This is a genomic window from Halomonas sp. B23F22_20, from assembly GCF_043496985.1.
Classification (GTDB): Bacteria; Pseudomonadota; Gammaproteobacteria; order Pseudomonadales; family Halomonadaceae; genus Halomonas.
On record NZ_JBIEKH010000011.1, the window covers coordinates 54,705 to 109,078 of the forward strand.

The 54,374-nt window shown below is 66.2% G+C and carries 57 protein-coding genes and 5 tRNA genes (1 of these 62 only partly in view); 32 read left to right on the forward strand and 30 right to left on the reverse strand.

Translation table 11 applies throughout. The annotated features are described in order from the left end of the window. Window positions 1-206 carry the 3' portion of a class II histone deacetylase gene (locus tag ACGTN6_RS10780; protein ID WP_394591517.1) on the forward strand. The gene continues 946 nt to the left of window position 1, outside the view, so the window shows 206 of its 1,152 coding nt (coding positions 947-1,152); its start codon lies beyond the left edge, outside the window; it ends in the stop codon at window positions 204-206. Beyond that, window positions 203-1,174, forward strand: coding sequence for a branched-chain amino acid transaminase (locus ACGTN6_RS10785; protein WP_394591518.1), 972 nt, complete (start codon window positions 203-205; stop codon window positions 1,172-1,174). The genes ACGTN6_RS10780 and ACGTN6_RS10785 overlap by 4 nt, the downstream gene beginning before the upstream one ends. A 55-nt stretch (window positions 1,175-1,229) precedes the next feature. Here ACGTN6_RS10785 and ACGTN6_RS10790 read toward each other — a convergent pair whose 3' ends face one another. Continuing rightward, window positions 1,230-1,709, reverse strand: a complete 480-nt coding sequence (locus tag ACGTN6_RS10790; RefSeq protein WP_394591519.1) for a phosphate-starvation-inducible PsiE family protein — start codon at window positions 1,707-1,709, stop codon at window positions 1,230-1,232. Between the two features lie 307 nt (window positions 1,710-2,016). Then, window positions 2,017-3,729 carry a sigma 54-interacting transcriptional regulator gene (locus ACGTN6_RS10795; RefSeq protein WP_394591520.1) on the reverse strand — a complete coding sequence of 571 codons (1,713 nt, stop codon included), beginning with the start codon at window positions 3,727-3,729 and terminating at the stop codon, window positions 2,017-2,019. 358 nt (window positions 3,730-4,087) lie between these two features. Between ACGTN6_RS10795 and ACGTN6_RS10800 the strand changes: the two genes are divergently transcribed. The 8 genes from ACGTN6_RS10800 to ACGTN6_RS10835 all read left to right on the forward strand — a co-directional run bounded on the left by ACGTN6_RS10800 (window position 4,088) and on the right by ACGTN6_RS10835 (window position 10,754). Further along, on the forward strand, window positions 4,088-4,327 hold the full coding sequence (locus ACGTN6_RS10800) for a phenol hydroxylase subunit (protein ID WP_394591521.1): 240 nt from the start codon (window positions 4,088-4,090) through the stop codon (window positions 4,325-4,327). 47 nt (window positions 4,328-4,374) lie between these two features. Continuing rightward, window positions 4,375-5,361 (forward strand): aromatic/alkene monooxygenase hydroxylase subunit beta, encoded by a 987-nt coding sequence (locus ACGTN6_RS10805; RefSeq protein WP_394591522.1) that lies wholly within the window; start codon window positions 4,375-4,377, stop codon window positions 5,359-5,361. Window positions 5,362-5,433: 72 nt separating this feature from the next. Next, a complete protein-coding gene (locus ACGTN6_RS10810) occupies window positions 5,434-5,703 on the forward strand; it encodes an MmoB/DmpM family protein (RefSeq protein WP_394591524.1) in 270 nt (89 codons plus the stop codon). Between the two features lie 96 nt (window positions 5,704-5,799). Further along, complete coding sequence (locus ACGTN6_RS10815; RefSeq protein ID WP_394591525.1) at window positions 5,800-7,311, forward strand: aromatic/alkene/methane monooxygenase hydroxylase/oxygenase subunit alpha; 1,512 nt, start codon at window positions 5,800-5,802, stop codon at window positions 7,309-7,311. Window positions 7,312-7,324: 13 nt separating this feature from the next. Continuing rightward, entirely contained in the window at window positions 7,325-7,687 is a 363-nt protein-coding gene (locus ACGTN6_RS10820; RefSeq protein WP_394591526.1) for a phenol hydroxylase subunit P4, read from the forward strand. 15 nt (window positions 7,688-7,702) lie between these two features. Beyond that, window positions 7,703-8,770, forward strand: a complete 1,068-nt coding sequence (locus ACGTN6_RS10825; RefSeq protein WP_394591527.1) for an NADH:ubiquinone reductase (Na(+)-transporting) subunit F — start codon at window positions 7,703-7,705, stop codon at window positions 8,768-8,770. 79 nt (window positions 8,771-8,849) lie between these two features. After that, window positions 8,850-9,794, forward strand: coding sequence for a catechol 1,2-dioxygenase (catA, locus tag ACGTN6_RS10830; protein WP_394591528.1), 945 nt, complete (start codon window positions 8,850-8,852; stop codon window positions 9,792-9,794). Window positions 9,795-9,854: 60 nt separating this feature from the next. Then, window positions 9,855-10,754: a SphA family protein gene (locus ACGTN6_RS10835; RefSeq protein ID WP_394591529.1), complete on the forward strand. Its 900-nt coding sequence runs from the start codon at window positions 9,855-9,857 to the stop codon at window positions 10,752-10,754. 51 nt (window positions 10,755-10,805) lie between these two features. Here ACGTN6_RS10835 and ACGTN6_RS10840 read toward each other — a convergent pair whose 3' ends face one another. From ACGTN6_RS10840 to ACGTN6_RS10855, 4 genes are all read right to left on the reverse strand, one after another. After that, window positions 10,806-11,540 (reverse strand): RNA methyltransferase, encoded by a 735-nt coding sequence (locus ACGTN6_RS10840; protein ID WP_394591530.1) that lies wholly within the window; start codon window positions 11,538-11,540, stop codon window positions 10,806-10,808. A 224-nt stretch (window positions 11,541-11,764) separates the two neighbouring features. Next, window positions 11,765-13,411, reverse strand: a complete 1,647-nt coding sequence (gene groL / locus ACGTN6_RS10845; RefSeq protein ID WP_394591531.1) for a chaperonin GroEL — start codon at window positions 13,409-13,411, stop codon at window positions 11,765-11,767. 58 nt (window positions 13,412-13,469) lie between these two features. Then, entirely contained in the window at window positions 13,470-13,763 is a 294-nt protein-coding gene (locus ACGTN6_RS10850; protein WP_035595572.1) for a co-chaperone GroES, read from the reverse strand. Window positions 13,764-13,966: 203 nt separating this feature from the next. Further along, entirely contained in the window at window positions 13,967-14,479 is a 513-nt protein-coding gene (locus ACGTN6_RS10855) for an FxsA family protein (protein WP_394591533.1), read from the reverse strand. 188 nt (window positions 14,480-14,667) lie between these two features. Between ACGTN6_RS10855 and ACGTN6_RS10860 the strand changes: the two genes are divergently transcribed. Then, on the forward strand, window positions 14,668-15,429 hold the full coding sequence (locus ACGTN6_RS10860) for an SDR family oxidoreductase (protein WP_394591534.1): 762 nt from the start codon (window positions 14,668-14,670) through the stop codon (window positions 15,427-15,429). A 168-nt stretch (window positions 15,430-15,597) separates the two neighbouring features. On the opposite strand, the gene ACGTN6_RS10865 is transcribed toward ACGTN6_RS10860, so the two are convergent. Beyond that, the gene (locus tag ACGTN6_RS10865; protein ID WP_394591535.1) at window positions 15,598-15,879 is read right to left on the reverse strand and encodes a ComEA family DNA-binding protein; all 282 of its coding nucleotides are present in this window, start codon (window positions 15,877-15,879) and stop codon (window positions 15,598-15,600) included. 202 nt (window positions 15,880-16,081) lie between these two features. On the opposite strand from ACGTN6_RS10865, the gene pyrF reads away from it, so the two are divergent. Continuing rightward, entirely contained in the window at window positions 16,082-16,783 is a 702-nt protein-coding gene (pyrF, locus tag ACGTN6_RS10870; protein WP_394591536.1) for an orotidine-5'-phosphate decarboxylase, read from the forward strand. Between the two features lie 10 nt (window positions 16,784-16,793). Here the strand turns inward: pyrF and lapB are convergent, their stop codons facing one another. The 3 genes from lapB to ACGTN6_RS10885 are packed head-to-tail and all read right to left on the reverse strand — an operon-like array spanning window position 16,794 to window position 18,729. Then, complete coding sequence (gene lapB, locus ACGTN6_RS10875) at window positions 16,794-17,978, reverse strand: lipopolysaccharide assembly protein LapB (protein WP_394591537.1); 1,185 nt, start codon at window positions 17,976-17,978, stop codon at window positions 16,794-16,796. A gap of 2 nt (window positions 17,979-17,980) precedes the next feature. Then, window positions 17,981-18,286, reverse strand: coding sequence for a lipopolysaccharide assembly protein LapA domain-containing protein (locus ACGTN6_RS10880; protein ID WP_394591538.1), 306 nt, complete (start codon window positions 18,284-18,286; stop codon window positions 17,981-17,983). Window positions 18,287-18,339: 53 nt separating this feature from the next. Next, complete coding sequence (locus tag ACGTN6_RS10885) at window positions 18,340-18,729, reverse strand: integration host factor subunit beta (protein WP_394591539.1); 390 nt, start codon at window positions 18,727-18,729, stop codon at window positions 18,340-18,342. Between the two features lie 122 nt (window positions 18,730-18,851). On the opposite strand from ACGTN6_RS10885, the gene ACGTN6_RS10890 reads away from it, so the two are divergent. Together ACGTN6_RS10890 and ACGTN6_RS10895 are read left to right on the forward strand one after the other, a co-directional pair. Further along, window positions 18,852-19,145 carry an FAD assembly factor SdhE gene (locus ACGTN6_RS10890; protein ID WP_394591540.1) on the forward strand — a complete coding sequence of 98 codons (294 nt, stop codon included), beginning with the start codon at window positions 18,852-18,854 and terminating at the stop codon, window positions 19,143-19,145. Beyond that, window positions 19,105-19,503, forward strand: a complete 399-nt coding sequence (locus ACGTN6_RS10895; RefSeq protein WP_394591541.1) for a hypothetical protein — start codon at window positions 19,105-19,107, stop codon at window positions 19,501-19,503. The genes ACGTN6_RS10890 and ACGTN6_RS10895 overlap by 41 nt, the downstream gene beginning before the upstream one ends. A gap of 7 nt (window positions 19,504-19,510) precedes the next feature. Here the strand turns inward: ACGTN6_RS10895 and nadB are convergent, their stop codons facing one another. The 8 genes from nadB to uvrY form a co-directional block, all read right to left on the reverse strand. After that, entirely contained in the window at window positions 19,511-21,097 is a 1,587-nt protein-coding gene (gene nadB / locus ACGTN6_RS10900) for an L-aspartate oxidase (RefSeq protein WP_394591542.1), read from the reverse strand. Further along, the gene (locus tag ACGTN6_RS10905; protein WP_394591544.1) at window positions 21,094-22,245 is read right to left on the reverse strand and encodes an FUSC family protein; all 1,152 of its coding nucleotides are present in this window, start codon (window positions 22,243-22,245) and stop codon (window positions 21,094-21,096) included. Before ACGTN6_RS10905 ends, nadB begins: the two co-directional genes overlap by 4 nt. Before the next feature lie 49 nt (window positions 22,246-22,294). Continuing rightward, a tRNA-Leu gene (locus tag ACGTN6_RS10910) sits at window positions 22,295-22,381 on the reverse strand. A gap of 29 nt (window positions 22,382-22,410) precedes the next feature. Beyond that, a tRNA-Cys gene (locus tag ACGTN6_RS10915) sits at window positions 22,411-22,484 on the reverse strand. Window positions 22,485-22,512: 28 nt separating this feature from the next. Beyond that, a tRNA-Gly gene (locus ACGTN6_RS10920) sits at window positions 22,513-22,587 on the reverse strand. Window positions 22,588-22,649: 62 nt separating this feature from the next. After that, a complete protein-coding gene (gene pgsA, locus ACGTN6_RS10925) occupies window positions 22,650-23,198 on the reverse strand; it encodes a CDP-diacylglycerol--glycerol-3-phosphate 3-phosphatidyltransferase (RefSeq protein ID WP_394591545.1) in 549 nt (182 codons plus the stop codon). A 176-nt stretch (window positions 23,199-23,374) separates the two neighbouring features. Beyond that, the gene (gene uvrC, locus ACGTN6_RS10930; protein WP_394591546.1) at window positions 23,375-25,189 is read right to left on the reverse strand and encodes an excinuclease ABC subunit UvrC; all 1,815 of its coding nucleotides are present in this window, start codon (window positions 25,187-25,189) and stop codon (window positions 23,375-23,377) included. A 191-nt stretch (window positions 25,190-25,380) separates the two neighbouring features. Beyond that, window positions 25,381-26,019, reverse strand: coding sequence for a UvrY/SirA/GacA family response regulator transcription factor (gene uvrY, locus ACGTN6_RS10935; RefSeq protein ID WP_394591547.1), 639 nt, complete (start codon window positions 26,017-26,019; stop codon window positions 25,381-25,383). A gap of 212 nt (window positions 26,020-26,231) precedes the next feature. Here uvrY and ACGTN6_RS10940 point away from each other — a divergent pair. Next, window positions 26,232-26,307 (forward strand) — tRNA-Ala (locus ACGTN6_RS10940). Window positions 26,308-26,469: 162 nt separating this feature from the next. Beyond that, a tRNA-Ala gene (locus tag ACGTN6_RS10945) sits at window positions 26,470-26,545 on the forward strand. A gap of 154 nt (window positions 26,546-26,699) precedes the next feature. Here the strand turns inward: ACGTN6_RS10945 and ACGTN6_RS10950 are convergent. The 4 genes from ACGTN6_RS10950 to ACGTN6_RS10965 form a co-directional block, all read right to left on the reverse strand. Next, the gene (locus tag ACGTN6_RS10950; protein WP_394591548.1) at window positions 26,700-27,458 is read right to left on the reverse strand and encodes an SDR family NAD(P)-dependent oxidoreductase; all 759 of its coding nucleotides are present in this window, start codon (window positions 27,456-27,458) and stop codon (window positions 26,700-26,702) included. Window positions 27,459-27,604: 146 nt separating this feature from the next. Continuing rightward, window positions 27,605-28,291, reverse strand: coding sequence for a type 1 glutamine amidotransferase domain-containing protein (locus ACGTN6_RS10955; RefSeq protein ID WP_394591549.1), 687 nt, complete (start codon window positions 28,289-28,291; stop codon window positions 27,605-27,607). 113 nt (window positions 28,292-28,404) lie between these two features. Next, window positions 28,405-29,214, reverse strand: coding sequence for a 2,5-didehydrogluconate reductase DkgB (gene dkgB, locus ACGTN6_RS10960; RefSeq protein ID WP_394591550.1), 810 nt, complete (start codon window positions 29,212-29,214; stop codon window positions 28,405-28,407). Between the two features lie 23 nt (window positions 29,215-29,237). Beyond that, window positions 29,238-29,834 (reverse strand): NAD(P)H-dependent oxidoreductase, encoded by a 597-nt coding sequence (locus tag ACGTN6_RS10965; protein ID WP_394591551.1) that lies wholly within the window; start codon window positions 29,832-29,834, stop codon window positions 29,238-29,240. Window positions 29,835-30,118: 284 nt separating this feature from the next. Between ACGTN6_RS10965 and ACGTN6_RS10970 the strand changes: the two genes are divergently transcribed. Continuing rightward, on the forward strand, window positions 30,119-31,012 hold the full coding sequence (locus ACGTN6_RS10970) for a LysR substrate-binding domain-containing protein (RefSeq protein WP_394591552.1): 894 nt from the start codon (window positions 30,119-30,121) through the stop codon (window positions 31,010-31,012). A gap of 41 nt (window positions 31,013-31,053) precedes the next feature. On the opposite strand, the gene ACGTN6_RS10975 is transcribed toward ACGTN6_RS10970, so the two are convergent. After that, a complete protein-coding gene (locus tag ACGTN6_RS10975) occupies window positions 31,054-32,088 on the reverse strand; it encodes a LacI family DNA-binding transcriptional regulator (protein WP_394591553.1) in 1,035 nt (344 codons plus the stop codon). Window positions 32,089-32,230: 142 nt separating this feature from the next. Here ACGTN6_RS10975 and ltnD point away from each other — a divergent pair, with 142 nt between their 5' ends. From ltnD to ACGTN6_RS11030, 11 genes are all read left to right on the forward strand, one after another. Then, window positions 32,231-33,157, forward strand: coding sequence for an L-threonate dehydrogenase (ltnD, locus tag ACGTN6_RS10980; RefSeq protein WP_394591627.1), 927 nt, complete (start codon window positions 32,231-32,233; stop codon window positions 33,155-33,157). Window positions 33,158-33,159: 2 nt separating this feature from the next. Next, window positions 33,160-34,440: a 3-oxo-tetronate kinase gene (otnK, locus tag ACGTN6_RS10985; RefSeq protein WP_394591554.1), complete on the forward strand. Its 1,281-nt coding sequence runs from the start codon at window positions 33,160-33,162 to the stop codon at window positions 34,438-34,440. Beyond that, window positions 34,437-35,084 carry a 3-oxo-tetronate 4-phosphate decarboxylase gene (gene otnC, locus ACGTN6_RS10990; protein ID WP_394591555.1) on the forward strand — a complete coding sequence of 216 codons (648 nt, stop codon included), beginning with the start codon at window positions 34,437-34,439 and terminating at the stop codon, window positions 35,082-35,084. The genes otnK and otnC overlap by 4 nt, the downstream gene beginning before the upstream one ends. Before the next feature lie 20 nt (window positions 35,085-35,104). Beyond that, the gene (otnI, locus tag ACGTN6_RS10995; RefSeq protein ID WP_394591628.1) at window positions 35,105-35,911 is read left to right on the forward strand and encodes a 2-oxo-tetronate isomerase; all 807 of its coding nucleotides are present in this window, start codon (window positions 35,105-35,107) and stop codon (window positions 35,909-35,911) included. A 43-nt stretch (window positions 35,912-35,954) separates the two neighbouring features. Next, window positions 35,955-36,944, forward strand: coding sequence for a D-erythronate dehydrogenase (gene denD, locus ACGTN6_RS11000; protein WP_394591556.1), 990 nt, complete (start codon window positions 35,955-35,957; stop codon window positions 36,942-36,944). 129 nt (window positions 36,945-37,073) lie between these two features. Then, the gene (locus ACGTN6_RS11005) at window positions 37,074-38,075 is read left to right on the forward strand and encodes a TRAP transporter substrate-binding protein (RefSeq protein WP_394591557.1); all 1,002 of its coding nucleotides are present in this window, start codon (window positions 37,074-37,076) and stop codon (window positions 38,073-38,075) included. Between the two features lie 60 nt (window positions 38,076-38,135). Beyond that, on the forward strand, window positions 38,136-38,789 hold the full coding sequence (locus ACGTN6_RS11010) for a TRAP transporter small permease (protein ID WP_394591558.1): 654 nt from the start codon (window positions 38,136-38,138) through the stop codon (window positions 38,787-38,789). Further along, complete coding sequence (locus tag ACGTN6_RS11015) at window positions 38,786-40,060, forward strand: TRAP transporter large permease (protein WP_394591560.1); 1,275 nt, start codon at window positions 38,786-38,788, stop codon at window positions 40,058-40,060. Before ACGTN6_RS11010 ends, ACGTN6_RS11015 begins: the two co-directional genes overlap by 4 nt. Window positions 40,061-40,080: 20 nt before the next feature. Then, window positions 40,081-41,541: an aldehyde dehydrogenase family protein gene (locus tag ACGTN6_RS11020; protein WP_394591562.1), complete on the forward strand. Its 1,461-nt coding sequence runs from the start codon at window positions 40,081-40,083 to the stop codon at window positions 41,539-41,541. Between the two features lie 136 nt (window positions 41,542-41,677). Then, window positions 41,678-42,754: a tartrate dehydrogenase gene (locus tag ACGTN6_RS11025; RefSeq protein ID WP_394591564.1), complete on the forward strand. Its 1,077-nt coding sequence runs from the start codon at window positions 41,678-41,680 to the stop codon at window positions 42,752-42,754. 86 nt (window positions 42,755-42,840) lie between these two features. After that, window positions 42,841-43,722 carry an NAD(P)-dependent oxidoreductase gene (locus tag ACGTN6_RS11030; protein ID WP_394591565.1) on the forward strand — a complete coding sequence of 294 codons (882 nt, stop codon included), beginning with the start codon at window positions 42,841-42,843 and terminating at the stop codon, window positions 43,720-43,722. A gap of 119 nt (window positions 43,723-43,841) precedes the next feature. Here ACGTN6_RS11030 and ACGTN6_RS11035 read toward each other — a convergent pair whose 3' ends face one another. From ACGTN6_RS11035 to ACGTN6_RS11045, 3 genes are read right to left on the reverse strand one after another with little or no spacing between them, the layout of a single operon-like run. Continuing rightward, entirely contained in the window at window positions 43,842-45,182 is a 1,341-nt protein-coding gene (locus tag ACGTN6_RS11035) for a four-carbon acid sugar kinase family protein (protein ID WP_394591566.1), read from the reverse strand. Then, a complete protein-coding gene (locus ACGTN6_RS11040; RefSeq protein WP_394591567.1) occupies window positions 45,179-46,447 on the reverse strand; it encodes a ribulose-bisphosphate carboxylase large subunit family protein in 1,269 nt (422 codons plus the stop codon). The genes ACGTN6_RS11035 and ACGTN6_RS11040 overlap by 4 nt, the downstream gene beginning before the upstream one ends. Before the next feature lie 11 nt (window positions 46,448-46,458). Next, entirely contained in the window at window positions 46,459-47,286 is an 828-nt protein-coding gene (locus tag ACGTN6_RS11045; RefSeq protein WP_394591568.1) for a phosphogluconate dehydrogenase C-terminal domain-containing protein, read from the reverse strand. 183 nt (window positions 47,287-47,469) lie between these two features. Here ACGTN6_RS11045 and nanR point away from each other — a divergent pair, with 183 nt between their 5' ends. From nanR to ACGTN6_RS11065, 4 genes are all read left to right on the forward strand, one after another. Beyond that, window positions 47,470-48,177 carry a transcriptional regulator NanR gene (nanR, locus tag ACGTN6_RS11050; protein ID WP_183386153.1) on the forward strand — a complete coding sequence of 236 codons (708 nt, stop codon included), beginning with the start codon at window positions 47,470-47,472 and terminating at the stop codon, window positions 48,175-48,177. Window positions 48,178-48,260: 83 nt separating this feature from the next. After that, window positions 48,261-48,947 carry an AraC family transcriptional regulator gene (locus ACGTN6_RS11055; RefSeq protein ID WP_394591569.1) on the forward strand — a complete coding sequence of 229 codons (687 nt, stop codon included), beginning with the start codon at window positions 48,261-48,263 and terminating at the stop codon, window positions 48,945-48,947. Window positions 48,948-49,020: 73 nt separating this feature from the next. Next, complete coding sequence (yddG, locus tag ACGTN6_RS11060; RefSeq protein WP_394591570.1) at window positions 49,021-49,956, forward strand: aromatic amino acid exporter YddG; 936 nt, start codon at window positions 49,021-49,023, stop codon at window positions 49,954-49,956. 38 nt (window positions 49,957-49,994) lie between these two features. Next, the gene (locus ACGTN6_RS11065) at window positions 49,995-50,333 is read left to right on the forward strand and encodes a tRNA-binding protein (protein WP_394591571.1); all 339 of its coding nucleotides are present in this window, start codon (window positions 49,995-49,997) and stop codon (window positions 50,331-50,333) included. Window positions 50,334-50,428: 95 nt separating this feature from the next. Here ACGTN6_RS11065 and ACGTN6_RS11070 read toward each other — a convergent pair whose 3' ends face one another. The 4 genes from ACGTN6_RS11070 to ACGTN6_RS11085 form a co-directional block, all read right to left on the reverse strand. Beyond that, a complete protein-coding gene (locus tag ACGTN6_RS11070; RefSeq protein ID WP_394591572.1) occupies window positions 50,429-51,871 on the reverse strand; it encodes an aldehyde dehydrogenase family protein in 1,443 nt (480 codons plus the stop codon). Beyond that, a complete protein-coding gene (locus ACGTN6_RS11075) occupies window positions 51,859-52,611 on the reverse strand; it encodes an ABC transporter permease (RefSeq protein WP_394591573.1) in 753 nt (250 codons plus the stop codon). Before ACGTN6_RS11075 ends, ACGTN6_RS11070 begins: the two co-directional genes overlap by 13 nt. Before the next feature lies 1 nt (window position 52,612). Then, window positions 52,613-53,326, reverse strand: coding sequence for an ABC transporter permease (locus ACGTN6_RS11080; protein ID WP_394591575.1), 714 nt, complete (start codon window positions 53,324-53,326; stop codon window positions 52,613-52,615). Between the two features lie 85 nt (window positions 53,327-53,411). Then, entirely contained in the window at window positions 53,412-54,179 is a 768-nt protein-coding gene (locus ACGTN6_RS11085) for a transporter substrate-binding domain-containing protein (protein WP_394591576.1), read from the reverse strand. Between the last annotated feature and the right edge of the window lie 195 nt (window positions 54,180-54,374).

Sequence of the window (54,374 nt, forward strand, 5' to 3'; positions counted from 1 at the left end):
GCGGTTATTCGGAAGGCTACGTACCGTTCTGCGGACACGCGGTGATCGAGGCGCTGGCGTGCAGCGAACTCGCCGTGCCCGATCCCCAGAACGACGAGATCGCCGCTTGGGGTTACCAGGCCCTGCAGCCCCACCAGCAGTCACTGATCGACGACTGGCGCGAACGCTGGTTCGCCCATCCTTCCCCCGACGAGAGAATCCCATGACGCCCCTATACGACCGCGACGGCTGGCTGTGGCGGGACGGTGACTGGCTGCCTTGGCGCGAGGCCGGGACCCATCTGCTGACCCACACTCTGCACTATGGCATGGGCTGTTTCGAAGGCGTACGTGCCTACGAAGGCCCGGATGGCCGTCCCGCCCTGTTTCGAGTCGCCGAGCATACCCGCCGGTTGTTGGATAGCGCCCATGCTCTGGATATACCGTTATCTTGCGACGCCGAGACTTTGATCACGGCCCAGCGCGAGTGCCTGATGCGCAACGGACTGACCAACGCCTATCTCAAACCGACCGTCTATCTGGGAGCCGAGGGGCTTGGCCTGCGTGCCAAGGGGTTGACCAGCCACGTGATGATCGCCGCCTGGGACCTCGGCGACTATGTCTCCCCGGAGGCGTCGAGCGTTGGCCTGAGGGCCCTGACGTCCTCCTGGGCGCGCCACCACGTCAACATCAGCCTGTGTCGGGCCAAGACCAACGGCCACTACGTGAACTCGATGCTGGCGCTCAACACGGCGGTAAAAGCGGGCTTCGACGAGACCTTGATGCTCGACCCCGAAGGGTATGTGGCCGAGGCCTCGGCGGCCAACGTCTTCCTGCTGCGCGACGGTGCCCTGCATACCCCGGAGATCACCTCCTGCCTGCGGGGCATCACCCGCGACAGCGTCATTCGCCTGGCCCGCGAGGTGCTGGGGCTGGAGGTGGTGGAGCGGCGGATCACCCGGGATGAGCTGTATGTCGCCGATGAGGCCTTCCTCACCGGCACCGCGGCCGAGATCCTGCCGCTGCGCGAGCTGGACGGCCGGCATATCGGAGCGAGAGCGGGAGCGCCGCCCCCCGACGAGCCGATTGCCCACGACTCGGCGACCGCTCGACTGCAGCGGCTCTATCGGCGGGTCACCCGAGGCGATCTTGGCGACGACCTGGCAGGCTATGGCGACTGGCTGACGCCTGCCTGAGCCCACTGGGGCGAGTGCTGTTGTCGCGGTGGGCTCGGTGAGGCATGTCAAGACACTAGTACTTGCGGGCCACCAGCCAGTGGGTGACGCCTAGCGCCAGGACCACGGCGGCGATGGCAAGGACGTATTCGGCCGAGACGGTCTCGATGTCCAGCACGATCACCTTCCGGGCGATGGCCATCAGCGCGGTGGCGATGACCAACTGGATGGGCAGCACGCTGGTGCCGAGGTAAAGCCGGATATTGATGAAGATCTCGATGGCGATCAGCACCACCATGAAGGCGCCGAACAAGCGGAAGATATCGCCGACCTCGAGCAGCAAAAAGGGCGGCTGGATGAGCTGCTGATAGAGGACGTAGACGACGTCGAAGATGCCCCAGAGGATCACGAACACCATCAGCACCGCCAGCACCTTCACCCCGATGCGGATAATGCGATGCAGGATGCCGATCAAGGGGTCCTCATGCTCCTCGGGTAGCTCGTCGTGGAGGAGTTGGGGGCGCTTTTCCTTGGAAGGATCTGGAACCGTGCTCATGACGTCTCTCCTGACAGGCCTGGAGAGCACTCTGCCACCATGCCCAGGCGTTCGCCAAGAAAAACGCCACGACGCGGGGCGTCGTGGCGACATCTCCATCCTCCCTGGGCATCGTCCCGATGCCGAGATCGGCGTCCCTGAGGGGCATCCTGCCCCTGGCATCCCTGGCAAAGCGTGTGGCAGTGTCCCTTGCCGGTCCCGTCTTGGGCAGGATCAGTGTCGGCGACATGGATGACGATGCGGTGACCGTCGCATGACGGTTCTGTGGCGACAGCCGGACAAGCGTGACGTGCCCGGTTCGGATGTTTCAGCGACTGCCAATCTGGCGCTTCTTCAACCGATAGTCCAGTGCGGCCCGACTCAAGCCCAGGCGCCGTGCCGCCGCCGAGATGTTGCCGTTGGCGTCACGGTAGGCGCGCTCCAGCAACGCTTCCTCCAGTGCTTCCAGAGCGATGCCGCCTTCCAGGATGCTGCCGCACAGCGCATCAAGTGCATCGCCCGTGGTCGCGTCATCGACGGCCTGGGTGAGATGACCGCTGTCGCCAAGCACCTGCCCCCGGGCCATGGCCGGTTGCTGACCGAACAGCGACTGCTCGCCGACCGGGTGCCCCTCTCCGGTCAGGATCACGCCGCGCTCGATGGTGTTCTGAAGTTCACGAATATTGCCCGGCCAGTCGTGGCGGCGCATGGCCGCCAGGGCTTGGTCGGTGAAGCCCAGCGTCTTGAGGCGGTAGTGTTGCTCGAAGCGGGCCAGGAAGTGCTCGGCGAGTAGCGGCATGTCGTCGCGCCGGTCGCGCAATGGCGGAATCGTCACCGGATAGGCATTGAGCCGGAAGAACAGGTCGGCGCGGAAGCGACCGTCCTGGACGCGCTCGGTGAGATCGCCGTGGGTGGCAGCGACGATGCGGACGTCGACATGGTAACTGGCCTGGCCGCCGACTCGCTCGATCTGCTTCTCCTGCAGCACTCGTAGCAGGGCGGCCTGTGCCCGTGGCGAGAGCTCGGCGAGCTCGTCGAGGAACAGGGTGCCACCGTGGGCGCGTTCGAAGCGTCCGACACGGGATTGCATGGCACCGGTGTAAGCGCCTTTCTCGACGCCGAACAGCTCCGACTCGATCAGCTCGGGCGGAATCGCCGCGCAGTTGACCGCCACGAAGGGCTTGTCGGCGCGCTCGCTCTGCTGATGGGCGCGGTGGGCGAGGATCTCCTTGCCGGTGCCGGTTTCGCCGAGCAGCAGGATCGGCACCTCGGAGCGGGCGGCGCGGTCGATCAGATCCAGGGCGCCCAGGAAGGCCGGAGACTGGCCGATGGGACGATACCGTTCCTCGCCCTGGTGACGAGCGATGTCGTCCTCCAGGTAGGCGATGCGCGACTGCAGTTCGTAGAGTTCGTCGATCAGCGGGTCCTCGCGGAACAGTTCGGCGAAGGCCTCGTGATCCTCCCATTCCCGGGCCGGCTTGCCGACGATGCGGCAGCGTGCGTCGCCGCAGCCCCGGCACTCCACCTCGCGATACTGGATCTCCTGGCCGAGGAACTGGCTGGAATAGGCGCAGGCATAGCCTAGCTGCAGCCAGCATACCGGCTCCTTGAGCGGGCCGAAGATATGCTGGGAGATGCTGACTTCGTAGGAGTCCTGCCACTCGAATTCACCATAGAAGTGGCCACGACGGGGATCTATGTCCAGGGCGATGGGCACCACCTTCACCAGGCCTCGTAGCGCGTGCAATTGGGGCCCGGTCAGAAAGCCGTCCTCTACCGACATCTCCTGGCCGCGTACCGATCGGGCCAGCTCGGCATCCTGGAGGCCGGCATGGTATCCCAGGCGCATGAAAAAGCTGCGCGCACGCTGCATGCCCATGGTGTTGACGATCTCCTGGCGAAACGTGGCCATGGTCTGGACCTGCAGCAGCAGCATGCGCTGCTCGCCGAGCCATATCTGCCCTTCGCTGGGCAGGAAGCGCAGCTTGTCCAGGATGTCCTGGCTGTCGGGGTAGCGCGGCGTCGTCAGGGATGTGGGCATGGCGGTCTCTCATGGCGTCAGGCGGTGGCATACTGGGTTTTGTAGTTATTGTGATGATGATTCTTTAATCGAATTTTTCCCGCCAGTCTCTTCGTTGGCAAGAGATCCAGCATAAATCTCCCTCGCTTTTCCCACCAGCACTCCGCTTGACAATTGCTCGGCGCCTTTCCGATTTCATGAATTGATGACACTGCAAGGCAGCAACTCATCATTTGCTTGATTTATGCTGGCCTTAAAGAGCACGGAATCTCAGGTGCTTTCTTCTCAATCTGTTGTTTATCAATGATTTTTTTGGTGGTGGTCGATGCCTGGCACGACGCTTGTAACGTCAGGGTGACGATGCATCCGGAGGTGCCAGATGTCCCAAACCGCCATTTCCCGTCCCCTCAAGCGCTATGTGCGTGTCAGGGAGCGCAACGAGAAATTCGTCGAGTTCGACTTTGCCATCGAGAGCCCCGAACTCTTCGTCGAGCTGATCCTGCCGCCTCAGGCCTTCGAGACTTTCTGCGCCCGCAATGAGGTGATTCACATGAGCGATGAGCAGGCCAGGAAAGTCGATATACAGATGGAAAAGTGGCGCTATAGCGTCAGCCAATAAGCGAGCGAGTGTCGACGACACCGGACAATAATAAGCGAGGAGATAATATGAGCATCGAAATAAAGACGGCAGAAATCGAGCCGATTCGCCAGACCTATGGCCATACCCGCAGACGCTTCGGCGACAAGCCGGCAACCCGTTATCAGGAAGCCAGTTTCGATATCCAGCCGACCTGCAACTTTCACTATCGGCCGATGTTCGATGAGCAGCACGAACTCTACGACCCGGGTTACACGGCGCTGAAAATGGAAGACTGGTATGCCTTCAGCGATCCTCGTCAGTTCTATTACGGCGCCTGGGTCGGCGCGCGTACCAAGTTCCAGGAGAGCACCGAAACCAGCTTCGCTTTCTTCGAGAAGCGTCATCTTGGCGGCCAGTTGAGCGCCGAGGCACGGCGCCTGGTGACAGAGTGCCTGCTGCCGCTGCGTCACGTCGAGCTCGGCGCCAACATGAACAATGTCGGTATCGCCTCTACGGCCTACGGCACCACCCTCAGCCAGGCCCACATGTTTCATGGCATGGACCGGCTGGCCGTCGCCCAGTACCTGTCGCGGATAGGCCTGCTGATCGACGACAGCCCGGGAGTGCTGCTAGGCGAGGCGAAGCAGCTGTGGATGGACGATCCAGACTGGCAAGGCGTGCGCCGCTACGTCGAAGACACTCTGGTGATCGAGGACTGGGCTGAGCTGTCGGTGGCCCAGAACCTGGTGCTGGACGGCCTGCTGTATCCCTTCGTTCAGGAAACCCTGGATGCCCGATGGATGGACGCGGGGGGCGGCCAACTCGCCATGCTCACCGACTTCATGGGCGAGTGGTTCAAGGACGGCAGCCGCTTCATCGATGCGCTGATGAAGGCGCTGGCCGCCGAAAGCGATGAGAACCGTGGTCTGCTCACGCAATGGGTGTCGGCGTGGCGGGAGCGTGCCGTGGCCGCGTTGCAGCCGATCGCCGCCAAGGCCGGTGTAACGCTCGATGATGCCCTGTCGCTCCTCGACAAACGGCTGGCCAAGCTCGGCCTGCTTGAGACGCATTGAGCCGGCGCTTGTTTGCCACTCTCGATCTTGTACGTCACCCCCCGATCTTTATCGCCAATGGAGTACCCGCTCATGTCACGCGTCTTTATCGCCCTGCAGGACAACGAGAATGCCCGTTTCATCGTCGAGGCGGTGACCGAGGACAACCCAAGTGCCGAGGTCAAGCACAGCCCGGCGATGGTACGCATCGAAGCCGATGATCGTCTGACCATCCGGCGCGAAACGGTGGAAGACAAGCTGGGGCGTGACTGGGACACCCAGGAGCTGCAGGTCGACCTGATAAGCCTTGGCGGCAACGTCGACGAGGACGACGACAGCTTCACTCTCTACTGGAACACCTGAGCCGATGTGGATCGCGCCATACGCCGGTCCGACACACATGCGCCAGCCAATCATCTGCCAACAGCCAGCCAATAATAACGGCGAGGAGCCTTCCCCATGAACGCCAAGACCAGCAAGCGCCTCAACATGAAGGAGCGCTACCGGATCATGACCCGTGATCTGGACTGGGAGCCCAGCTACCAGCGCTATGAGGACATCTTTCCCCAGGAGAGCTTCGAGGGCATCAAGATCACCGACTGGAGTCAGTGGGAGGACCCGTTCCGCCTGACTATGGACAACTACTGGAAATTCCAGGCGGAGAAGGAGCGCAAGCTGTACGCCATTTTCGACGCGGTGTCGCAGAACAATGGCCAGATGAAGATCAGCGACCCGCGTTACCTGAATGCGGTCAAGCTGTTCATCACCGCCGTGACCCCGCTGGAGTACAACGCCTACAAGGGCTATGCCCGGGTGGGCCGCCAGTTCGGTGGTGTCGGCGCGCGCATCGCCTGCCAGATGCAGTCCATCGACGAGCTTCGCCACACCCAGACCCAGATCCATGCCATGAGCCACTACAACAAGTACTTCGGTGGCATGCATGACTTCCCCCACATGTTCGACCGGGTGTGGTACCTGTCGGTACCCAAGTCGTTCTTCGAGGATGCCTCCACGGCCGGCCCCTTCGAATTCCTGACCGCGATCTCGTTCTCCTTCGAGTACGTGCTGACCAACCTGCTGTTCCTGCCGTTCATGTCGGGTGCCGCCTACAACGGCGACATGAACACCGTGACCTTCGGCTTCTCGGCGCAGTCCGACGAGGCCCGGCACATGACCTTGGGGCTTGAGATCATCAAGTTCATCCTCGAACAGCACGAGGACAACGTGCCGATCGTCCAGCGCTGGCTCGACAAGTGGCTGTGGCGCGGTTATCGACTGCTGTCGATCGTCGGCATGATGATGGACTACATGCTGCCCAACAAGGTGATGTCTTGGGCCGAGGCCTGGACGATGTACTACGAGGAAGCCGGCGGCGCGCTGTTCAAGGAGCTCGAGCGCTACGGCATTCGCCCGCCCAAGTACGCCGAGCAGACCGTTGCCGGCAAGCACCACGTCAGCCACCAGGCCTGGTTCATCTTTTACCAGTACGGTCACGCCACGGCCTTCAATACCTGGATTCCCACCGCCAAGGAGATGGACTGGCTGTCGGAGAAGTATCCCGACACCTTCGACCGTCTCTACCGGCCGCGCTTCGAGCTGCTGGCCGAAAAGGCCGCCAAGGGGGAGCGCTTCTACAACAACACCCTGCCGCAGCTGTGCCAGGTGTGCCAGATCCCGCTGTCAATCACCGAGCCGGACGACGACACCCTGCTCAGCCATCGTGACACCGTGCACGAGGGTGAGCGCTACCACTTCTGTTCCGACGGCTGCCGCGACATCTTCCAGCACGAGCCGGAGAAGTACGTGCAGGCCTGGCTGCCGGTGCACCAGATCCTGCAGGGCAACTGCGGTGGCGCCGATCTCGAGAAGGTGATCGGTGACTACTACCGGATCGAGATGGGTGAGGACAACCTCGACTTCGAGGGTTCCGCGGAGCAGCGCCGCTGGAACGCGTGGAAACAGGCCGTCTGAGGAGGCAACGATCATGAGCGTGCAAGCTAACTATGCAAACTACCGGGGCCCGGTGCGGGACCGCGCCGAGAACTTCCACGGTCAGCAGCTGGTGTACGTGATGTGGGAGCGCCACCTGCTGTTCTGCGCCCCGCTGACTTTTCTCGCCGACCCGGCGATGACCTTCGATGCCTTCCGCAACGAGGTGCTGGCACCGGCGCTGGCACCACACCCCGAGAGCGAGGTGCTGGACTTCACCGCAGCGCGCTGGCGTCTCGACGGCGAGGACGTCACCCCGCGAGGCGAGGCTTCGCTGGCCGACAACGGCATCGGACACAAGTCTCAGCTCCGCCTGATCACGCCGCGGCTGTCCGAGCTGGCCGATGCGGCCATCTGAGGGGAGGAGAGTGTCATGAGCTATGAAGTGACCATCGAACCCACTGGCGAGATCGTCGAGGTAGAGGAGGGGCAGACCCTGCTCGACGCCGCCCTGCGCCAGGGCGTGTGGCTGCCCTTCGCCTGCGGCCACGGCACCTGCGGCACCTGCAAGGTGCAGGTGCTGGAAGGAGAGGCCGAGGTTGGCGAGGCTTCGTCCTTCGCGCTGATGGACATGGAGCGTGACGAGGGTTTTCGCCTGGCCTGCTGCTGCCGGCCCGAGAGTGACCTGGTGATCGAGGCGGACGTCGACGAGGACCCGGACTTCGCCGGTCATCCGGTACAGGATTGGACTGCCACCGTCAGTGCCATCGCCGAACTGACCCCGACCATTCGTGAGATTCGCCTGACGCTTCCCGGCGATGGCATGGCCTTCCAGGCCGGTCAGTACATCAACCTGCAGGTGCCGGGCGTGGAGGGCACCCGGGCCTTTTCCATTGCCACGGCGCCGGGTGAGCCCAACGAGATTGCGCTGCACGTGCGCAGGGTCGAGGGCGGGGCCGCCACCACCTGGCTCCATGAGCAGCTGGAGGAGGGCCAGGCGCTGGAGCTCAGTGGCCCCTATGGGCAGTTCTTCGTGCGCAAGTCCGATCCCAAGGATGTGATCTTCATCGCCGGCGGCTCGGGGCTTTCGAGCCCTGAATCGATGATTCTCGATCTGCTCGACGACCCCGAGGACACCCGGCGCATCACCCTGTTCCAGGGCGCACGTAACCTCGCCGAGCTCTACCACCGCGAGCGCTTTGAGGCGCTTGCCGCCGAGAACGAACGCTTTGACTACGTGCCGGCGCTCAATGCTCCGCTGGACGATGACAGCTGGGACGGTGCTGTGGGCTTCGTTCACGATGCTGCCATCGCGCACTTCGATGGTCGCTTCAGCGAGCACAAGGCCTACCTGTGCGGTCCGCCGCCGATGATCGAATCGGCCGTCGGCGCGCTGATGAAGGGGCGGCTGTTCGAACGCGACATTCACATGGAGCGCTTCCTCACCGCCGCCGACGGTGCCGAGACCCAGCAGCGTTCGGCCTTATTTAAACGGATCTAGCTCAAACGGATCCCGCTCGAGGGAATCCAGGCCACGGCCTTGGGCCGTTAATCACAAGAATCACAAGGAGCCACTCACCATGACCGTCAATATTTTCGATACTCCCGAGGTCCAGGACTTCCTCCAGGCCGTCGCTGGCCTCGATCAGGCCGGCGGCAGCGAGCGCGCCAAGCGGATCCTGCATCGCCTGGTGTCCGACCTGTACCGGCTGATCGATGACTTCGATGTCACCCCCGAGGAGTTCTGGTCCTCGGTCAGCGTGCTCAACGAGCTGGGCCAGCAGACCCAGTTCGGGCTGCTGGCCCCGGGGCTGGGCTTCGACCACTATCTCGACATGCGCATGGACGCCGAGGACGAGGCGCGCGGCCTGGCCGGCGGCACGCCGCGCACCATCGAGGGCCCGCTGTACGTGGCAGGTGCCCCCGAGACCGAGGGTGTCACGCGCATGGACGACGGCAGCGACCCCGAGGCCGAGGCGATGTGGCTGACAGGCAGGGTTCGCGACACCGACGGCCAGCCGATCGTCGGGGCCAGGGTCGAGATCTGGCACGCCGATGCCAAGGGCAACTATTCGTTCTTCGACCCGACCCAGAGCGACTATCACCTGCGGCGTACCATCCTCACCGACGCCGAGGGCCGCTACCGGGCGCGCAGCATCATTCCGTCCGGTTACGGGGTGCCGGATGGCAGCCCCACCGACCGGGTACTCAAGCTGCTTGGCCGCCACGGCCAGCGTCCGGCGCATATCCACTTCTTCGTCTCCGCCCCGGGGCACCAGCATCTGACCACCCAGATCAACCTGGCCGGTGACCCCTACACCTACGACGATTTTGCCTTCGCTACCCGCGAGGAGCTGGTGGTGGCGGGCACGCGTATCGAGGATACCGCCGAGGCTGACGAGCGTGGCTTCGACGGGCCGTTCACCGAGGTGGTCTTCGACGTCGCGCTGACCAGGACCGACGCTCACGAGCTGCAGACTCGCCATGCTCGCCCCCGGGCCCTGGAAGGCGCGTCCGACGACTAAGCCTGCACGCCGGTGCCGCGCCGGCACCGGCCGATCATAACGACAACAAGGGATCTCCCCATGACACACAAGATCACGCTGGCTCTTGGGCTGGCACTGGGCGGCTGCGCCCTGTCTTTCGCCGTCCAGGCCGCCAATGGCCACTACGTCCCCGGCGTCGAGGGCCTCGATGGTCCGGTGGTGCCGCCGCCCGGGCTCTACTATCGCGGCTATCTGGTGCACTACGACATCGACAGACTGCGCGATGGTGATGGCAACGCCCTGCCTACGAGCAACACCGGCAAGGTCAATGCCCTGGTCAACCGCGTCGTCTGGATGAGTGACAAGCGGATCCTCGGCGCCGACGTAGGCATGGAGGCGATCGTGCCGGTGCTGAATACGTCACTCGATTTCAGCGTCGCCGGCATCGATGAAAGTGACAGCGGCGTCGGCGATGTCTTCCTGAGTCCGCTGGTGCTGGGCTGGCACGGCGAGCGCTGGGATGCGGTGGCCGCCGCCGGCTACTGGTTCGCCAGCGGCGACTTCGATGTCGACCAGCCGGCTTCGCCGGGCAAGGGCTTCGGCTCCACCATGTTCACCCTGGGCGGTGCATGGCACCTGGATGCCGAGAAGCGCTGGACCGTCTCGGCGCTGTCGCGCTACGAGATCCACGGCGAGCAGGATGACACCGGCATCACCCCCGGCGACAGCCTGACGCTGGAGTGGGGGATTGGTCATCGCCTGGCCGGAGGCCTCAAGCTGGGGCTGGTGGGATATGATGCCTGGCAGCTCGAGGCGGACGATGGCTTAGCGCCTGGCCTGGTCAACGACAAGGCCGAGCAGCATGCCGTGGGCGCCGAGGCGGGGTATTTCTGGCCATCGCTGGCCCTCGGGCTGAACGGCGCCTACTACCACGAGTACGACAATCTTGACCTGCCCGAGGGGGATCTGTTCCGGGTCACCTTGACCAAGCGCTTCTGAGGGCATGACAAGGTTCGAGACGCGATGGCGGCCCCATTGGAGCCGCCGTCGTCATTTCTCGATGATCTGCCGTTCCAGCGAACTCAGCAGGCCGCGTAGCAGCGAGAGTTCCTTGCGTGAGGGCTGGGCGCGGGCGAACAGCGCCTGCAGCTGTTCCTCGGTTCGAGCATGGGGCTGGGTGATGAAACCGCTGGCCTGCATCAGGCGAGACAGGTGGTCATGGAAGTGGCCGAGCTGTTCGCGGGTCGGCTGGCGATCGTGCAATGGCCGAGGCGTGCGGAAGTCGCTCTCGGGGCGTTGGCGCCAGGCGCGAAAGGTCTCGTAGGCCAGGACCTGCACGGCCTGTGAGAGGTTGAGGACGCCGTAGTCTGGGTTCGCGGGAATGCTGACCTGGTGGCTGCAGCAGCGAATCTCGTCGTTGGTGAGGCCGAAGCGTTCGCGACCGAACACCAGGGCTACCGGATCGTTGGCGGCGTTGCCAACCACGGCCTCTGCCATCTCGGCGGGCTCGTCGAAGTGGGGCAGCGGCATGCTGCGCAGCCGGGCGCTGGCGCCGACGACCTGGACGCAGTCGCTCACCGCCGCCTCGAGGGAATCCACGACTCGGGCGCTCTCGACCACGCCCTCGGCGCCGGCGGCCAGTCGGCTGGCCTCGGCATCCGGGAAACAGCGGGGATTGACCAGCACCAGATCGGTGAGCCCCATGGTCTTCATGGCGCGCGCCGAAGCGCCGATATTGCCGGGATGATAGGTCTGGACGAGGACGATGCGGATATTGGGAAGCATGAGTTGGCTCTATGCGAGATGAGGGCGTAGGGTATTGATTGGGTAAAAGCGGTAAGCCGTAAGCTATAAGCTGTAAGAACCCCCCGGGGTTCGAGTCATTCGCCCGTGTAGCGGTCCGATCAAGATCGTCTTACAGCTTACGGCTTATGGCTTAAAGCTAAAAAGCCCCCCGCCGGTCTCCCGGCGGGGGGCTCGATCAGGCTAGGCCTGGGGCAGGGGGCAGATTACATCATGCCGCCCATGCCACCCATACCACCCATGCCGCCCATGTCGGCGCCACCGGCTTCCTTCTCGTCCGGATCGTCGGCGATCATGCACTCGGTGGTGATCATCAGGCCGGCGACGGAGCCAGCGGACTGCAGCGCGGAGCGGGTGACCTTGGCCGGGTCCAGCACGCCCATCTCGAACAGGTCGCCGAACTCGCCGGTCTGGGCGTTGTAGCCGAAGTTGCCTTCACCGTCCTTGACGCGGTTCAGGATGACGGAGGCCTCCTGACCGGCGTTGGTGACGATCTGACGCAGCGGCGCTTCCATGGCGCGCACGGCGATGGCGATGCCGTGGGTCTGGTCTTCGTTCTCGCCCTTGAGGCCGGCGACCTTGGTCAGCACGCGAATCAGGGCAGTACCACCACCGGGTACCACGCCTTCCTCGACGGCGGCGCGAGTGGAGTGCAGGGCATCCTCGACGCGAGCCTTCTTCTCCTTCATCTCCACTTCGGTGGCGGCACCGACGCGGATCACGGCCACACCGCCGGCCAGCTTGGCGACGCGCTCCTGGAGCTTCTCGCGATCGTAGTCGGAGGAAGTCTCTTCGATCTGGGCGCGGATCTGGTTGACGCGTGCTTCGATGTCACCGTCCTGGCCGGCGCCATCGATGATGGTGGTGTTCTCCTTGGACATGGTCACGCGCTTGGCGGTGCCCAGGTGGTCCAGGGTGGCCTGCTCGAGGTCCAGACCCACTTCCTCGGAGATCACGGTACCGCCGGTGAGGATGGCGATGTCCTGCAGCATGGCCTTGCGACGGTCGCCGAAGCCCGGGGCCTTGGCAGCCGCGACCTTGACGATGCCGCGCATGGTGTTGACCACCAGGGTGGCCAGGGCTTCGCCTTCGATGTCCTCGGCGATGATCACCAGCGGCTTGCCGGCCTTGGCGACGGCCTCGAGGGTCGGCAGCAGTTCGCGGATGTTGGAGACCTTCTTGTCCACCAGCAGGATGAACGGGTCTTCCAGTTCCACGGCCATGGTGTCCTGGTTGGTCACGAAGTACGGCGACAGGTAGCCACGGTCGAACTGCATGCCTTCCACGACGTCCAGCTCGTCCTCGAAGCCACGGCCCTCGTCGACGGTGATCACGCCTTCCTTGCCGACCTTCTCCATGGCCTCGGCGATGATGCGGCCGATGTTGGCGTCGCCGTTGGCGGAGATGGTGCCGACCTGGGCGATGGCGTTGGAATCGGTGCAGGGCACGGCCAGCTCGCCGACTTCCTTGACCGCGGCGTTGACGGCCTGGTCGATGCCGCGCTTGAGGTCCATCGGGTTCATGCCGGCGATGACGCCCTTCAGGCCCTCGGTCACGATGGACTGGGCCAGCACGGTGGCGGTGGTGGTGCCGTCACCGGCGACGTCGGAGGTCTTGGAAGCGACTTCCTTGACCATCTGCGCGCCCATGTTCTCGAACTTGTCCTTGAGCTCGATTTCCTTGGCCACGGAGACGCCGTCCTTGGTCACGGTCGGCGCGCCGAAGGATTTTTCCAGCACCACGTTGCGGCCCTTCGGGCCCAGGGTGGCCTTGACGGCGTTGGCCAGGGTGTCGACACCCTTGGCCATGCGGGTGCGGGCATCGCTGGAGAACTTGACTTGTTTCGCTGCCATTTTGGTTTGCTTCCTGTGAGTTCGTGAACGTCAGTTGCGAGCGTATGGCGGTCGCGGCTCAGCCTTCGACGACGGCCAGGATGTCGGATTCGCTCATGATCAGCACTTCTTCACCGTCGATCTTCTGCTTCTCGACGCCGAAGCCATCCTTGAAGATCACGGTGTCGCCGACCTTGACGTCGAGCGGACGCACGTCACCGCTGTCCAGAATCCGGCCGTTACCGACGGCGAGAACCTCGCCACGAGTCGGCTTTTCCTGGGCGCTGCCCGGGAGCACGATGCCGCCTGCGGTTTTCTGCTCTTCTTCGACGCGACGGATGACGACGCGATCGTGCAAGGGACGGATGTTCATTGCTCACGTTCTCCTGATGGTTTGCTGTGCCGGGCGTCGCTGCCTCGGCGGTTTCATCATCAACCCGCAGGCTTGGCTACGGGGCGAAGGCATCTGCCTTCCGTGTGGATGATCCCGGCGGGCCGGGACCGAAGCTCGTTGCTGTCGGATAAGTGGGGCTGGCCGATGGGCTTTCAAGCCCCCATCCGAAAATTTTTTGACGTTCAGCCGCGTCGTTCGTCGTGGGCGATGAAATCACCCTCCAGCGGTTCGCTTGCGCCGCCGGTCGAGGAAGTCCGCTGCGCCGATGGCTCGTCGGCCTGTTGCCAGTCGGCGTCGCGCCCTTGGGAAGACCGATAGCTGCCGGCCTGGACATGCACGCCCTGTAGCCGCATCCCGAGGCGCCCGAGCAGCTTGCCGAGCAGTCGGCGGGCGTCGGGAATCAGGCACATGAAACCCAGAGCGTCGGAGAGGAAGCCCGGCGCCATAAGCAGGGCGCCGCCGAAGATCAGCGCCGCGCCGGTGAGCAGCTCGCTCGAGGGTAGCTCTCCCCGAGCCATGCGTTCCTGGGCGCGGGCGAAGGTGGCCATCCCCTCGCGGCGGATCAAGTGCAGGCCGAGGAAACCGGTACCCAGCACCAGGGCCAGGGTGGTCAGCAGGCCGATATGGCTGCCGACGGTGAACAGCAGCACGAAGTCGAGTAGGGCGAAGACGGTGAAGAGAGCAAGAAAAGGCATGATGGCTCCGCGTTGGCGATTAGTCGGGAGGTGGGGGCGAGGATGGTGAAAATCAAGCCGCTGCGGGCGCGACAAAAAGGGGATGTTGCAACGCAGCAGACGGGGTAGGCTAATGAAGTACCTCCTGGCAACGGCGGCTTGCCGAGCAAGCCGGCCGTGGATATGACACCCTCGGTGGGAGAACCGCTATGACACTTCAAGATTGCATCATCGCCATCACCGGCGGCGCGCGAGGCTTGGGCCTGGCGATGGCCGAGCGATTGGGCAGGGAAGGCGCGATCCTGGCACTGCTCGATCGTGACGGCAGGCAGTTGGACGAGGCCGTGGGTCGACTGGCGGACGCAGGCATCACGGCGCGTGGTTTCGTCGTCGACGTGGCCGACGAGGGCTCGCTGATGGCGGCTTTCTCTGCGGTCACCGAGGCGCTGGGCCCGCTGGACGGCCTGGTCAACAATGCCGGGATCGTGCGCGACGGCTTGCTGGTCAAGGCGCGTGATGGAGAAGTGCTGGAAACGCTGTCGCTGGAACGCTGGCAGCAAGTGATCGACATCAACCTGACCGGCGTCTTCCTGTGTGGTCGGGAGGCGGCGACGCGAATGGTCGAGGCCGGTCGCCCTGGTGTGATCGTCAATATCTCCAGCGTGGTGCGAGGCGGTAATGCCGGTCAGAGCAATTATGCGGCGGCCAAGGCCGGGGTTGCCTCACTGACGGTGACCTGGGCACAGGAGTTGGCACGCCATGGCATCCGGGTAGGAGCGGTGGCGCCGGGTTTCATCGAGACCGAGATGACGGCGGAGCTGCGCGAGGACATACGCGAGCGCATCACTGCTGGCATCCCGCTGGGGCACATGGGGCAACCCGACGATATTGCCGAGAGCGTAGCGTTCATCTTTGCCAATGATTATTTCACCGGACGAGTCGTGGAGTGTGACGGCGGGCTCAGGGTATAGCCTCTGGGGAGTGCTGATGGACCGTTGGCGGCCATGATGTCGAGCGCCGCCATGAATTCGCCGCTTCCTTAGTGCCTTGTGCCGGAGATGGGTGGCAGAGATGGCGGCCCATGGGGCCGCCAGCATGTTGGGATCAGCCTCTGATTCGAGGTGCTGGAATTCGTGGCGCTAGAAGGTGACCTGATCGGCGAGCCCCTCTACGGTGGCGTCTCCGATACCGCTAACGCGGGCCAGGTCATTGGCCGACTCGAAGGGCCCGTTGGCTTCGCGATCCTTGACGATGGCGGCGGCTTTCGTCTCGCCGATGCCTGGCAGCTCGGCCAGCAGGGCGGCGTCAGCGGTATTGACGTTGATCGGGGTAGCGTTCTCCTGGGCGAGCGTCGGAGTGGCCAGCCCCAGCAGCAGCATCAGGCACAGTGTAGCGATGCCGTTCTGGTGGATCATTTTCATGAGCGATATCTCCATCAAGTAGAACGAAGGTGCTCTCGTGGCACCTGCCTTCAACCTAGTGCCGGGTTGCCAGTCGCCATGTCATCTATTGGTGATGCGTGATCCCGGCGATCAAGGACGGGATTGCGACGAGATCAGCCGATGTGTGATGGAACATGGCTGATATACTGCGCGGGTCCATTTCGTTGCCAGGAGCCAGCCCGTGCCCACCGTGTCTCCCCTGATCATCGCCCTTGATTACACCTCTCTGGATGCCGCTCTGTGTATGGCCGATCGCCTGGATCCGGCGCGCTGCCGAGTCAAGGTGGGCAAGGAGCTGTTCACTCGCAGTGGTCCCGATGTCCTCGAAGCCTTGCACGGGCGTGGCTTCGAGGTGTTTCTGGATCTCAAGTTTCATGACATCCCCAACACCGTAGCCGGCGCCGTGCAGGCGGCGGCCGAGCAGGGCGTGTGGATGGTCAACGTCCATGCCGGCGGCGGTCGGCGGATGATGGAAGCGGCCAAGCAGCGCCTGGTCCAGCACGGCCTCTCGACTCACCTGATCGCGGTGACGGTCCTGACCAGCATGGTGGCCGAAGACCTGGTCGAGGTGGGGGTCAGCGCATCGCCCGCCGAGCAGGTCGAGCGCTTGGCGATGCTGGCGCGCGACAGCGGAATGGACGGCGTCGTGTGCTCGGCACAGGAGGCCGAGCGGCTGCGGGCACTGTGCGGTGATGGCTTCCTCAAGGTCACGCCAGGCATCCGGCCGACAACGGCAGAGGCCGGCGATCAGCGGCGTGTCATGACGCCGGCGGCGGCCATGGAGGCTGGGAGCACCCACTTGGTGGTGGGGCGCCCTGTGACCTTGGCCGACGATCCCATGGCAGCGCTGAGTGCCATCGAGGCCGAGCTGGCCGCCGGCTGAAGCGGTGCGGTTATTCGCCTTCGATGCCGGTGATCGGCTTGGTGGTGCCCCAGCTGCGGCAGCGGGGGCATTGCCAGTGAAGCTGCTCGCCGCTGAATCCGCAGCGCCGGCAGCGGTGGCGGGGCAGGGCCTTGAGCAGGGTGTGAGTATGGCGCTGAAGTAGCTCGATGCGCTGGTCTACGCTGGAACCTTCCTGCTGATGGTAGAGGCGAATCAGGTAGTCCACGGCACCGAGGCTGGGTGAGCGCTCGAGTTCGCGGGTCAACAGGCTCAGCGCGGCCTGGGTGTCGCCATGGTGGCGGCACAGGGTTTCGGCGAGCAGGATGATGACGCTGGTATAGGGAGCGATCTCGAGCAACGATTCGAGGTGGCGGATCAGGCCGACCTCGTCGTCGAGCAGCCGATAGGCGCGGGCGAGCGGCTCGAGCAGGGTGGGGATGAAGGTCTTGTCCTGCTCGGGAATGCGTTGCAGCAGTCGAATTGCCTGGCGATAGTGTCCGGTGTCCAGTGCCATCTCGGCCAGCAGCAGGTTGGCACGAACGCAGCGCCGGTCAGTGGCCAGGGCTTGCTTGAGGTGACGGTTCGCCAGGGCCGGACTCGCCGACCGGCGTTCCTGCACGGCGAGCTCACACAGCCAGTGGGCGGCGGCGCGGCGCACATCGTCGCTTTCCCTCACCAGTGCCGGCTGGGCCACGTCCAGTGCCTGCTGGTATTCCCCTTCCCGCTCCAGCAGGTCGACGAGCAAGTGACGAGCCGTCTGGCGCAGCTCTTCGTGCAGGCCGTCCTTGATCAGAGCCTGGAGCAGGCGCTCGGCCCGGTCGAGCAGCCCCAACTGCAGGAAGTCTCTCGCCAGTTCCAGCTGGACGCGCTCGCCCTGGTCGCCGCTGAGCGTGGGGCGAGCCAGTAGGTTCTGGTGGATCTTCACCGCTCGATCCGCCTCGCCGCGCGAGCGGAAGAGGTTGCCCAGGGCGATGTGGGTCTCGATGGTGTCGCTGTTGACTTCCAGGGCGCCGATGAAGGTTTCGATGGCGCGGTCCTGCTGGTCGTTGAGCAGGTAGTTCAGGCCCACGAAGTAGTCGCGGGCCAGGGTCGGGGATGACGTGTGGGTATCGGCGACCCGCCGTTCGCGGCGGCCCAGCCACCAACCGATGGCGACCGCTGCCAACAATAGGGCCAGCAGCAGAACATCGGGCATGCTCAGGGCAGTTCCTTCATCTCCTGGATACGCAGCTTGTCGAGTTCCTTGCGTTGCTGCTGATTGTGGCGTTGGGCTCGGGTCAGCAGGGTGCGCAGACGCAGATAGACGCCGCTCATGGCGAGCATGCCGAGGAAGACACCGACGGCAAGGGAGGCCAGCAACCAAACGGAAAGCGATGCCGGCGGCAGTTCGATCCAGATAAGGTTAAGAGGGAGAGACTGCTGGTTGTTGACGGCGAACAGGATGCCGACCAGCAGCACCACCAGCAGAATGACGGCCAGGATCAGGCCTTTGAGCCAACGCATGTATGAATTCCCGTATCGAGTTGAAGGAGGGAAGGCCGGCGCGTGACCGGCGGTCAGTAACCGAGGGCGCGACTGGCGTCCACCTGTTCGCGCAGCTCTTTGCCGGGCTTGAAGTGTGGCACGAACTTGCCGTCGAGCGCGACCGGTTCACCGGTCTTGGGATTACGGCCGATGCGCGGCTCGCGATAGTGTAGCGAGAAGCTGCCGAAGCCGCGGATCTCGACTCGCCCACCATCCGCCAGGGTGTCGGTGATGTCGTCGAGGATCATGCGGACGGCGGCCTCGACATCCTTGACGGACAGCTCCGGCTGTCGCATGGCAATCTGTTCGATCAGTTCGGACTTGGTCATCGGCTCTCTCCGTGCTGTCCAGGCCTGGACCGAGGCGGCTCTAGGCGATCGTCTCTCAAAGCATACTGTGCAACTCTCGATAAAACAACGCACTAGACGGCTAAGCCCCGAAACGGCAACGGGAGGCCGGGGATGTATCCAACACGGGGGCTATCCCGGGGTTGGGGGAGCTCGGGTATACTGTGCCCTCACTCACGCAATCGACGAGGCCGACCTTGAACGATGATTCGTCTGCGGCAGCCGCTCTCCGCAAGCGCCTGTATTGGCATTCCCGGCGCGGCATGTGGGAGCTCGACCTGCTGCTGATCCCCTTCCTCGAACAGCGCTACGATGACCTCGACGCGAGCGATCAGGCCGCCTACCGGACCCTGATCGACGAAGAGGACCAGGATCTCTTCGTCTGGTTGATGCGTCGTGAATGGCCCGAGGAGCCCGAGCGCCGCCGCATCGTCAAGATGATCGTCGAGCATGCCGAGACCACCGGTAACGATCACTATCGAACCCTCTAGAGCGTCGCTACTCGCCCAGTGTCTGGTGGCATTGGGTGTCGTGGGATGGCTGGGGGTGCACGCCCCCGGCTGGGTGACACTGCTGGCGGCGTCGAGCCTGGCCGCCATGCTTTTCCTCGATGTGCAGCGACGTCCCGCTGGTCAACTTCGCCATCAGCTTCGGGATGGGACTGTTTCGCAGTGGTTCTGGCGTGAGGCGGATGGCCATGAATGGCGGGAGATGACACTGAGCTGCGACTATCTCGGCCCCTGGCTGATCGGCCTGCGCCTTGATGGGCGTCGTCTCTGGCTATGGCCGGACTGCAGCGATGCCGAGTCGTTGAGGCAGTTGCGCCGGGCGCTGGTCAGCCTGCCATAGACGTCTGTCAGGTTTGCCCTGTGTCGAGGTCACTCAGATGGATCCGTGACGCTTGGGGCGCCGGGTCGCCATGCAGCGGACAGTCGGGGTTGAAATGCAGGCCGCGGGACTCGCGGCGTGCACTGGCGCTGGCCACGGTGAGCCGTGCCAGGCGGAGGGCGTGCCACAGGCTCGCGAGCTCGACGCTTGGCACGGCATCGGCCAGACGAGGTGCCAGGCGTTCGGTGAGTTCGGTTAGGCGCCGGGTGGCCTCGTCGAGGCCGGCATCGTGGCGCACGATGGCCACGCGGGCGCTCATGACCTCACGCAGTTCGGCAAACAGCGCCAGACACTCTTCTTCGGATATCCGTGCGGTGCCGGTGTACCAGGGTGTCAGCGCAGCCTCGTTGGCTGGGCTGGCATGGCGCAGTCGCCGAGCGCAGCTGCGTGCGAAGGCCAGACATTCCAGCAGAGAATTGCTGGCCATGCGATTGGCGCCGTGCAGGCCGGTGCCGGCAACCTCGCCGACGGCGTAGAGGCGCGGCACCGTGGTGGCGCCCTCAAGATCGGTGCTGACGCCCCCGCAGCTGTAGTGGGCCGCCGGAACCACCGGGATGGGCGCGGCGGCGATGTCTAGGCCGCGGGTCAGGCAGTGGGCATGGATGGTTGGAAAGTGGTGGCGGATTGCCGCCTCGCCCAGGTGTCGGATGTCGAGCCAGACATGATCGCGGCTGCTTCGCTGCATTTCGGCATCGATGGCGCGGGCCACCACGTCGCGCGGTGCCAGCTCGGCCCGTGGGTCGACCCCGGGCATGAAGCGTTGCCCTTCGGCATCCAGCAGATGGCCGCCTTCGCCGCGTACCGCTTCGCTGATCAGGAAGGGGGGGCCGCCCGGATCGAACAGGCAGGTGGGGTGGAACTGCTGGAACTCCAGGTTCATCAGTTCCGCGCCCAGCTCGGCGGCCATCATCATGCCTTCCCCGCAGGCCGGGTTGGGGCTGGTGGTGTGGCGGAACAGCCCGCTGGCCCCGCCGGTGGCCAGCACGGTGTCCGCGGCCAGCAGCTCGTGGGGCTGGCCGGCTTCGTCGAGGCAGCGGGCGCCACGGCACTGGCCGGCCTGGTCGCCGATCAGGCCGACGGCGACCAGGTCGGTGTGCAGGCGGATCGCCGGATGGGCCTCGACGTCGCGGCGAAGGGTCTCGACCACGGCGCGGCCGGTGGCGTCGTCGGCATGAATGATGCGCCGCGCCCCGTGGCCGCCTTCCCGGGTCAGGTGATAAGGATAGCTGGCGTCCGGGTCGGGATCCGGCGTGAACGGTACGCCCCGTGATAGCAGCCAGGCGATAGCCGCCGGGCCTTGCTCCACGGTGAAGCGCACTGCCGCCTCGTCGCACAGACCGTCGCCGGCGACCAGGGTGTCGGCCACGTGCGCTTCGATGTCGTCATCCGGGGACAGGACGGCGGCGATGCCGCCTTGGGCCCAGCGGCTGGCACCCAGCCCGTCGCGAGCCGGCTGCAGCAGCGTCACGGGGCGCCGATCGGTGACTTCCAGGGCCAGTACCAGGCCGGCGATGCCACCGCCGATGATCAGCACATCTTGCTTGGTGTCGCTCATCCGGGCCGTCCTTGTCGGGGAGACTCCGTCGTCTCGTGGGTGTCGTGCGGGGCGAGCAGGCCATGCCGCCTAGCCCCCTTGCGCAGTCGCCGGCTGGGCAAGCGTTCCAGGCCAGCCAGCCGCTCGATGAGTTCGCCGGTCAGGCGGGCCAGTTCGCGATTCAGCCATAGGTAGCCGCTGGGGCTGAGCAGTCGGCGTCCGTCGCTCGAATAGGCATCGTTTGCCAGGTCCGCATGGCGCTGCAGATCGAAGGGAATGAGTTCCACCTCGATGGGGCGGCCGGTGCGAACCTGGAAGGCCAGGGTGCCGATGGCACGGGCGAGGGTGTGTTGCTGGTCGCGCAGGCCGTCCATGGCATCGATACGCTCGTGGCCGGCTCGGGTGTTCCAGTGCGTCTCGAGCAGCAGCTCGATGGTCGAGAACATGCGCCGCTGCAGGGAGATGAGGTCGTCCTGTTCGCCCCGGGTCAGGCGGTGCTCGCGGTGGATAGCGTCGACCAGGCCGCGCTGCTTGACCAGCAGCTTGCTGCAGGCCTTGAGCAGGCTTCGCGTATCGAGGTCTACGGGGGCGCTGGCCGAGGTGTGAGCGTGATAGAGGCGTGCCATGTGGTCGAGGTTGTCCGCCATGGCAAAGCGCAGCAGATCGGTCGCCTTGTGAGGCAGAACCAGCATGGTGACGCCGATCCCGATCAGGGTGCCAAGCAGTACGTTCAAGCTGCGCCACAGGGCCACATCCAGTTCCGGAGTGCCGCCGCCGATCACCAGCAGCAGGCTAATGGCGAACATCAGTCCTCCATAGCCGTAGCGCTTGGCGAAGGTGGCCCAGGTCGCTACGGCGATGCCGGCCAAGGTGCCGAGCGGCAGCAGGCCGGGCCAGGGTAGCGGGAGGACGATCAGCAGCAGGCCCCACAGTGCGCCCAGGAGAGTGCCGAGCAGGCGTTGGCGCCCTTTGTCGAGCACCCCACCAATATGTGGCAGGTTGCCCATGACCATGACGGTGCTGACCAGGGCCCAACCTCGATGGGGAATATCGAAGGGTTCGGTGATGGCGTAGGCGATGACCAGCGCCAGGGCGACGCGCAGCACATGAAGGATGCGGCGATGGCGGTTGGTGAAGTAGGGGTCGCGTAGCAGGCGCGCCAGCTTCATGGGCGTGATGTACCGTTCGCGGGCCGGTTCTGGAGGATCAATGAAATCATGGTGCCCGGAGCCGGGCTCGAACCGGCACGGTGTTGCCACCGAGGGATTTTAAGTCCCTTGCGTCTACCAATTTCGCCATCCGGGCGGGGTTCGAGCGGGCAGCAGAAGGAATGATGGAGGCTGGAGTCGGAATCGAACCGGCGTACACGGAGTTGCAGTCCGCTGCATAACCACTCTGCCATCCAGCCTCATGAGTCAAGCCATTCGTATGTTGAATGGAGCGGGAAACGAGATTCGAACTCGCGACCCTCGCCTTGGCAAGGCGATGCTCTACCACTGAGCTATTCCCGCCTGACTCGAGGACGCATTATACGGATAAGTCGGTGACTGTCAAACGCTTTTCTCGCTTGGCGCTACATCGAGTCACTCAGATGCGGCCAGGCGGCACGCAGGTATTGGATCATCGACCACAGGGTCAGCAGGGCCGCGGCATAAAGGGTGGCCACACCCAGTACGGCGATTGGCGTGTCTGGCGTGAAGGCCAGCAGCAGCAGCAGGGCGATCATCTGCAGAGTCGTCTTTACCTTGCCGATCCACGATACCGCGACCTTGCCGCGCTTGCCCATCTCGGCCATCCATTCGCGCAGCGCGGAGATGACGATTTCGCGGCCGATGATCACCAGTGCCGGCAGTGTGAGCCAGCTAGCATCATAGCGTTCGATGAGCAGGGCCAGGGCGACGGCCACCATCAGCTTGTCGGCCACCGGGTCGAGGAAGGCGCCGAAGGGCGTCGACTGGTCCCAGCGCCGAGCCAGATAGCCGTCCAGCCAGTCGGTCACCGACGCCAGGGCAAACAGTCCGGCGGCGACCGGCATGCTCCACGAGAAGGGCAGGTAGAACAGTACCACCAGCAGCGGGATGAAGGCGATTCTGGCCAGGGTCAGGAGGTTGGGGATGTTCATCGAAGCTGCGGTCCTTGCCTGAGGTGGGAGATGCCGAGTATCGGGCCATTCTATCCGGCTCGGCCACGCTCATCCATGCAGTGCACGATGAATCGTCTCCGCCGGTGAGCGGGGGCGCTGATGCCCGGCATCCGGGCCCGTTCCTCGCAGTCTGACTATCCGGCTCTCGGTTGTGCTCATCCATGCAGTGCACGATGAATCGTCTCTGCGAGGGTGGCGCTGATGCCGGGAACCCGAGCCAGCTCCTCGCGGCTGGCCTGGCGCACGCCGTGTAAACCACCGAAGAAGCGCAGCAGCTCCCGACGGCGGCGCGGGCCGACGCCGGGGATGTCCTGCAGGGTTGAGGTGCGTCGGGTCTTGTCGCGACGCGCCCGATGTCCGGCGATGGCGAAGCGGTGCGACTCGTCGCGAATATGCTGTAGCAGGTGTAACGCCGGTGACGCGCCATCGAGATCGAGGGTTCGGTCGACGGTTTCGAGGTAGAGCGTTTCCAGGCCGGCCTTGCGGGTGCTGCCCTTGGCCACGCCCAGCAGCATGACGCCGCTTACGCCGAGCTCGGCGAAGACGTCGCGTGCCATGTTCAACTGGCCCTTGCCACCGTCTACGACCAAGATGTCCGGCCGTTCGCCCTCGCCGTCGGCAAGCCGGCGGAAGCGGCGGGTCAGGGCCTGACGCATGGCGGCGTAGTCGTCGCCGGGTTCCACGCCCTCGATGTTGAATCGTCGGTAGTCGGACTTGCGCGGGCCATCGGGATCGAACACCACGCAGGAGGCGACGGTAGCCTCGCCATGACTATGACTGATATCGAAGCACTCCAATCGAGTTGGCACGTGTTCCAGGTTCAGGGCTTCGCGCAGTGCTTCGAAGCGCTTGGCCAGTTGGGTCTGGCTGGCCAGCTGGCCGGCTAACTGCTGTTCGGCGTTGGTGCGTGCCAGCTCACGCCACTGGGCGCGGTGGCCGCGCACCTGGTCGGTGACGCGGATACGCTTGCCGGCCCGTTCGCTCAGGGCGCTAGCCAGTAGCTCGGTGTCGGGCAGCGGGTGGCTGGTGATGATCTCACCGGGAATCTCGCGCGCCTGGCCGAGATAGAATTGGCTGACGAACTCCCCCAGCAGCGCTTCCGGTCCCAGGTCCAGGCCGTTGGCGGGCTCGTGATGGCGAGCGCCCAGCAGTCGGCCCTGGCGCACCGTGAGTACCGAGATGCACAGTGCACCAGGACGCGAGGCCAGTGCGAAGACATCCGCATCGCCGCCGCCGGTGTCGACAAACTGGCGCTGCTGAAGTTGACGCAGCTGCTGTATCTGGTCGCGCAGTCGGGCGGCTTCCTCGAACTCGAGAGCCTGGCTGGCTGCTTCCATGTCACGGGTGAGTTCTTGGGTTACCGCCTCGCTCTTGCCTTCCAGGCACTGGATCGCGTGTTCCAGATCGCGCCGGTAGTCGGCTTCCTCGATGTAGTCCACGCAGGGCGCACTGCAGCGGCCGATCTGATACTGCAGGCAGGGGCGAGTGCGGTGGGCGAAGACGCTGTCTTCACAGTTGCGAATGCGGAAGATCTTCTGCATCAGCGACAGGCTTTCCCGCACTGCGCTGCTACTGGGGTAGGGGCCCAGATAACGGCCATCGTCGTGTCGCGTGCGGGCCCGCTTGTATTCCAGTGCCGGGAAAGGGTGGCGGTCGGTGACGAAGACGAAAGGGTATGACTTGTCGTCTCGCAGCAGGATGTTGTACGGCGGCCGCTGCTCCTTGATCAGTGTTTGCTCGAGCAGCAGCGCCTCGGTCTCGCTGTTGGTGACCGTGACCTGGATGTCGGCGATGCGGCCGACCAGCGCCTGGGTCTTGGTGTTCAGCGCGCCCCGAAAGTAGCTCGCCAGGCGCGCCTTGAGGCGCCGCGCCTTGCCGACATAGAGCGTCTCGCCGCGTTCGTCGAGCATGCGGTAGACGCCGGGGGCCTGGGTTACGGTGGCCAGGAAATGACGTGAATCGAAACTCATCGGGCGGCGGTGTGGCGGAGATGGACGCTTATCCTATCAGACTCGTCGTCGGGTGGGTCACTCCGTCCGTGGCATGTCTGTCGTACCGGCACTTGGCTTCATGGCCTGCTTGTGCACGCGTGAGCCCAGCCCTTGTCTGGCTGATGTGCCGGTCTGGCCGAGGCGTCGTTCTCCGTCGTGCCGGGCAAGGCCTAATTGAAGCCGTCGACCAGGCCGTGGCGCAGTCCCAGGTGGGTCAACTCCACATCGGAATGCACATCGAGTTTCTCGAAGATGCGATAGCGATAGGTGTTGACGGTCTTGGGGCTCAGGAACATGCGGTCGGCAATTTCGGCCACCCTTTGGCAGTTGACGATCATCATCGCCACTTGCAGCTCGCGCTGGGAGAGCTGGTCGAAGGGGTTGTCACTGGCATCGACCCGCGACAGCACCAGGCGCTGGGCGATATCGGGGCTGACATAGCGTTGCCCGGCAAAGACGTTGCGCACCGCAGTGACCATCTCGTCGTGCTGAGAGCCCTTGCTGATGAAGCCGTGGGCGCCGGCATCCAGGAGGCGTTGGGCGAAGCCTTCCTCGAGAAAGGCAGTGAGCACCAGAATACGGATGTCATGGCTATAATGGTGAATTTTTCGCGTGGCTTCCAAGCCGCCGATGCCCGGCATGCGGATGTCCATCAGCACGATATCGGGTTTAAGTTCACGGGCCAGGCGGATGGACTCTTCGCCATCCGCGGCTTCGCCCACGATCGTGATATCCGGCTCGTCGTCGAGCAGGTGGGCGATGCTGGTCCTTACCAGGTGGTGGTCGTCGGCAACGAGAACCCTGATCAAGGCAGGTGCTCCTGAAAATGGTGTTGAATGACGCTAGAGCCGAAGACGACGATTCTGGTGCGAAGCATTCGGACTCTAGCGTGGCACAACATCGCCCTAAGCCGATTTGGTGTCAATCGAAGACATGTTTTTTCATAATCACGGATTGACGAGTGGGCATGATGGTCTTAATATTCGCTCCGTTCTCGCGGCCCAGTCCGGCGAGCAACAGTGGGGCCTTAGCTCAGCTGGGAGAGCGCAACACTGGCAGTGTTGAGGTCAGCGGTTCGATCCCGCTAGGCTCCACCAACCGAATATTGAAAGCCGCCGAATGCATCGCCATCGGCGGCTTTTTCGTGTGCGTTCGCATGCACTCGTGTGCATGAATCTCTTATGACTGGGGCTTGACGGGAAGGCAGTTCGAACGTAAAGTACGCCTCGTTCTCGCGGCGCAGGCCGACGAGTAACAGTGGGGCCTTAGCTCAGCTGGGAGAGCGCAACACTGGCAGTGTTGAGGTCAGCGGTTCGATCCCGCTAGGCTCCACCAATCGAATACCGAGAAGCCGCCCGATACCGATATGGTACCGGGCGGCTTCTTTTTGGCGTGTCTGGCGGGGGCGCTCTGTCTGCTGCAAGGCGAGTGTCGACACGAAGCGATACAGCCACGGCGGGCTCGTCGCCGTGGCTCGTTGGGCCCGGTGTCAGTCGCGGTCGATGGCGAAGGGCCCCCAGGCCTGGCGCACCGGCATGATCTCTAGCCGATTGATGTTGACGTGGGGCGGCAGGGTCGCCACATGAAAGATCTGCTCGGCGACATCCTCTGCACCGAGCGGTGTCGTGTCGCCGTAGAGCGTGTCGTGGGCGTTGCGGTCGCCGCCGGTGCGCACCAGGGTGAATTCCGTCTCGGCCAGCCCCGGGGCAATATCGGTGACCCGCACGCCGGTGCCCAGCAGGTCGCAGCGCAGGTTGTAGCTGAACTGGCGGACGAAGGCCTTGGTTGCGCCGTAGACATGGTTACCCGGGTAGGGAGTGTCGGCGGCCACCGAACCGACGTTGATGATGCTGCTGCCGGCTCCCTGCTCGATCAGTGTCGGCAGCAAGGCATGGGTAACATTCACCAGGCCGCTGACATTGGTGTCGATCATGGTATGCCAATCGTCGAGCGAGACCCGCTGCGCGGGCTGCGGCGCCAGGGCCAGGCCGGCGTTGTTGATCAGACACGTCACTGCGGCGAAGGCCTCGGGCAGGGCATCGATCACCGCTTTCACCTCGTCGGCGTCGCGAACGTCGAGTACCGCGGTATGCACCGGCACCCTCTCCTGCAGTGCTTCGCGCAGCTCGTTCAGGCGCTCCTCGCGTCGGCCGGTGAGCACCAGCGACCAGCCCGCCTCGGCAAAGCGGTGGGCGCAGGCGCGTCCGAATCCGGACGTGGCTCCGGTGATAAGGGCGATACGGGTCATGGCAGGCTCCTTTTGCGGCATGAGATCGGCGGGGAGGGCCAAGCATAGCGGGTTGTGGCCGCGATAATCGACGGGGCGTCACGACGGCCACGGGCGGCGCCGGTGTTGCGGCGCCGCCCGTGGCGACATGCTGGCGCGAGCCTGGCTCAGCCCTTCAGCGCGTCCATCAGGCAGTGGGCGACCGGCTCCGAGGAGGGCGGATTCTGCCCGGTGATTAGTCGGCCATCCTGGCGGGTGTAAGGCGCGAAGTCGTCTGCCTTGCTGTACCGGCCACCCTTGGCGATCAGGGCGTCCTCCACCAGTTGCGGCACGATGTTGGTCAGGCCCACGGCGGCCTCCTCACCGTTGGTGAAGCCGGTGACCTCGCGACCCTCGACCAGCGGCTTGCCGTGCTCGTCGCGGGCGTTGAGCAGCACGATGGGGGCGTGGCAAACAGCCGATACCGGCTTTCCCTGGGCCCAGAAGGCCTCGATCAGGCGAATCGATTCGGTGTCGTCGACCAGATCCCAGAGCGGGCCGTGACCGCCGGGATAGAAAACGGCGTCGAAGTCGTCGGCCTGCATGTCGGCCAGCCTATGGGTGGCGGCGAGCCGGGCCTGGGCCTCCGGGTCCTTCCGAAAGCGTCGCGTCGCCTCGGTCTGGCTGTCTTCGGCATCGCTCTTGGGATCCAGCGGCGGTTGCCCGCCTCTGGGCGAGGCCAGGGTTAGTTCGGCCCCGGCGTCCTGGAAGACGTAGTAGGGCGCGGCCAGCTCCTCGAGCCAGAAACCGGTCTTCTCGCCGGTGTCGCCTAGCCGGTCGTGGGAGGTCAGGACGATCAGAATGCGAGGGGACATAGAAACGTCTCCTGTCGGGGACCCATGGGGCGGATCCCGGGTGTCTTGGATCAGCGTGAGCGATGGCGCCTTGCACGGCGGCGGCCCGCCCCGCAGGGCGAACCGCACGGTCTTCAGTCCCAGTCGGGAGCGAAGTCGGGATCGGCGATACGCTCGCCTCGGTCGAGAGCGGCGATGGCCTGCATCTCCTCGTCGTCGAGCGTCAGCTCGAAGGCCGCGAGGTTGCTGCGGATGTTGTTGACCTTGGTGGAGGAGGGAATGGCCACGATGCCTTGCTGCTTCAGCCAGGCCAGGGCGATCTGGGCCGGGCTGGCCTCGTGGGCCGCGGCGATACGCGCCAAGGTATCGTCCTTCATGACCTTGCCGACGGCTAGCGGCATGAAGGCGGTCACCGCGATGCCATGACGTTCGCAGTGCTCGATCAGCGGTCGATTCTGCAGCAAGGGGTGCACCTCGATCTGATTGGTCAGCAGGGCCCCCTCGCCGAGGATCTCGACGGCCTGATCGAGCTGCGCGCGGGTGAAGTTGGAGACACCGATATGGCGTGCCTTGCCGACCCGCTGCACTGACTGCAGGGCGCGCAGGTAGTCGGCCATCGGCACCTCGTCGCCGGGCGATGGCCAGTGGATCAGCAGCAGATCGACGTAGCCGGTGCCCAGACGTTCCAGGCTCTCCTCGACGCTCGCCTCGAGATCGCCGGGCTCGAGGCGGTCATGCCAGACCTTGGTGGTCAGGAAGATCTCTTCTCGCGGTATCCCGCTGTCGGCGATGGCCTGGCCAACCTCGGCTTCGTTCCCGTACATCTGAGCGGTGTCGATGTGACGATAGCCGAGGTCGAGAGCTGCGTGCACGCTCTGCCGGAGGGTCTCGCCCTCGAGACGAAAGGTGCCGAAGCCGGGGTTGGGCAGTGTGCGGGTCGTCATTGGTCGCTCCTTGGTTCGTGGGTTCAGGCGCTGGCCAGGGCGTCCTCGAAGACGCCTTCCAGGTGTGCCCGATACTCGTTCCGGTGGGTGTCGATCTCCGGTGCCTTGATCACGTCGTTGGCCAGGTAGGTCGGCAGGGAGGTCATGCCGAGGAATTCCATTGCCTTGTGGAACGGGAAATAGACGGCGTCGACGCCACGCCCCTCGAAGAAGTTGCCGGGCTCGTCGAACGCGTCGACTGGCGCATTCCAGGTCAACGACAGCAGGTAGCGCTTGCCCTGCAGCAGGCCGCCGCTGCCGTACTGCCGGGAAGGATCCTGGCGCGAGCGGCCATCGCTGGCGTAGAGCCGGCCATGTCCCTCGGTCAGTACCTCATCCAGGTAGCGCTTGACCGTCCAGGGCGTGCCCATCCACCAGCCGGGCATCTGGAAGACGATGACATCGGCCCACAGCCATTTCTCGATTTCGGTCTCCAGAGCGTAGCCGTCGTCGATGCGGGTTTCCTGCAAGGCATGCCCCCGCTCAGCGAGGGTGCCGCGGGCGGTGTCGTGCAGAGTGTCGTTGTAGCGGCCGCCGGAGTGAGCATAGGCCTTGGCGCCGTTGAGCAGCAGGATATTCATGGTAGTTCCATTATGCGGCTAATCAATTTCTTGGCCCAACTGTGTGGGCGGTGGCGATGACCTTCAATGCATGGCCAGCGAAAAACACTTTCTCGCGAGGCGTAAAGGTCAGGTTCGGTCGAGCGGGGGGCGGGCTCAGGCAATGGGCATGAAAGATCCCTTCGAGTGAGCGTTCGAATGCTGCGGAGTCTGCGTGGTCTGGTTTGTGCGATAAACGTCGTTAAAATAGAAACACTTTTGCGTATAACGAAACAGTAGGCTGCGCATGGCCCGGGAGGTCGATCTTGAAGAGCCGCACGGAGGATCTCGAGCTGTTGGTGGCGGTCATCGACAGTGGAGGCTTCAGTGCTGCTGCCCGGCAACTGGATGTCCCGGTGGCGCGAGTGTCGCGCGCGGTGCAGCGACTGGAGCGGCAACTCGATACGCCGCTACTCAACCGCACCACCCGCAGCGTGACGTTGACCAGTGAGGGGCGGGTCTTCGTCGAGCAGGTGCGCGAAGGCCTGGGCCGGCTGGCCGAGGCCGAGGAAGCCATGCGCCTCAGTCGAGAACGGCCCAGCGGGCCGTTGCGAGTGGACGCGGCGACGCCCTTCATGCTGCATCAACTGGTGCCGCTGGTGGGTGATTTCAGGGCCTGCTACCCGAGCATCGAACTCGAGCTGTCCGCCTCGGACGACATCATCAATCTGCTCGAGCAGCGAACCGATGTAGCGATCCGCATCGGTGGCCTGGAAGACTCCACCCTGCATGCCCGCCCATTGGGACGCTCGCCGCTGCAGTTGGTGGCGAGCCCGCGCTATCTGGAATGTCATGGTATTCCGGTCAGTCCCGCTGCGCTGCGCGATCATCGACTGCTGGGATTCATGAACGCCGACAACCTCAATCGCTGGCCGGTGGAAGGGCTCTCCCGAGAAGGGGCCAATATCCGACCGCAGCTGAGCACGTCCAGCGGCGAGGTGATGCGGCAGCTGTGCATGGCCGGGGAGGGCATCGCCTGCCTGTCGCGCTTCATGATTCGGGACGATCTCATTCAGGGCCGGCTGGTCAGCCTGATGGCGGATCGCATCATCAGCCCCGATCCGAGAGAGCAGGTCCAGGCGGTCTACTATCGCAACACGGCCTTGTCCTCGCGGATCGGCGCCTTTCTCGACTTTATCGCACCCCGCCTGACGCTGTGAGGCATCGCTCGAGATCACATGGCGTCAAGCAGGAAGCGGGGTCATGTGCTCTCGCCCACCAGCAGCTCGAAACCCACGTTCAGCTGGCGGCGAATGACCCGCTTGCCGTCCAGTCGCCGCAGGATCTGTTCGGCGGCCTGACGTCCCATGGCCTCCCGTGGAGACTGGATCGTCGTCAGCCGCGGTGTGAGATGCTGGCCTAGGGACAGGCCGTTGAAGCCGGCGATGGCGATCTCCTCCGGCACACTCAGGTCAAGCCGAGAGGCGTGCAGCAGGGCGCCGGCTGCCAGGTCGTCGTTGGCAAAGTGGATGGCGTCGGCTTCGGGGTATTCCTTCCGAACACGCTCGAGCCCGGCGGCCCCGGCCTCCAGGCTGCCCAATTGATTCAGTTCGATGAGCGGTGCCTCGCTCCCGGCCCCTTCCATGACCTCGCGGTGGCCCTCGAAGCGGAGCTCGGCCCGGTAGTCCTGGTCGAGGCAGGCGCCGACGTAGACGGGACGGCGATAGCCTCGTTCGAGCAGATGGCGGGCCATGCAGCGGCCGGCCTCGCGATGGTCCAGGCCGACGTTCAGGTCCAGGGCATCGCCCAGTTCCATGACTTCCATCACAGGCTTGTCGCAGTGCTCGAGCAGTTCGCGACAGGGCTGAGTATGACGCAGCCCGGCGGTGACGAGCGCGGAACATGACCAGCCGAGGAAGGTCCTGACCAGGCGGTGTTCGCGCTCGATGTCGTAGTCGGTATTGCCCAGCAGGATCTGGTAGCCCTGCGCCTCGAAGGTCGTCTGCAGACCGCGGATCACCTCGATGAACACGGCGTTGGCCAGTGACGGCACGATTACCGCGATGAAGCGGGAGCGAGCGGACGCAAGGCTGCCGGCGACGAGATTGGGCACGTAGCCGACCCGATCCACGGCCTCCAGGACCCGCTTGCGGGTCTCCTCGTTGACGCGTTCCGGGGTGTTCAATGCGCGGGAGGCGGTGATGGCCGACACGCCAGCGGCAGCCGCGACATCCTTGAGGGTCGGTTGGGCCGAACCGCGTCGACGCCTTGTCCTGCTGGCTTCCTGATTAGACATTGGTCACATCCTTGCACACTGGTCTTGCTGCGGGAAAGTCACTCGTCTAGAACTATGTTAGCGCTAACATGACAGCGCTACCATCACTAATCACGGGATGCACGGCATCACGCGACCATCGGGAGATCGAAAGGTGAGCGACATTTCCGCAAGCGCGCCTCGCATCGGGATCATCGGCCTGGGGGCCATGGGCATGGGTACGGCCAGCGCACTCCTCGAGCGGGGACTGTCGGTGATGGGCTGTGACGTCTCGGCCTCGGCCCGCGAGGCCTTTGAGGCCAAGGGAGGGCGAGTGGCCGTCACGCCCGCGGAACTGGCCGTGCACTGCGACATTGTGCTGCTGGTGGTCGTCAATGCCGACCAGGTCGAACAGGTGCTGTTCGGCGACCAGGGGCTGGTGGGGCGCCTCGCTGAGGGAAGTGTGGTGATGCAGTGCGCCACGGTGGCGCCCAGCATCGCCCAACGGCTAGGCGAGCGCCTGGCTGAGGCGGGCCTTGAGATGCTCGACGCCCCGATCAGCGGCGGCGCCGCCAAGGCGCGCAGCGGCGAGCTCTCGGTGATGGCCTCGGGCACGCCGGCAGCGTTCGACAAGGCCGCCCCGGCGCTGGAGGCCATGGCGGCCAGCGTCTATCGACTGAGCGATGCCGCCGGCATCGGTTCCAGCATGAAGCTCGTCAACCAGCTGCTGGCCGGGGTGCATATCGCCACGGCGGCGGAGGCCATGGCGCTCGGCATCCGCCTGGGGCTCGACCCGGACACCGTCTACGAGGTGATCACCCACTCGGCGGGCAACTCCTGGATGTTCGAGAACCGGGTGCCGCACATCCTCAAGGGCGACTACACGCCACTGTCGGCGGTCGACATCTTCGTCAAGGACCTCAACATCGTCCACGACACCGGCCGCGAGCTGGCCATGCCCACCCCGGTGACTGCCAGTGCCCTTCAGCAGTTCACCGCCGCCAAGGGCGCCGGTTTCGGCCGCGAGGACGACTCGGCGGTGATCAAGGTCTACCAGCGACTGTCGGGGATCGCGCTGCCCGAGGCGGCCAACGATCCGGGGGAGGCGTGACCATGGCTATCGTGCTGGGTGCCATCGCCGACGACTTCACCGGGGCCACCGATCTCGCCAACAACCTGGTGCGCAGCGGCATGCGCTGCGTGCAGGTGATCGGCGTGCCGGCGGAAGGGCTGGCGCTGGACGATGTCGATGCGGTGGTGGTGGCGCTGAAGTCTCGCTCCTGCCCCGTGGCCGAGGCGGTCGAGGACTCCCTCGCCGCCCTCGACTGGCTGCAGGGGCAGGGCGCGCGCCAGATCTTCTTCAAGTACTGCTCGACCTTCGATTCCACCGATGCCGGCAACATCGGGCCGGTCGCCGAGGCGCTGATGGATCGGCTCGGCGCCGCCCAGACCGTCATGGTGCCGGCCTTTCCGATCAACGGCCGCACGGTCTACCAGGGGCACCTGTTCGTCGGCGACCGGCTGCTCAACGAGAGTGGCATGCAGCATCATCCGCTCAACCCCATGCACGATGCCGACTTGGTGAGGGTGCTGTCCCGCCAGGTCATGCGTCCGGTCGGTCTGGCGGCGCGTCCGATGCTGGCCCAGGGCGGGGAGGCGACTCGCCGCCATCTGGCGGCGCTGTGCGAGCAGGGCATCGGCCACGTGATCTGCGACACCCTCGACGAGCGGGACCTCGAGGTGATCGCCGATGCCGTGGTCGACCAGCCGCTGGTCACCGGCGGCTCCGGGCTCGGCCAGGCGCTGCCGGCCCAGTACCGGCGCCGGGGCTGGCTGGCCGAGGTCGCCGAGCCCGGCCGCCTGGCGCCGGCGGCGGGGGGAGCCCTGGTGCTCTCGGGCAGCTGCTCGCGGGCGACCCTGGGGCAGGTCGCGCACTTTCTCGAGCGCCATCCCGGCATCGCGCTGGACCCGCTGGCGCTGGCCGAGGGCGAGGCCCACTTGCAGACGGCGCTGGCCTTCGCTCGCGAACGGCTGGCGGGAGGCGGCCCGGTGCTGGTCTATGCCTCCGCCGATCCGCAGCGGGTTCAGGCCGCTCAGGTGGCGCTCGGCACCGAACGCGCCGGCCAGCTGGTCGAGGCCGCGCTGGGGCGCCTGGCCAAGGCGATGGTCGAGGAGGGCGTGGGGCGGCTGGTGGTCGCCGGCGGCGAGACCTCCGGCGCGGTGGTCTCGGCGCTGGGCATCCGCACCCTGCGCATCGGCGAGCAGATCGACCCCGGGGTGCCCTGGACCCAGGCCCCGCTCTTCGGCCGCGAGGCGCCGCTGTCCCTGGCCCTCAAGTCGGGCAATTTCGGCGGCGCCGATTTCTTCACTCGAGCCTTCGAGGTGCTGTCATGAGCATGAGTGACATCAATGCCCAGCGCGAGCGGATCGCTGTCATGGGGAAGTCGCTGTTCGATCGCGGGCTGACCATGGGCTCCAGCGGCAACATCAGCGTGCGCCTGGAGGACGGCGGCTGGCTGATGACCCCCACCAATGCCTGCCTGGGCCGTCTCGACCCCGCGCGCATCTCGCGCCTGGACCGCGACGGCCGGCTGCTCGACGGCGATAGGCCGACCAAGGAGCAGTTCCTGCACACGGCGATGTACGAGCAGCGCCCCCAGTCCGGCGCCATCGTCCACCTGCACTCCACCCACTCGGTGGCCGTCTCCTGCCTGCCTGACGTAGACCCCCGCGACTGCATCCCGCCGCTCACCGCCTACTACGTGATGCGGGTGGGGCGGCTGCCGCTGGTGCCCTACCACATTCCCGGCGACCCAGGCCTGGGTGATGCCGTGCGCGGCCTGGCCGGCCGGCACAGCGCGGTGCTGCTGGCCAATCACGGCCCGGTGGTGGCCGGCAAGTCGCTTGAGGCCGCGGTCTATGCCACCGAAGAGCTCGAGGAGACCGCCAAGCTGTACCTGCTGCTGCGGGGGCAGAACCCCCGCGGCCTGACGCCGGAGCAGGTGGCCGAACTCGAAGCGCGTTTCCCGCGCGACTGATACCACGGCGAGGAGCGATGATGATTCGACTGGCCGCCAACCTGAGCATGTTGTTCACCGAGCACGATTTCCTCGACCGCTTCACCGCGGCCGTCGATGCCGGCTTCCGAGGCGTCGAATACCTGTTTCCCTATGCCCATTCCCCCGAGGCGCTGCGCACGGCCCTGGATGAGAGCGGCGTCGAGCAGGTGCTGTTCAACCTGCCGCCGGGGGACTGGGCGGCGGGGGAGCGGGGGCTGGCCAGCCTGCCGGGACGCGAGGCGGAGTTCCGCGACGCCGTGATCGAGGGGCTGCGCTATGCCGAGCGGCTGGGCTGCCCGCGGGTGCACGCCATGGCCGGGCTGCTGCCCGAGGGCGCCGATGATCGAGCGCTGGACGAAGCCCGCGAGGCCCATCATGCCACCTATCTGGCGAACCTGCGCTTCGCCGCCGGCGAGGCGGCGAAGGCCGGCCGTGAATTGCTGATCGAACCGATCAATACCCGCGACATGCCGGGCTATTTCCTGTTGCGCCAGGACCAGGCCGTGGCCGCGATCGAAGCGGTGGGCGCGGACAACCTGCGCCTGCAGTTCGACCTCTACCACTGCCAGATCATGGAAGGCGACCTGATTCGCCATCTCGAGCGGCTGCTGCCGCACATCGGCCACGTGCAGATCGCCGGGGTGCCGGAGCGCCATGAGCCGAACATCGGCGAGGTGCACTACCCGGCGATCCTCGAACGCCTTTCGGCCCTGGGCTATCGCGGCTGGGTCGGCTGCGAATACCGACCGGCCGCCGCCACCCGGGACGGCCTGGGCTGGGCCAGGCCCTACGGCCTGGCGAGCTGAACCATCCACGCGACTCCAACCGACATCCGTAAGCGAGACTCCTATGCACATAGCGATCACCGGCGCCGCCGGCTTTCTCGGCCAGCGCCTCGTGCACCAACTCCTCGAGCGCGGGGAACTCAACGGGCAGGCGATTCGCCAACTGACGCTGATCGACCAGGCCGAGCCGCCCGCCATCGAGCGGGAGGGCGTCGAACTCCGCTGCCTGGCGCTGGACATCAGCGAGCCGGGAGCCCTGGAACCGTTGCTGGAGGCTCGGCCCGATGTCATCTACCACCTGGCCGCGGTGGTCAGCTCGGCCGCCGAAGCGGACCTGGACCTGGGCATGCGCGTCAACTTCGATGCCACCCGCGCCCTGCTCGAGGGCTGCCGGGCGCACGGGCTGTCCGGCACTCGGCTGGTCATGGCCAGCTCCGTGGCCGCCTATGGCGGCGAGCAGCCCGAGGTCCTCGACGACATGACCGCGCTGCACCCCCAGAACTCCTACGGCGCCCAGAAGGCGATGGGCGAGCTGCTGGTCAACGACTACAGCCGTCGCGGACTCGTCGACGGCTTGGTATTGCGGCTGCCGACCATCGTGATTCGCCCAGGGCGACCCAATGCCGCAGCGTCGAGCTTCGCCTCCAGCATCCTGCGCGAGCCGCTCAACGGCGAGCAGGCGATCTGCCCGGTGCCGACCGAGCTGGAGCTGTTCGTGATGTCGCCGGCCAGGGTGGTCGAGGCGCTGGTGCACGGCGCCGAGGTGCCGGCCTCGGCCCTGGGGGATTTCCGCGCCTTCATGCTGCCGGGCCTCACGGTGAGCGTCGCCGAGATGCTCGACACCTTGCGCGAGGTGGCCGGTGAGTCGGCACTGGCTCGCGTCCGCCATGAGCCGGATGCCCGCATCGAAGCCATCGTCGGCAGCTGGCCGGCGCGCTTCAGTAACGAGCGCGCCCGCCAGTTGGGCTTCCGCAGCGACCGGAACTTCGGCGATATCGTCCAGGCCTTCATGGCCGAGGCGGCGGGCCAGGGAGGCCCCTTGTCGCCTGCGTAAGGGCGATCTTCCGACCATTGTCGTATTTGACATAGTGGTGTGATTGTCATGTCATTATACCAGTTTGCCGTACCCCGTCGGCCCCGGCCGTCGGTCTCTACCCAGCCGCAAACCCAAGGGGATACAACAATGATGACCCGTTTTGCACGTCACGCCTTGCCCGCCGCCATCGCCGGCGTTTCCGCCCTGGCCCTGGCCACCACCAGCCTCGGTGTCTCGGCCGCCCAGACCATCACCGTGGGGCATACCACCTCCGACAGCTCCCACTACTCGGCCGGTGTCGACGCCTTCGCGGTCAAGCTCGATGAGCTCAGCGACGGCGAGTTCGAAGTGGCCGAGCATCCGTCCGGCGCCCTGGGCGGCGAGCGCGCCATGATCGAGGGCCTGCAGATCGGCACCATCGACATGGTGGTGTCGTCCACCGGACCGCTGGGCAACTTCGTGCCCGAGACCTACGTGCTCGACCTGCCGTTCCTGTTCAAGGACTACGACCAGGCGCGCTGCGTGCTGGACGGTGACGTCGGCCAGTCACTGCTGGACAAGATCGGCGAGAACAACCTGGTGGGACTCGCCTGGACCGAAAACGGCTTTCGTCACCTGACCAACAGCCTGCGCGACGTGGAGACCCCCGAGGACGCCGCCGGATTGAAGATCCGCACCATGGAAAACGAGATGCACATGGCCGCGTTCCGCGAGCTCGATGTGCATCCCACGCCCATGGCGTTTCCGGAGCTGTTCACCGCCCTGCAGCAGGGCACGGTGGATGGTCAGGAGAACCCGATTTCGGTGATCCTCACCGGCAATCTCTGGGAGGTGCAGGATCGTCTGTCCCTCACCGGCCACGTCTATTCGCCGGCCATCATGCTGGCCTCTCCGGTGCTGTGGGACAGCCTCAGCGACGAGGAAAAGGGCTGGTTCCGCGAAGCGTCTCAAGCCGGTGCGGAGGCCACCCGGGCGATGGTGTCGCGGCTCGAGACCGAGGGGGTGGCCGAGCTCCAGGAGAAGGGCATGACCGTGGTCGAGGACATCGACAAGGCGCCGTTCCAGGAAGCCGTCGAGCCTTCCTACAAGGTCTACACCGACCAGTATGGCAGCGAGATGCTTGACCGGATCCGCAATAGCGACTGCTGATCGTCACCCGACGCCGGCCTCGACACTCATGTCGAGGCCGGCCGCTTCAAGGGGTATGCCATGCTGGAATTCTTCCTGCGTTTCGAACGGGTGATGACTCGGTTCTCGCTCGTGGTGGCGGTATTGATGCTCATCATTTCCGTGACCACCGGCTTCTATCAGGTGATGACGCGTTTCGTCTTCGATGCCCCGTCCACCTGGTCGGAAGTCGTGGCGCGTTCTTCCATGATCTGGTGCGTTTTTCTTGCCGCTGCATCGGGCTTCCGCGGCGGCGGCATGATGTCCGTCGAGGTCATCTACAAGCTGGTTCCACGCAAGAGCCTGATCCTGATAGAGGCCCTGGTCGCCGTGGGCTGTGTGATCGCCCTGGCGATACTGGTCTATTATGGCACGGCGATGACACTGCGGGTCAGGTCACAGATGCTGTCCGGGCTGGGCGTCTCGATTGCGTGGGTCTACGCAGCGATTCCCGTGGGCGCCGGTTTCGCACTGCTGGCGGTCGTAGCGCGATTGCTGGCCCAAGCCAGCGGACGCGAGGCTGTCGGCATGGAGGAGAATGACGAGGCCGAATCGCTGCGTCATGACGAAGCGGAATCGGCATCGTCCGAGCCCCCGTCGGCATCTTCCACGCTGCCTCGGGATCGGCAATCACGCACATCATTGAGCGGTGTGGCGTCTCCCGCCGGCTCAACGACGCGGAGGGCCCGCTCATGAATCTCGCGATCGGCCTGTCTCTGGTTCTCTTCTTTGCGATCGGCGTGCCCATCGCCGTCTCCATCCTGCTGGCCTCGATCATCGGCATCGAGTTCTTCACACGATTCCCGCTGCTGATGGTGCCGCAGCAGATGTTCGTGGGCATCGACAACTTCCCGCTGATGGCCATTCCGTTCTTCATCCTGGCCGGCAACCTGATGGCCGCCGGGGGCATCTCGCAGCGCCTGGTGGATCTGGCCAAGTCGATCGTCGGCGGCCTGCAGGGCGGCCTGGCGATGACCTGCGTGCTGACCTGCATGCTGTTCGCCGCGGTGTCGGGCTCGAGCGTGGCCACCACCTTCGCTATCGGCTCGATCCTGATTCCGGCCATGGCGCGCCACGGCTATCCGCGGCCGCTGGCGGCCTCGATCCAGGCGTCGTCGGCGGAGCTCGGGGTGCTGATTCCGCCGTCGATCCCGCTGATCCTCTACGGCGTCAGCACCGATACTTCCATCGGACGCCTGTTCATCGCCGGTATCGGCCCGGGCTTGCTGATCGGCAGTGCACTGCTGCTGTTCCTGTACCTGTTCTGCAAGGTGCGCGGCTACGGGCTCAGGGATCGGGAGGATCGCCAGGATTTCGGGACGTCCTTCAAGCGGGCCTGGGCCGCGCTGCTGATGCCGGTGGTGGTGATCGGCGGCATCTACGGCGGCGTGTTCACGCCTACCGAGGCGTCGGCGGTGGCGGTGGTCTATGCGCTGATCGTCGGCGGACTGATCTATCGGGAGCTCAGCCTGGCGCAGCTGTGGCCGATCCTGAGGCAAAGCGTGATCGCCACCGCGACGGTGATGCTGATCATCTCGGCGGCGGCGCTGTTCAGCTTCCTGATCAGCCGCTCCGGGCTGCCGTCCCAGGTGGCGGACTGGGTCACCCAGGTGTTCGACAGCCCGATCAGCTTCCTGCTGGCGGTCAACGTCATGCTGCTGGTGATCGGCATGTTCGTCGAGACCTCGGCGGCGATCCTGGTGCTGGCGCCGATCTTCACCCCGATCGCCATGCAGTACGGCATCGACCCGGTGCATTTCGGGCTGATCATCGTGGTCAACCTGGCGCTGGGCATGTTCACGCCGCCGCTCGGCGTCAACCTCTTCGCCGCCTGTGCGGTGGCCAAGCTGTCTATCGATCAACTCATCCCCTGGCTGCTGCGTTTCGTGCTGGTGGTGCTGGCCTGCCTGATGGCCATCACCTATCTGCCCTGGATCTCGCTGGGCCTGGTCGACCTGCTGTACTGACAACAATCAAGGAGACATCGATGAGTGCGTTACCCGTAACGCCGCGCTGCGCGGCACTGATCGGCGGGGAGTGGGTGCCCACGCCCGGTTCCCTGGGCGTCGAGGCACCGGCCACGGCCACGCCGCTGGCCGAGATCGCCCGCTGCGAGGCGGAGCAGGTCGAGGCCGCGGTCGCCGCGGCACGGCATGCCTTCGACGGCGAGCTCGGCGACTGGCACCAGTGGTCGGCCCGCCGGCGCGGCGAATGGCTGCACGCCTTCGCCGACGCCATCGACGCCGACGCCGAGACCCTGTCCGCCCTGGAGTGCGCCGATACCGGCAAGCCGATGACTCAGGCCCGGGGCGACATCGCCGTGTGCGCTCGCTACTTCCGCTTCTACGCCGGCGCGGCGGACAAGCTCCACGGTGAGACCATCCCCTTCGACAACGACTTCGCCGTGTTCACGCTGCGCGAGCCCTACGGCGTCTGCGGTCAGATCATCCCCTGGAACTACCCCTCGCAGATCTTCGGCCGCTGCGTGGCGGCGGCGCTGGCGGCCGGCAACAGCGTGGTGCTCAAGCCTGCCGAGGATGCCTGCCTGAGCGTGCTGCGCCTGGCCGAGCTGGCCGTCGAAGCCGGGCTGCCGGCCGGGGCGCTCAACGTGGTGCCGGGCCTGGGGCGCGAGGCGGGCTCGGCGCTGGCCGCGCATCCCGGTATCGACCACCTGTCGTTCACCGGCTCGCCGGAGACCGGGACCCTGGTCACCCAGGCCGCGGCGGTTCATCACGTGCCCGTGACCATGGAGCTCGGCGGCAAGTCCCCGCAGCTGGTGTTCGCCGATGCCGACCTGGACAGCGCCCTGGCGGCGGTGGTGCGCGGCATCATCCAGAACGCCGGACAGACCTGCTCGGCGGGCAGTCGCCTGCTGGTCGAGGCATCCTGCTACGACGAGGTCGTCTCGCGTCTCGCTGCACGCTTCAGCGACCTGCGCTGCGATGCCGGCGAGCGCGATGCCGACTGCGGCCCGCTGATCAATGCCCGCCAGCGCGAGAAGCTCGAGTCCCGGCTGGCGGCGGCGCAGGCCGACGGCATTCGGGTGGCGGCGGCCGGCCAACTGGCCGACGGTGCACCCGCCAGCGGGCACTTCGTGGTGCCGCAGATGCTGGTCGACATCCCCGAAGGCCATGCGGTGACCCGCGAGGAGCTGTTCGGTCCGGTGCTGGCGGTGCAGCGCTTCGTCGATGAGGACGATGCCGTGCGACTGGCCAATGCCACCGAATTCGGCCTGTGTGCCGGCGTCTGGACCCGCGACGGCGGGCGCCAGCTGCGCCTGGCCAAGCGCATCCGCAGCGGCCAGGTCTTCGTCAACAACTACGGTGCCGCCGGTGGCATCGAGCTGCCGTTCGGCGGCATGGGCCGCTCCGGCCACGGCCGCGAGAAGGGCTTCGAGGGGCTGAAGAGCTACACCCAGCTCAAGACGGTGGCGATCTGCCACGGCTGAGCCTCGCCTGCATCCAGATCGACCCGCATGACGCCAATGGCCGGGGAGGGTGCGCTGTCGCTGCCCCGGTCGTGGGAGCGTCGTGCGTCAGAGGTTCCATTGCGTAACGGGCAGCGTGCTGCCGGGAGACAACATCATGACCTACAGGATCGCGGTACTGGCGGGGGACGGCATCGGCCTCGAGGTGGTTCCCCAGGGGCTGAAGGTGCTGGAGGCGGCGGCGCGTCGCTTCGACCTGCCGCTGGAGTTCGAGCACTTCGATTTCGCCAGCTGTGCCTATTACATGGAACATGGCGACATGCTGCCGGATGACTGGTACGAGACCCTGATCCGTTTCGACGCCATCTTCTTCGGCGCCGTGGGCTGGCCCGATACGGTGCCGGACCATGTCTCGGCCTGGGGCTCGCTGCTCAAGTTCCGGCGCGCCTTTGACCAGTACGTCAACCTGCGGCCGTGCCGGCTGATGCCGGGCATCGAGAGCCCGCTCAAGGGACGGGAGCCCGGCGATATCGACTTCCTGGTGGTGCGAGAGAACACCGAAGGCGAGTATTCGCGCCTCGGCGGGCGAGTGTTCGAAGGCACCGATCGCGAGGTGGTGCTGCAGGAAACGCTGATGACCCGCACCGGGGTCGACCGTGTGCTGAAGTACGCCTTCGAGCTGGCCCAGTCGCGGCCGCGGAAGACGCTCACCTCGGCCACCAAGTCCAACGGCCTGTCGATCTCGATGCCCTACTGGAACGAGCGAGTGGCGGCGATGAAGAGGAATTTCCCCGAGATCGACGTCGATCAGTTCCATATCGATATCCTGACTGCCAACTTCGTGCTGCATCCCGACTGGTTCGACGTGGTGGTGGCCAGCAATCTGTTCGGCGACATCCTCTCCGACCTGGGCCCGGCCTGCACCGGCACCATCGGCATCGCGCCGTCCGGCAATATCAACCCGACCCGGGAATTTCCCAGCCTGTTCGAGCCGGTCCACGGCAGCGCTCCGGACATCGCCGGGCGTGGCATCGCCAATCCCATCGGCCAGATCTGGTGCGGGGCGATGATGCTCGAACACCTGGGCGAGGTCGAGGCCGGGGCGGCGATCGTCGCCGCCATCGAGGCGGTGCTGGAGCAGAGCGATCCGCAGGTGCTGACGCCGGACCTCAAGGGCAGCGGCAGCACCGAAATCCTGGGACGAGCCATCGCCGAGTCGCTGGGCGCCGCCTGAGCGCGACATATCGGTAGTTCAACCAGCAAGCGCCACGTGCGGGGCGCGAGGCCCCGGCGCGTGGCGACTACTCACGGGAGCGACGAATGAACAAGACATATCGGGTTGGCATGATCGGCGTGGGCCTGATGGGCCACGGCATCGCCACCAGCCTGCTGCGGGGCGGCCATCGGCTGAGCTTCCTCGATCATCCCGGCAATCAGCCGGTCGAGGGTCTGCTGGAGGCCGGTGCCGAGAAGCACACCAGCGCCCGCGAGGTGGCCGAGCATGCCGAGGTGGTGATCCTCTGCGTGACCGGCACCCCCCAAGTGGAGAGCGTGCTGTTCGACGCCGGCGGCGTGCTGGAAGGCCTGCAGCCGGGCAGCGTGATCGTCGACTGCTCGACGGCGATCCCGAGCTCCACCCTGGCCATCGCCGAACGGGTCGCCGCCGCCGGTGGCCAGTTCATGGACGCCGCCATGACCCGCACGCCCAAGGAGGCCGCCGAGGGGCGTCTCAATCTGATCGTCGGGGCCGCCGATGAGCTGTTCCGCGACGTGAAACCGCTGCTGGAGAGCTTCTCCGAGCACATCACCCACGGCGGTCCGGTGGGGGCGGGCCACAAGCTCAAGCTGTTGCACAACTACGTGTCGCTGGGCTTCACCGCAGTGCTGTCCGAGGCGGCGGCGGCCTCGCGCCGTGCCGGCATCGATGACGACGTCTTCCTCGAGGTGCTGGGCAACGGTGGCGGTGGCGGGGTGGTGCTGGAGCGCCTGCGGCCCTTCATCGCCGCCGGAGACCCCTCGGGCTTCCGCTTCAGCCTCTCCAACACGCTCAAGGACATCGACTACTACAACGCCATGGCCGAGGACGTGGGCGCCGAGCGCGGCGTGGCCGCCGCCATCGAGGCGCTGTATCGCGATATCAACGAGCGGGGCCATGGCGATCGCCTGACCCCGGAGCTGGTGGCGCTGTTGGGACAGCCTTGAGCGGTGGACAGCCTTGAGCGGCGAAACGTCGAAGAGGGAAGTGAGCATCGGCGCCCGGCGGGAGTCCCGCCTGGCGCCGTTTTTTCGTATGGCGCCTTATGCGCAGCCCGCCAGGCGAGTCAGTCGAAATCGGCGTCGCGCAGGCGCCCGAAGTAGGCATCGTCGCCGATCTGGCCGCCCTTGAAGGCGATCTGCAGGCCGTCGAAGGCGGCCTCGTCGGCGTGGGCGACGCACAGCGGCGAGCCCGGCGTCTGCGGCAGCGGGCGGCAGGTGGTCAGGGCATGAATGCCCAGCTCGTGCAGGGCGTGGCTCGAGGTGTCGCCGCCGGCGACCACCACCCGAGACATGCCCTCGGCGAGCACCAGCTCACGCAGCAGCCGGCCGAGCCCTCGCCCCATCGCGTGACGCGCTTCTTCGCCCGACAGCGTCGGCAGGCTTCCGTCCGGCCCCAGGGCGGTGTAGATCACCACGCTGAGCCCGTCGTGCAGCGCCGCCAGCGCTTGTTGGCGGGCCTCATCGAGCGCGGCCGGCGCCGTCTCGGCCTCGGCCAGGCGGGTCGCGTCGAGGGCGATGCCGCGAAAGCCGTTGGCCTCGGCCCAGCGGATCTGCCGGGCGGTGGTCTCCGAACAGCTGCCCGAGACCACGGCGATGCGCTCCACCGGGGCGGGCTCCTCGAAGGCGGGCGCTGCTTCGACGAGCCCCAGCCGTCGCCACTCCGCGAGCAGCGCATATTCCACCCCCGAGGAGCCGACCACGAAGCCGCCCTGCGGCGGGCGCGTGCGCCACAGCTGGCGGCCTGCGGCCGCCTGGCTGGCGGGGTCGAGCACGTCGAACAGCAGCGCCTGGCTGCGCGCCTGGGCCTCGTCCACGTGCCGGTCGGCCGCGTCGTCGGCCAGGGTTCGGAAGTCGACGAGACCCGTCTCGAGATCGGTCTGGGCGGCCAGGTGCCGGCGCAGGTCGGCCTCGTGCATCGGCGTGACCGGATGCCGCGACATGATCGGGTGACGGTCGATGCGATACACCTTGCCGCGGGCCGTGGCGAACAGGTGCCCGAAGGCGGTGTAGCGGCCGAGCTGGGGGGCGCCGACCACGATCGGCACGCAGTCCTGGTCATGGAGGCGGCGGCCGATCTCCAGGGCGCGGCCGATGCTGCCGGTCTCGGGGGCGCTGTCGAAGGTCGAGCAGGTCTTGTAATGGCAGAGTGCCGCGCCGCGTTCGCGCAGCCAGGTCAGCGCCGGCACCAGGTGCTGGTCCATCCAGGCCGGCGACTCGCTGCGGCTGGTGCCGGCCAGGCCTATGGCGCGGCAGTGGCGAAAGCGTGCCAGCTGGTCGGCGTCGGGCAGGGCGGTGAACAGCACGGTGTCGACGCCCTGGCTGCTCAGGGCTTCCAAGACATCGGTGGAGCCGGTCAGGTCGTCGCCGTAGTAGCTGATCAGCGTCGTGTCGTGGTCGGGTGTCATCGGCGGAAGGTCTCCAGGGCGCGGGCCAGTTGATGATGTTCGCGGGCATAGTCGTCCAGCTCGATCCCCGCTACGGCGGCCTCCCAGGCCTGACGCAGGCTGTGCACGCCGGCGCCGATGCCGTCGGGATGCGCCATGATGCCGCCACCGGCGCAGAAGATCAGGTCGGTGCTGTCCACGGCGCGATAGGTATCGACGGCCTGGTCGGCGGTCTGGCCGGAAGAGAACACCGGCATCACCTCGCAGCCCGGCGAGGGCGGGGCGAACATCGGCGTCAGGCAGGTGCGGGCGCTGGCGATGACGCTGGCGTCCTCCTCGCTGAACTTGTTGCGCAGCCCGTTGACGTGGATATGGTCGACCCCGGCCAGGCGCCACAGCTTCTGGTAGGCGACGAAGCTCATGCCGAGATGCGGCGAGCGGCTGAACATCCCCCAGCCGGCGCGATGGCCGTGCAGCGCCACCTGGCAGTGGCGGCGCAGGTGGGTGACGCCGGCGAGCCCGACGGCGTTGAGCGCTGCCATCACGCAGCTGCCTCCGGCAGCGACCACGTAGTCGTGATGCTCGCGCATCTCGTCCAGGTCGCCGGTGATATTGAAGGCGTACATCACTCGTTGGCCGGTGCGCTCGGCGTGCTCGCGGATCACCGGCATCACCGCGTCGACCCGGGCCTTGAGCGGGTTGTGCGGGCCGTTGGCCTGCAGCTCGTCGTCCTTGATGAAGTCGATGCCGCCCTCCACCAGCTGGCGCACCACCTCGGCGGTGGCGCCCGGCGACAGGCCGACGCTGGGCTTGATGATGGTGCCGATCAGCGGGCGCTCCGCAATCCCGGTCAGCTCGCGGGTGCCGGCGATGCCGAACTGCGGCCCGGGATAGGCCGCGGCGAAGGGCGCCGGCAGCTCCAGGTCGAGCAGCTTGAGGGCCGAGAACTCCTTGAGCTCGAACAGGTTGCCGGCCACCGTGGCGACCAGGGTGGGCAGCGACGGGCCGAGATTGGCGAGCGGCCAGGACAGCGTCACCCGGGCGCGCCGGTAGCGCGGACGACCGCTGCCCGCCGGCGGGGCCGGGGTGGGCAGGGATGGGGCCTCCACGCTTTCCAGCGGCTCGATGTGCTCCACCCGGGCGCCGTGCTGCTCGCGCAGTTCATCGGTCTCGCTAGCGAGGCGGGTGAAGGTGCCGCAGGACTGCTCCCCGGCCATTACCTCGGCGGCGCGCTCCAGCGAATAGGGGGTCTCGATCAGGTAATGGGCCCGGATGCGATCGCTCATGGCCGCCTCCGTCAGGTGATGCGCTGGATGCTGTCGGCGATGGCGTCGCGTTCGAAGACGCGTTTCCAGTCGTCGCGCATCAGCATCGGCTTGCCGTTCTCGATGGCCTTGTTGCAGGCGTCCGAGAAGGCGCCGGGCTGCTCGTCGAAGATCACCGCGGAGAGGATATTCATGTGGCCGAGCAGGAAGTCCCGGGCGCACTGCTCGGAGACGCCACGGGCGACGACCTCGTCCATGGCTTCGCGCATTACCGCCAGCAGGGTCGCGCAGACGGTCTCGGACAGGCCCGGCTCGAGCAGTGCCATCTCATCGACGCTGACGCGATGCGAGCGGCCCACCGGCGCATAGATGGTGCGGGCGATCCGCTCGCCCAGGGCGAAACTTTCTTCCGGCCCCTGCATCAGTGCGCTGACGATGTGCTGGGTGGCCTTGTAGCCGCCGAAGTAGTCGCGCTTGGCCTCCAGCTCGGTCTCGTCGTTGAAGATCGGGGGATGGCAGGGGTGGGTGACGAAATACACCAGGTCCGTGCGCTCGGGCAGGTGCCCGGCGAACGGCGCGGCGGCGTCAAGGGTGATCAACATGGTGCCGCTCTCCATCAGCGGCGAGAGCTGCTGGGAGATCCTGCCGATCAGGGTATCGGGCACGGCCAGGATGACTGCGTCGGCTCCCGGCACCGTCTCGTCGGCGCCGACGCAGTCGATGCCGAGCTCGTCCTTGAGGCGCTCGCGCCCGGCGTCGCTGACTTCGACATGGCGGACGCTGAAGTCCGACTGCTGCAGGTTGCGGGACAGACGGAAGCCCATCTTGCCGCCGGCACCGATCAACGCAATGGTCGTCATGGGTCTTGATCCTCGCTGTAGGGGGAAGTGACGCGAAACGCCGAGCACTCTGGTGGCTCAACTGGTATAATGACAATATAAGTATGTGAGTATGTCAAACACGACCTTGGTGGCAGATGCTTGCCGCAGCGCCTTGCGTGCGTATGCTGTGCTCCTGCTTCCCCCTGATGAAGGCACCGACCCATGAGCGACGCCCTGAAGATCTCTCGCCGAAAGCTGTCCGACGAAGTCTTCGATCGGCTGTATGCGATGCTACTCAACGGCGATTATGCGCCCGGCGACCACCTGCCTTCGGAACGCGAGCTGATGGAGCGATTCGGGGTGGGGAGGCCGGCGATCCGCGAAGCCATGCAGTCGCTGGAGCGCCTGGGGCTGGTGTCGATCCAGCACGGCCAGCGGCCGAAGGTCACCATGCCCACGGCCGACGGCATGCTGTCCCAGATCGAGCTGACGGCCATGCATATGCTCTCCAACTCGCCGCAGTCGCTGGAGCATCTCAAGGAGGCACGGGCCTTCTTCGAGCTGGGCATGGTGGCGCGTGCCGCCAGGACGGCCAGTGAACAGGACGTCGTCCAACTGGAGGAGCTGCTCGAGCGTCAGCGCAGCGAGCTCAATCGTGACATCGGGGCCTTCATCAAGGCCGACATGTCGTTCCACTCGGCCATCGCGGAGATCACCGGCAACCCGATCTTCATCGCGATCAGCCATGCGATGCTCAACTGGCTGGCCAACTTTCATGCCTCCGTACTGCACTGGAAGGGCAGCGAGCACATCACCCTCGAGGAGCACGCTCGCATCCTCGATGCCATACGCCAGAACGACGAGGCCGCCGCCGTGAGGGAGATGCGGGCCCACCTGGACCGGGCCCGCAGCCTCTACCAGCTTTCCTGAAACGAGCCGGTGGCGGCGACGCGAGCCAGCCGACCGGGGCCCGGCGCTGGCATCCTCGGCGAGCGCCCGGCATCCTGTAGGGCATGACCTCCGAGTTCCGCCTTCGGCTCGGCAGCGTCGAGCGTTCCTATCCCCTCGACTGCCTGAGCGATACCCACGATTACCACCAGCTGCTGGTGAGCCTCGACGGCCGCGTGGACGTCGAGGTCGGAGGGCTCGGCGGTGCCATGGCGCCGGGCAGCGTCTGCTTGATCCCCGCCGCGGCGACCCACCACTACCTGGGGCTCGACGCCGACAATCGCTGTCGGGTGCTGAACCTGCCGGCCGGCGCATCGTCCTACGATGCGCTGTTCGAACGGATCCGCTTCCTGCGCCTGTCTCCCGAAGAAGCGCGGCGACTCGACGACGAGACCCTGCTGTCACGACTCGGCGCCGCTCCCCCCTGGTGCGGGCCGCGCCTGAACATGGCGCGGCTGATCCGGCGCGTGCAGGCCGACCCGGTCGCGCCCTGGAACCTGGCACGGCTGGCTGAGGCGTCGCGCCTCTCCGAGCGGCAGCTGCGCCGCAGCCTCTCCGCCCTGACCGGCCAGACGCCCTGGCAGTGGCTGCAGGGGCAGCGTCTGGCCCGGGCCGAGCGGCTGCTGGCCACCAGCGATGCCTCGATCACCGAAATCGCGATGGCCTGTGGCTTCGCCGACGGCGCCCAGTTCAGCCGCCACTTTCGCCGCCGACATGGTATGACGCCGACGGCCTTCCGACGCCGGCCCTGATGGCCGAAATCGACAAGCCTTTCCCTCCCGCCGTGGGCATACTGCCCAGCCGACACCGGAAGGGAGAATCGACATGTCGGCCGTTTCCCACGCCGAGGCGCGTCGCGCCACCCTGTGGGGCGCCAGCACCGTGCTTAGCTGGGCGACCCTTGCGCTGTTTACCCAATGGGCCGGCCCGGTGCCGCCCTTTCTGCTCACTGCGCTGTGTTTTGGCCTGGCCGGTGGCTTGGCGCTGCTGGTGTTCCTGGTTCGCGGCGAGAAGCATGCCCTGGCCGAGGCCTTCCGCCAGCCGCCGGCGGGCTGGCTGCTGGGCGTCGGCGGGCTGTTCGGCTATCACCTCTGCTACTTCATCGCCCAGCAGAACGCCCCGGCGGCCAATGCCGGGCTGATCAGCTACCTGTGGCCGTTGCTGATCGTGATCCTGGCCGGCTGGCTGCTGCCCGGCGAGCGCCTGCGCGGCATCCATCTGCTGGGTGGCGTGTGCGGCTTCATCGGTGCGGCGCTGCTGGTGGGACCCTCCGGCTTCGACTGGGCGGGGGAATACACGCTGGGCTACCTGGTGGCGCTGTTCGCGGCGTTCATCTGGAGCGGCTATTCGGTGGCCTCGCGATTGCTGTCGCGGATCCCCACCACCGCGGTGGCCTGGAACTGCCTCGGCGCCGCAGTGCTGGCGCTCGCCTGCCATCTGGCCTGGGAGCCCGTGGGCTGGCCGGAAGGCGCCAATCTGTGGGCCATCCTGGCCCTGGGGCTGGGCCCGGTGGGCAGCGCCTTCTTCACCTGGGATCTGGGCATGAAGCGTGGCCACGTGCGCCTGCTGGGGCTCTTGTCCTACGCCACGCCGCTGTGCTCCACCCTGGTGCTGATCGCCGCCGGCCTGGCGACGCCTAGCCCGACACTACTGCTCGCCGCGCTGCTGATCTGCGGCGGGGCGCTGATCGGCAGCGGCATGCTGCAGCGTCGCCAGGATAGGCAGGTGCAACAGGCATCGGCGGACTCACCTCGCGATTGAGGCGGTCAACGCGAATGACACTAGACGAGGAGGCAGGCATGGAACAGATCGAATGGGCGGACTTCGCCAGGGTCGAACTGCGCGTAGGTACTATCGTGGCGGCCGAGGCATTCCCGGAAGCGCGGCGGCCAGCGTATCGGCTGCGGGTCGATTTCGGCGAGGCGATCGGAGTGCGCAAGTCCAGCGCCCAGATCACCGAGCTGTATGCGCTCGACGAATTGGTGGGTAAGCAGGTGGTCGCGGTCGTCAACTTTCCCGCCAAGCAGATCGGCCCGATGCGATCGGAGTGCCTGGTCACCGGTTTTCATCGCGAGGATGGCGCGGTGGTGCTGGCGACGCCGGATATGGGAGTGCCCAACGGGGCGCGGCTGGCATAGAACATACCCATCCTGACGACGATGGGGCCGCCCAGTGGGCGGCCCCGTTGCGTTGCGGAAAGGTGGAAACGACGGCCGGCGTTGACCGCCAGGGGTCAGGCCGGCCGGGTGACGTAGCGGGTCTCGAGATAAGCGTCGAGGCCCGCGCGGCCGAGTTCGCGACCGATGCCGCTGCCCTTCATGCCGCCCCAGCCGAGTCCCGGCGGGGCTACCTGGTAGGTGTTGCACCAGACATTGCCGGCGGTGAGGCGCCCGGCCAGGGCCTCGGCACGCTCGTGACTGCCGGCCACCACGGTGGCGGCCAGCCCGAAGTTGCTGTCGTTGGCCAAGGCCACCGCCTCGTCGTCGTCACGGACGGCCCGCGCGCACAGCACCGGGCCGAAGATCTCCTCGCGCCACAGCCGGCTCGCGGTCGGCACGTCGCGGAACACCCTAGGTGCGACGAAATGGCCCTGGTCGGGCAGGGCGAGCCGGACCGTGGTGGTGGGCACGAGGCCCTCGGCCTCGGCTTCCGCCAGGTAGGCGTTCACCCGGCGTCGCTGGGTGGCGTTGACCAGCGGGCCCAGAGTAGTGGCCGCGTCCTGCGGGTCGCCAGCCACCAGCTCGGCGATGGCCGCGTCGAGCCGATCGTGCAGGGCATCGGCGATTTGTTCGTGGACCAACAGTCGCGAGGTGGCCGAGCACATCTGGCCGGCGTTGTAGCAGAAGCCGGCCAGCACCAGCTCCGCCGCCAGGTCCAGATCGGCGTCCTCGGTGACCAGAATCGGTGACTTGCCGCCAAGCTCCAGCGAGACGTTGCGCGTGCCCCGGGCGGCGGCGGCCATCACCGCCTCGCCCACTGGGTTGCTGCCGGTGAAGGAGAGCTTGTCGACGCCGGGGTGGGCGGTCAGCGGTGCGCCGACGTTGCCGCCGTCGCCGTGTACCAGGTTGAAGACCCCGGGCGGCAGTTCGATGGCCTCGGCGATCTCGGCCAGCGCCTGCTCGGGCAGCGGCGTCACCTCGGAGGGCTTGAACACTATCGTGCAGCCGGCGGCCAGCGCCGGGGCCAGCTTCCAGGCGCTGCTCACCAGCGGGAAGTTCCAGGGCGTGATCAGCCCGGCCACGCCGGCCGGGTCGCGGTAGCGGCGCGACACCAGGCCCGCCTCGCCGGTGGCCACGGCTTCGCCCTGGCGATCGTCCAGCGCCCGGGCCTCCTCGGCATAGTGGCGGTAGCAGGCGACGGCATCGGCGAGATCCTGCTCGGCCTCGGCTTTCGGCTTGCCGTTGTTGCGGCTGGACAGTGCCTCGAGCTCGCCGCGCCGCGCGGCCAGGGCGTCGGCGAAGGCGTCCAGGTAGGCGCCGCGCGCTGCCCCGCCCAGCGCCCGCCAGCCGGGCAGGGCGCGACGTGCGGCGGCCACGGCGGCGTTCACGTCCTCGGGGGCGCCGGCGGTGACCTCGGCGATCACCGTCTCGCGGTAGGGATCGGTAACCGGCAGCCATCGGGTACCGCGGCTTTCCACCCAGCGGTTGTCGATGAAGTGATGGGTCAGTGCTTGCATGTGGCGGTCTCGTCTCGACGCAGGGGCAACCAGCGGTGACGCGTCGGCTGCATGCCGGGGAAGTGGCGTTCCACCTGGCGCAGCACCAGGGTCAGCACCACGGTCATGGCCAGGTAGATGCCGGCGATCAGCATCAGCGGCTCATAGACCAGGAAGGTCTCGTCGCGAATGATGTTGGCGGCCTGCAGCAGGTCCATCAGGGCGATGGTGGACACCAGCGGCACCGACTTGAGCAGCAGGATCATCTCGCCGGTCAGGGTCGGTAGGCACAGCTGGACGGCCCGCGGCAGCCACAGCCGGAAGAACACCTGGACCGGCCCCATGCCGAAGGCGCGGCCCGCCTCGCGCTCGCCGTGGGGCACGCTGAGCAGGGCACCGCGCAGGACCTCGCCGGAGTAGGCGCCAACGCTGAGGATGAAGGTCAGGGCGCCGTAGAAGAACGGGTCGCGCAGCAGCGGCCAGATCGCGCTGTCCTGCACGCCGGGAATGCCCTCCAGCAGCCGGCCGACGCCATAGTAGAAAAAGAACAGCTGCACCAGCAGCGGGGTGCCGCGGATCACGATGGTGAAGCCCTTGGCCAGCATGGCCAGCGGGCGCGGGCCCTTGAGGCGGGCGATGGCCACCGCCACGGCCAGCGCCAGGCCGCCGATCGCGGAGACCGCGACCAGCCACAGGGTGTTGACGAAGCCTTCTATGAGGTACTCCTGATAGAAGGCGTCCTGGAGCCAGGAAAAATCCATGTCAGGCCTCCTCGCGCAGCGGCTGGCCGCGCCGGACGCGGCGTTCCAGGCGGGTGAACAGCGCCGTGGACGACAGCGTCATGACCAGGTAGATGACCCCGGCGGCGGCGTAGAACAGGAAATGGGCGCGGGTGCTGGCCGCGGCCTGCTGGATGGTGAAGAACAGCTCGCTGAAGCCGATCACGCTGATCAGGGCGGTGTCCTTGATCAGGATCAGCCACAGGTTGGACATGCCCGGCAGAGCGTTGGGCAGCATGGCCGGAATGATGATGCGGTGAAAACGCGCCCAGGCGGAGAAGCCGAAGGCATCGGCGGCCTCGAGCTGGCCGCGGGGAATGGCCAGGATGGCGCCGCGCAGCACCTCGGTCATGTAGGCGCCCTGTACGAAGGCCAGCACGCCCACGGCGGTGACGAAGCCGTTGATGGCGACCTGGCCGGGCAGTCCCAGGGCGTTGGTCAAGGCGGTGAGCGCCTGGGAACCGGCGTAGTAGAGCAGGATGATCAGCAGCAGTTCGGGGACCGCGCGCACCGCGGTGGAGTAGGCCGTGGCCAGGCCACGCAGCGGCGCCCACGGGCTGAGTCGGGCGCTGGCGCCGATCAGCCCCAGCGCGAGGCCGATGGCATAGGCCAGCACGGCGATCTCGAGGGTCGTCAGGGCGCCGTGGAGAATCGGGCCGGCCCAGTCGAGCAGTCCCTCTTGGGAAACGTTGTTCATGGGGAATTCGCGTCCTTGATGAGACAGGGCGAGGCCGGCAGGCGGTCGGGGCCGCCTGCCGGACGAGCGTCGTCGAGGACCGGGATCAGGTGCAGATGTCGGTGCCGAAGTACTCCTCGGATAGCGCGCTGCAGGTGCCGTCCTCGCGGACCTCGGCGATGGCGGCGTTGAGGTCGGCTTGCAGGGCGTCGTCGTCCTGGCGGAGACCGATGCCCACACCCTCGCCGTAGGCCTCGTGGCGCGGTGCGGTAGCCTTGATCTCGTAGCCCTCGGCCTCGTCGCGCTCGAGGAACTCGTTCATGGCGATTTCGTCGGCCAGGATCACGTCCAGGCGCCCGGCCAACAGGTCGCGATTGACCTGCTCGGCCTGGTCGTAGAGCCGGATGTCGCCGACGCTGTCGCGCAGGGCGCGGCGCGCGTAGGTGGCGTTGGTAGTGGCGGCCTGCACACCGAGCACCTTGTCGCCGAGGTCGTCGGGGCCGCCCAGCGTCAGGTCGTCGGCGGCCACGAAGGCGCCCGGGGTGAAGTAGTAGGGATCGCTGAAGTCGATGACCCGCTTGCGCGCCTCGGTGATTGACATGGAGTTCATGATCATGTCGATGCGCCCGGCCTTGAGCGACGGGATGATGCCGCTCCAGCCGGTGGGGGTGATCTCGCAGGGACGCGCCATGGCCTCGCAGATGGCCATGCCCAGCTCGACCTCGAAGCCGGTCCACTCGCCCTCGGAGGAGGTGTAGGTGAACGGCGGGTAGGGCTCGGCGGAAATGCCGATCTTCAGCGGCTCGTTGGCCTGGGCGGTGGCGGACAGGCCGAGTACGGCCGCGGTGGTCAGGGTGATCAGGGGACGGTTCATGCTGTTCTCCTTGGTGTTGTCGTGTCGGGCGTGAGTGACTCTCTGCTCGTGGAAGCGATGAGCTGTTCCGGCGACAAGCCCCGGGGTGCCGGACCATAGCGAGGCGCTGTGAACCCATCCCTGGGCGCTACTTTTGCCCTGCGGCGCTCTTGCATCCTGCGCCGCTTGCAGGGCCTGGGTTGGCCATCCGTGGCC

Bases quoted from the DNA above. Each gene is read 5' to 3' on its own strand.
- ACGTN6_RS10785 (WP_394591518.1), top strand. From the start codon at position 203: ATGACGCCCCTATACGACCGCGACGGCTGGCTGTGGCGGGACGGTGAC.
- ACGTN6_RS10790 (WP_394591519.1), bottom strand. From the start codon at position 1,709: ATGAGCACGGTTCCAGATCCTTCCAAGGAAAAGCGCCCCCAACTCCTC.
- ACGTN6_RS10795 (WP_394591520.1), bottom strand. From the start codon at position 3,729: ATGCCCACATCCCTGACGACGCCGCGCTACCCCGACAGCCAGGACATC.
- ACGTN6_RS10800 (WP_394591521.1), top strand. From the start codon at position 4,088: ATGTCCCAAACCGCCATTTCCCGTCCCCTCAAGCGCTATGTGCGTGTC.
- ACGTN6_RS10805 (WP_394591522.1), top strand. From the start codon at position 4,375: ATGAGCATCGAAATAAAGACGGCAGAAATCGAGCCGATTCGCCAGACC.
- ACGTN6_RS10810 (WP_394591524.1), top strand. From the start codon at position 5,434: ATGTCACGCGTCTTTATCGCCCTGCAGGACAACGAGAATGCCCGTTTC.
- ACGTN6_RS10815 (WP_394591525.1), top strand. From the start codon at position 5,800: ATGAACGCCAAGACCAGCAAGCGCCTCAACATGAAGGAGCGCTACCGG.
- ACGTN6_RS10820 (WP_394591526.1), top strand. From the start codon at position 7,325: ATGAGCGTGCAAGCTAACTATGCAAACTACCGGGGCCCGGTGCGGGAC.
- ACGTN6_RS10825 (WP_394591527.1), top strand. From the start codon at position 7,703: ATGAGCTATGAAGTGACCATCGAACCCACTGGCGAGATCGTCGAGGTA.
- catA (WP_394591528.1), top strand. From the start codon at position 8,850: ATGACCGTCAATATTTTCGATACTCCCGAGGTCCAGGACTTCCTCCAG.
- ACGTN6_RS10835 (WP_394591529.1), top strand. From the start codon at position 9,855: ATGACACACAAGATCACGCTGGCTCTTGGGCTGGCACTGGGCGGCTGC.
- ACGTN6_RS10840 (WP_394591530.1), bottom strand. From the start codon at position 11,540: ATGCTTCCCAATATCCGCATCGTCCTCGTCCAGACCTATCATCCCGGC.
- groL (WP_394591531.1), bottom strand. From the start codon at position 13,411: ATGGCAGCGAAACAAGTCAAGTTCTCCAGCGATGCCCGCACCCGCATG.
- ACGTN6_RS10850 (WP_035595572.1), bottom strand. From the start codon at position 13,763: ATGAACATCCGTCCCTTGCACGATCGCGTCGTCATCCGTCGCGTCGAA.
- ACGTN6_RS10855 (WP_394591533.1), bottom strand. From the start codon at position 14,479: ATGCCTTTTCTTGCTCTCTTCACCGTCTTCGCCCTACTCGACTTCGTG.
- ACGTN6_RS10860 (WP_394591534.1), top strand. From the start codon at position 14,668: ATGACACTTCAAGATTGCATCATCGCCATCACCGGCGGCGCGCGAGGC.
- ACGTN6_RS10865 (WP_394591535.1), bottom strand. From the start codon at position 15,879: ATGAAAATGATCCACCAGAACGGCATCGCTACACTGTGCCTGATGCTG.
- lapB (WP_394591537.1), bottom strand. From the start codon at position 17,978: ATGCCCGATGTTCTGCTGCTGGCCCTATTGTTGGCAGCGGTCGCCATC.
- ACGTN6_RS10880 (WP_394591538.1), bottom strand. From the start codon at position 18,286: ATGCGTTGGCTCAAAGGCCTGATCCTGGCCGTCATTCTGCTGGTGGTG.
- ACGTN6_RS10895 (WP_394591541.1), top strand. From the start codon at position 19,105: ATGCCGAGACCACCGGTAACGATCACTATCGAACCCTCTAGAGCGTCG.
- nadB (WP_394591542.1), bottom strand. From the start codon at position 21,097: ATGAGCGACACCAAGCAAGATGTGCTGATCATCGGCGGTGGCATCGCC.
- ACGTN6_RS10905 (WP_394591544.1), bottom strand. From the start codon at position 22,245: ATGAAGCTGGCGCGCCTGCTACGCGACCCCTACTTCACCAACCGCCAT.
- pgsA (WP_394591545.1), bottom strand. From the start codon at position 23,198: ATGAACATCCCCAACCTCCTGACCCTGGCCAGAATCGCCTTCATCCCG.
- uvrC (WP_394591546.1), bottom strand. From the start codon at position 25,189: ATGAGTTTCGATTCACGTCATTTCCTGGCCACCGTAACCCAGGCCCCC.
- ACGTN6_RS10950 (WP_394591548.1), bottom strand. From the start codon at position 27,458: ATGACCCGTATCGCCCTTATCACCGGAGCCACGTCCGGATTCGGACGC.
- ACGTN6_RS10955 (WP_394591549.1), bottom strand. From the start codon at position 28,291: ATGTCCCCTCGCATTCTGATCGTCCTGACCTCCCACGACCGGCTAGGC.
- dkgB (WP_394591550.1), bottom strand. From the start codon at position 29,214: ATGACGACCCGCACACTGCCCAACCCCGGCTTCGGCACCTTTCGTCTC.
- ACGTN6_RS10965 (WP_394591551.1), bottom strand. From the start codon at position 29,834: ATGAATATCCTGCTGCTCAACGGCGCCAAGGCCTATGCTCACTCCGGC.
- ACGTN6_RS10975 (WP_394591553.1), bottom strand. From the start codon at position 32,088: ATGTCTAATCAGGAAGCCAGCAGGACAAGGCGTCGACGCGGTTCGGCC.
- otnK (WP_394591554.1), top strand. From the start codon at position 33,160: ATGGCTATCGTGCTGGGTGCCATCGCCGACGACTTCACCGGGGCCACC.
- otnC (WP_394591555.1), top strand. From the start codon at position 34,437: ATGAGCATGAGTGACATCAATGCCCAGCGCGAGCGGATCGCTGTCATG.
- otnI (WP_394591628.1), top strand. From the start codon at position 35,105: ATGATTCGACTGGCCGCCAACCTGAGCATGTTGTTCACCGAGCACGAT.
- denD (WP_394591556.1), top strand. From the start codon at position 35,955: ATGCACATAGCGATCACCGGCGCCGCCGGCTTTCTCGGCCAGCGCCTC.
- ACGTN6_RS11005 (WP_394591557.1), top strand. From the start codon at position 37,074: ATGATGACCCGTTTTGCACGTCACGCCTTGCCCGCCGCCATCGCCGGC.
- ACGTN6_RS11010 (WP_394591558.1), top strand. From the start codon at position 38,136: ATGCTGGAATTCTTCCTGCGTTTCGAACGGGTGATGACTCGGTTCTCG.
- ACGTN6_RS11015 (WP_394591560.1), top strand. From the start codon at position 38,786: ATGAATCTCGCGATCGGCCTGTCTCTGGTTCTCTTCTTTGCGATCGGC.
- ACGTN6_RS11020 (WP_394591562.1), top strand. From the start codon at position 40,081: ATGAGTGCGTTACCCGTAACGCCGCGCTGCGCGGCACTGATCGGCGGG.
- ACGTN6_RS11025 (WP_394591564.1), top strand. From the start codon at position 41,678: ATGACCTACAGGATCGCGGTACTGGCGGGGGACGGCATCGGCCTCGAG.
- ACGTN6_RS11030 (WP_394591565.1), top strand. From the start codon at position 42,841: ATGAACAAGACATATCGGGTTGGCATGATCGGCGTGGGCCTGATGGGC.
- ACGTN6_RS11035 (WP_394591566.1), bottom strand. From the start codon at position 45,182: ATGACACCCGACCACGACACGACGCTGATCAGCTACTACGGCGACGAC.
- ACGTN6_RS11040 (WP_394591567.1), bottom strand. From the start codon at position 46,447: ATGAGCGATCGCATCCGGGCCCATTACCTGATCGAGACCCCCTATTCG.
- ACGTN6_RS11045 (WP_394591568.1), bottom strand. From the start codon at position 47,286: ATGACGACCATTGCGTTGATCGGTGCCGGCGGCAAGATGGGCTTCCGT.
- nanR (WP_183386153.1), top strand. From the start codon at position 47,470: ATGAGCGACGCCCTGAAGATCTCTCGCCGAAAGCTGTCCGACGAAGTC.
- ACGTN6_RS11055 (WP_394591569.1), top strand. From the start codon at position 48,261: ATGACCTCCGAGTTCCGCCTTCGGCTCGGCAGCGTCGAGCGTTCCTAT.
- yddG (WP_394591570.1), top strand. From the start codon at position 49,021: ATGTCGGCCGTTTCCCACGCCGAGGCGCGTCGCGCCACCCTGTGGGGC.
- ACGTN6_RS11065 (WP_394591571.1), top strand. From the start codon at position 49,995: ATGGAACAGATCGAATGGGCGGACTTCGCCAGGGTCGAACTGCGCGTA.
- ACGTN6_RS11070 (WP_394591572.1), bottom strand. From the start codon at position 51,871: ATGCAAGCACTGACCCATCACTTCATCGACAACCGCTGGGTGGAAAGC.
- ACGTN6_RS11075 (WP_394591573.1), bottom strand. From the start codon at position 52,611: ATGGATTTTTCCTGGCTCCAGGACGCCTTCTATCAGGAGTACCTCATA.
- ACGTN6_RS11080 (WP_394591575.1), bottom strand. From the start codon at position 53,326: ATGAACAACGTTTCCCAAGAGGGACTGCTCGACTGGGCCGGCCCGATT.
- ACGTN6_RS11085 (WP_394591576.1), bottom strand. From the start codon at position 54,179: ATGAACCGTCCCCTGATCACCCTGACCACCGCGGCCGTACTCGGCCTG.